Source organism: Muricomes intestini (genome assembly GCF_004346165.1).
In the GTDB taxonomy this organism is placed as follows: domain Bacteria; phylum Bacillota; class Clostridia; order Lachnospirales; family Lachnospiraceae; genus Muricomes; species Muricomes intestini.
Genome location: NZ_SLZZ01000007.1, coordinates 57,672 through 115,342 on the forward strand (window position 1 = coordinate 57,672; position 57,671 = coordinate 115,342).

General features: G+C 44.3%; 52 protein-coding genes and 1 tRNA gene (2 of these 53 cut by a window edge). 4 read left to right on the forward strand and 49 right to left on the reverse strand.

What is annotated here, in order from left to right; translation table 11 throughout:
• The 7 genes from EDD59_RS06605 to EDD59_RS06635 form a co-directional block, all read right to left on the reverse strand.
• A protein-coding gene (locus EDD59_RS06605; RefSeq protein ID WP_132380165.1) for an amidohydrolase crosses the window boundary here: on the reverse strand, positions 1-958 show its 5' portion. Its footprint begins 320 nt before the window's first position; only the first 958 of its 1,278 coding nucleotides appear in the window; the start codon lies at positions 956-958; its stop codon lies off the left edge, out of view.
• Positions 959-962: 4 nt separating this feature from the next.
• A complete protein-coding gene (locus EDD59_RS06610; RefSeq protein ID WP_132380167.1) occupies positions 963-1,784 on the reverse strand; it encodes a purine-nucleoside phosphorylase in 822 nt (273 codons plus the stop codon).
• A 224-nt stretch (positions 1,785-2,008) separates the two neighbouring features.
• Positions 2,009-3,481: a stage IV sporulation protein A gene (gene spoIVA / locus EDD59_RS06615; RefSeq protein WP_132380170.1), complete on the reverse strand. Its 1,473-nt coding sequence runs from the start codon at positions 3,479-3,481 to the stop codon at positions 2,009-2,011.
• Between the two features lie 57 nt (positions 3,482-3,538).
• On the reverse strand, positions 3,539-4,531 hold the full coding sequence (locus EDD59_RS06620) for an NAD(P)H-dependent glycerol-3-phosphate dehydrogenase (protein WP_132380173.1): 993 nt from the start codon (positions 4,529-4,531) through the stop codon (positions 3,539-3,541).
• Between the two features lie 19 nt (positions 4,532-4,550).
• Positions 4,551-5,195 (reverse strand): glycerol-3-phosphate 1-O-acyltransferase PlsY, encoded by a 645-nt coding sequence (gene plsY, locus EDD59_RS06625; protein WP_132380175.1) that lies wholly within the window; start codon positions 5,193-5,195, stop codon positions 4,551-4,553.
• 3 nt (positions 5,196-5,198) lie between these two features.
• Positions 5,199-6,527: a ribosome biogenesis GTPase Der gene (gene der / locus EDD59_RS06630; protein ID WP_132380178.1), complete on the reverse strand. Its 1,329-nt coding sequence runs from the start codon at positions 6,525-6,527 to the stop codon at positions 5,199-5,201.
• 73 nt (positions 6,528-6,600) lie between these two features.
• The gene (locus EDD59_RS06635) at positions 6,601-7,914 is read right to left on the reverse strand and encodes a DUF512 domain-containing protein (protein WP_132380181.1); all 1,314 of its coding nucleotides are present in this window, start codon (positions 7,912-7,914) and stop codon (positions 6,601-6,603) included.
• Positions 7,915-8,121: 207 nt separating this feature from the next.
• Here EDD59_RS06635 and EDD59_RS06640 point away from each other — a divergent pair, with 207 nt between their 5' ends.
• Entirely contained in the window at positions 8,122-9,300 is a 1,179-nt protein-coding gene (locus tag EDD59_RS06640) for a ribose-phosphate pyrophosphokinase (protein WP_132380184.1), read from the forward strand.
• Positions 9,301-9,373: 73 nt separating this feature from the next.
• Here EDD59_RS06640 and ilvA read toward each other — a convergent pair whose 3' ends face one another.
• From ilvA to mgtE, 24 genes are all read right to left on the reverse strand, one after another.
• Positions 9,374-10,588: a threonine ammonia-lyase gene (gene ilvA / locus EDD59_RS06645; RefSeq protein ID WP_132380187.1), complete on the reverse strand. Its 1,215-nt coding sequence runs from the start codon at positions 10,586-10,588 to the stop codon at positions 9,374-9,376.
• Between the two features lie 23 nt (positions 10,589-10,611).
• Positions 10,612-11,553 carry a signal recognition particle-docking protein FtsY gene (ftsY, locus tag EDD59_RS06650; protein ID WP_132380190.1) on the reverse strand — a complete coding sequence of 314 codons (942 nt, stop codon included), beginning with the start codon at positions 11,551-11,553 and terminating at the stop codon, positions 10,612-10,614.
• 23 nt (positions 11,554-11,576) lie between these two features.
• Positions 11,577-15,137, reverse strand: a complete 3,561-nt coding sequence (smc, locus tag EDD59_RS06655) for a chromosome segregation protein SMC (protein ID WP_132380193.1) — start codon at positions 15,135-15,137, stop codon at positions 11,577-11,579.
• A 7-nt stretch (positions 15,138-15,144) separates the two neighbouring features.
• On the reverse strand, positions 15,145-15,834 hold the full coding sequence (gene rnc, locus EDD59_RS06660; RefSeq protein WP_132380195.1) for a ribonuclease III: 690 nt from the start codon (positions 15,832-15,834) through the stop codon (positions 15,145-15,147).
• Between the two features lie 99 nt (positions 15,835-15,933).
• Complete coding sequence (acpP, locus tag EDD59_RS06665; RefSeq protein ID WP_132380197.1) at positions 15,934-16,164, reverse strand: acyl carrier protein; 231 nt, start codon at positions 16,162-16,164, stop codon at positions 15,934-15,936.
• A 25-nt stretch (positions 16,165-16,189) separates the two neighbouring features.
• Positions 16,190-17,215, reverse strand: a complete 1,026-nt coding sequence (plsX, locus tag EDD59_RS06670; protein ID WP_207670381.1) for a phosphate acyltransferase PlsX — start codon at positions 17,213-17,215, stop codon at positions 16,190-16,192.
• Positions 17,216-17,554: 339 nt separating this feature from the next.
• Positions 17,555-18,127: a nitroreductase family protein gene (locus tag EDD59_RS06675; protein ID WP_132380200.1), complete on the reverse strand. Its 573-nt coding sequence runs from the start codon at positions 18,125-18,127 to the stop codon at positions 17,555-17,557.
• Positions 18,128-18,222: 95 nt separating this feature from the next.
• Positions 18,223-18,393, reverse strand: a complete 171-nt coding sequence (locus EDD59_RS06680; RefSeq protein WP_330571953.1) for a hypothetical protein — start codon at positions 18,391-18,393, stop codon at positions 18,223-18,225.
• Positions 18,394-18,810, reverse strand: coding sequence for a MarR family winged helix-turn-helix transcriptional regulator (locus tag EDD59_RS06685; protein WP_132380203.1), 417 nt, complete (start codon positions 18,808-18,810; stop codon positions 18,394-18,396).
• A 72-nt stretch (positions 18,811-18,882) separates the two neighbouring features.
• A complete protein-coding gene (locus EDD59_RS06690; protein WP_132380205.1) occupies positions 18,883-19,887 on the reverse strand; it encodes a hypothetical protein in 1,005 nt (334 codons plus the stop codon).
• A gap of 11 nt (positions 19,888-19,898) precedes the next feature.
• Complete coding sequence (locus EDD59_RS06695; RefSeq protein WP_132380208.1) at positions 19,899-20,717, reverse strand: hydroxymethylglutaryl-CoA lyase-like TIM-barrel protein; 819 nt, start codon at positions 20,715-20,717, stop codon at positions 19,899-19,901.
• Positions 20,701-21,690 carry a homocitrate synthase/isopropylmalate synthase family protein gene (locus tag EDD59_RS06700; protein ID WP_132380211.1) on the reverse strand — a complete coding sequence of 330 codons (990 nt, stop codon included), beginning with the start codon at positions 21,688-21,690 and terminating at the stop codon, positions 20,701-20,703. The genes EDD59_RS06695 and EDD59_RS06700 overlap by 17 nt, the downstream gene beginning before the upstream one ends.
• Before the next feature lie 60 nt (positions 21,691-21,750).
• On the reverse strand, positions 21,751-24,195 hold the full coding sequence (locus tag EDD59_RS06705) for a nitrogenase component 1 (RefSeq protein WP_132380214.1): 2,445 nt from the start codon (positions 24,193-24,195) through the stop codon (positions 21,751-21,753).
• Entirely contained in the window at positions 24,192-25,553 is a 1,362-nt protein-coding gene (gene nifE, locus EDD59_RS06710) for a nitrogenase iron-molybdenum cofactor biosynthesis protein NifE (protein WP_132380217.1), read from the reverse strand. The genes EDD59_RS06705 and nifE overlap by 4 nt, the downstream gene beginning before the upstream one ends.
• Before the next feature lie 72 nt (positions 25,554-25,625).
• Entirely contained in the window at positions 25,626-26,999 is a 1,374-nt protein-coding gene (locus EDD59_RS06715; RefSeq protein ID WP_132380219.1) for a nitrogenase component 1, read from the reverse strand.
• Positions 26,999-28,591 carry a nitrogenase component I subunit alpha gene (locus tag EDD59_RS06720; RefSeq protein ID WP_132380222.1) on the reverse strand — a complete coding sequence of 531 codons (1,593 nt, stop codon included), beginning with the start codon at positions 28,589-28,591 and terminating at the stop codon, positions 26,999-27,001. The genes EDD59_RS06715 and EDD59_RS06720 overlap by 1 nt, the downstream gene beginning before the upstream one ends.
• Positions 28,592-28,603: 12 nt before the next feature.
• Positions 28,604-28,987, reverse strand: a complete 384-nt coding sequence (locus EDD59_RS06725; protein WP_132380225.1) for a P-II family nitrogen regulator — start codon at positions 28,985-28,987, stop codon at positions 28,604-28,606.
• A 20-nt stretch (positions 28,988-29,007) separates the two neighbouring features.
• Entirely contained in the window at positions 29,008-29,331 is a 324-nt protein-coding gene (locus tag EDD59_RS06730) for a P-II family nitrogen regulator (protein WP_132380228.1), read from the reverse strand.
• A gap of 18 nt (positions 29,332-29,349) precedes the next feature.
• Positions 29,350-30,168: a nitrogenase iron protein gene (gene nifH / locus EDD59_RS06735; protein WP_132380231.1), complete on the reverse strand. Its 819-nt coding sequence runs from the start codon at positions 30,166-30,168 to the stop codon at positions 29,350-29,352.
• Between the two features lie 302 nt (positions 30,169-30,470).
• On the reverse strand, positions 30,471-30,650 hold the full coding sequence (rpmF, locus tag EDD59_RS06740; protein WP_089984246.1) for a 50S ribosomal protein L32: 180 nt from the start codon (positions 30,648-30,650) through the stop codon (positions 30,471-30,473).
• 3 nt (positions 30,651-30,653) lie between these two features.
• Positions 30,654-31,181, reverse strand: coding sequence for a YceD family protein (locus tag EDD59_RS06745; protein WP_132380234.1), 528 nt, complete (start codon positions 31,179-31,181; stop codon positions 30,654-30,656).
• 147 nt (positions 31,182-31,328) lie between these two features.
• Entirely contained in the window at positions 31,329-32,519 is a 1,191-nt protein-coding gene (locus tag EDD59_RS06750) for an acetate kinase (RefSeq protein WP_132380237.1), read from the reverse strand.
• 22 nt (positions 32,520-32,541) lie between these two features.
• Positions 32,542-33,543, reverse strand: a complete 1,002-nt coding sequence (pta, locus tag EDD59_RS06755; protein ID WP_132380240.1) for a phosphate acetyltransferase — start codon at positions 33,541-33,543, stop codon at positions 32,542-32,544.
• A 265-nt stretch (positions 33,544-33,808) separates the two neighbouring features.
• Entirely contained in the window at positions 33,809-35,149 is a 1,341-nt protein-coding gene (mgtE, locus tag EDD59_RS06760; protein WP_132380243.1) for a magnesium transporter, read from the reverse strand.
• A gap of 78 nt (positions 35,150-35,227) precedes the next feature.
• Between mgtE and EDD59_RS06765 the strand changes: the two genes are divergently transcribed.
• Positions 35,228-36,511, forward strand: coding sequence for a nucleotidyltransferase (locus EDD59_RS06765; protein WP_132380246.1), 1,284 nt, complete (start codon positions 35,228-35,230; stop codon positions 36,509-36,511).
• Positions 36,512-36,524: 13 nt separating this feature from the next.
• On the opposite strand, the gene EDD59_RS06770 is transcribed toward EDD59_RS06765, so the two are convergent.
• The 6 genes from EDD59_RS06770 to polA are packed head-to-tail and all read right to left on the reverse strand — an operon-like array spanning position 36,525 to position 43,101.
• Entirely contained in the window at positions 36,525-37,382 is an 858-nt protein-coding gene (locus tag EDD59_RS06770; RefSeq protein WP_132380250.1) for a DegV family protein, read from the reverse strand.
• A 16-nt stretch (positions 37,383-37,398) separates the two neighbouring features.
• Positions 37,399-38,763: a PFL family protein gene (locus EDD59_RS06775; RefSeq protein ID WP_132380253.1), complete on the reverse strand. Its 1,365-nt coding sequence runs from the start codon at positions 38,761-38,763 to the stop codon at positions 37,399-37,401.
• A gap of 50 nt (positions 38,764-38,813) precedes the next feature.
• Positions 38,814-39,086 (reverse strand): ACT domain-containing protein, encoded by a 273-nt coding sequence (locus tag EDD59_RS06780; RefSeq protein WP_132380257.1) that lies wholly within the window; start codon positions 39,084-39,086, stop codon positions 38,814-38,816.
• A 19-nt stretch (positions 39,087-39,105) separates the two neighbouring features.
• Entirely contained in the window at positions 39,106-39,903 is a 798-nt protein-coding gene (locus EDD59_RS06785; RefSeq protein WP_132380260.1) for an MBL fold metallo-hydrolase, read from the reverse strand.
• The gene (gene coaE, locus EDD59_RS06790) at positions 39,900-40,481 is read right to left on the reverse strand and encodes a dephospho-CoA kinase (RefSeq protein ID WP_132380363.1); all 582 of its coding nucleotides are present in this window, start codon (positions 40,479-40,481) and stop codon (positions 39,900-39,902) included. Before coaE ends, EDD59_RS06785 begins: the two co-directional genes overlap by 4 nt.
• A gap of 4 nt (positions 40,482-40,485) precedes the next feature.
• Positions 40,486-43,101 carry a DNA polymerase I gene (gene polA, locus EDD59_RS06795; RefSeq protein ID WP_132380263.1) on the reverse strand — a complete coding sequence of 872 codons (2,616 nt, stop codon included), beginning with the start codon at positions 43,099-43,101 and terminating at the stop codon, positions 40,486-40,488.
• Between the two features lie 167 nt (positions 43,102-43,268).
• Between polA and EDD59_RS06800 the strand changes: the two genes are divergently transcribed.
• Positions 43,269-43,895, forward strand: coding sequence for an HAD family hydrolase (locus EDD59_RS06800; protein ID WP_132380266.1), 627 nt, complete (start codon positions 43,269-43,271; stop codon positions 43,893-43,895).
• Between the two features lie 99 nt (positions 43,896-43,994).
• On the opposite strand, the gene trpA is transcribed toward EDD59_RS06800, so the two are convergent.
• From trpA to EDD59_RS06860, 12 genes are all read right to left on the reverse strand, one after another.
• Positions 43,995-44,777, reverse strand: coding sequence for a tryptophan synthase subunit alpha (gene trpA / locus EDD59_RS06805; protein ID WP_132380268.1), 783 nt, complete (start codon positions 44,775-44,777; stop codon positions 43,995-43,997).
• A complete protein-coding gene (trpB, locus tag EDD59_RS06810) occupies positions 44,770-45,954 on the reverse strand; it encodes a tryptophan synthase subunit beta (RefSeq protein WP_132380276.1) in 1,185 nt (394 codons plus the stop codon). The genes trpA and trpB overlap by 8 nt, the downstream gene beginning before the upstream one ends.
• Positions 45,932-46,555 (reverse strand): phosphoribosylanthranilate isomerase, encoded by a 624-nt coding sequence (locus EDD59_RS06815; protein ID WP_207670382.1) that lies wholly within the window; start codon positions 46,553-46,555, stop codon positions 45,932-45,934. Before EDD59_RS06815 ends, trpB begins: the two co-directional genes overlap by 23 nt.
• Positions 46,556-46,600: 45 nt before the next feature.
• The gene (gene trpC, locus EDD59_RS06820; RefSeq protein WP_132380280.1) at positions 46,601-47,407 is read right to left on the reverse strand and encodes an indole-3-glycerol phosphate synthase TrpC; all 807 of its coding nucleotides are present in this window, start codon (positions 47,405-47,407) and stop codon (positions 46,601-46,603) included.
• A 12-nt stretch (positions 47,408-47,419) separates the two neighbouring features.
• Positions 47,420-48,436 carry an anthranilate phosphoribosyltransferase gene (gene trpD, locus EDD59_RS06825; RefSeq protein ID WP_132380282.1) on the reverse strand — a complete coding sequence of 339 codons (1,017 nt, stop codon included), beginning with the start codon at positions 48,434-48,436 and terminating at the stop codon, positions 47,420-47,422.
• Positions 48,437-48,531: 95 nt separating this feature from the next.
• On the reverse strand, positions 48,532-49,095 hold the full coding sequence (locus EDD59_RS06830) for an anthranilate synthase component II (RefSeq protein WP_132380284.1): 564 nt from the start codon (positions 49,093-49,095) through the stop codon (positions 48,532-48,534).
• Complete coding sequence (trpE, locus tag EDD59_RS06835) at positions 49,092-50,570, reverse strand: anthranilate synthase component I (RefSeq protein WP_132380286.1); 1,479 nt, start codon at positions 50,568-50,570, stop codon at positions 49,092-49,094. The genes EDD59_RS06830 and trpE overlap by 4 nt, the downstream gene beginning before the upstream one ends.
• Positions 50,571-51,001: 431 nt before the next feature.
• Entirely contained in the window at positions 51,002-51,295 is a 294-nt protein-coding gene (locus tag EDD59_RS06840) for a hypothetical protein (protein WP_132380288.1), read from the reverse strand.
• Positions 51,296-51,391: 96 nt separating this feature from the next.
• Positions 51,392-51,474, reverse strand: a tRNA-Leu gene (locus EDD59_RS06845).
• An 83-nt stretch (positions 51,475-51,557) separates the two neighbouring features.
• The gene (locus tag EDD59_RS06850) at positions 51,558-52,832 is read right to left on the reverse strand and encodes a diaminopimelate decarboxylase (RefSeq protein ID WP_132380290.1); all 1,275 of its coding nucleotides are present in this window, start codon (positions 52,830-52,832) and stop codon (positions 51,558-51,560) included.
• Between the two features lie 50 nt (positions 52,833-52,882).
• A complete protein-coding gene (pyk, locus tag EDD59_RS06855; RefSeq protein ID WP_132380292.1) occupies positions 52,883-54,319 on the reverse strand; it encodes a pyruvate kinase in 1,437 nt (478 codons plus the stop codon).
• Between the two features lie 21 nt (positions 54,320-54,340).
• Positions 54,341-55,171 carry a DUF1751 domain-containing protein gene (locus EDD59_RS06860; RefSeq protein WP_132380294.1) on the reverse strand — a complete coding sequence of 277 codons (831 nt, stop codon included), beginning with the start codon at positions 55,169-55,171 and terminating at the stop codon, positions 54,341-54,343.
• Positions 55,172-55,432: 261 nt separating this feature from the next.
• On the opposite strand from EDD59_RS06860, the gene EDD59_RS06865 reads away from it, so the two are divergent.
• On the forward strand, positions 55,433-57,671 hold the 5' portion of the coding sequence (locus EDD59_RS06865) for a 2-hydroxyacyl-CoA dehydratase (RefSeq protein WP_132380296.1). 2,081 nt of this gene lie beyond the right edge of the window; 2,239 of the gene's 4,320 nt are visible here — the first part of the coding sequence; the start codon lies at positions 55,433-55,435; its stop codon lies beyond the right edge, outside the window.

Below are 57,671 nucleotides of genomic sequence, written 5' to 3' on the forward strand. Positions count from 1 at the left end.
CACATATTGCCTTTTGCAGACCTGTTGTCAAAAACATCTCCCGGAACATATCCAGACAATTGTTGCTTGCCGGTCCATCAGTTCCAATAGCAACAGGAATCCCCATCTCTAGATATCTTTTTATGGGAGCTATGCCGCTTGCCAGTTTCAGGTTTGAGGCGGGATTGGTTATGACATAGAGGCCCCTTGTTTTTACAATATCAAAATCTGCCTCATCCAAATGAACTCCGTGGAACAGTCCGCCGCCGTGCCTGAACAGCCCCAGAGAATCCATATATGCTATAGGAGTCATGCCTGTCCTGCTCCGGCAGTCCTCCACTTCTTTTTTTGTCTCTGAACAATGTGTATAAACCGGAATCTTATATTTTTCAGAAAGTGCCGCAAGCCCTTCCATCAATTCTCTGCTTGTAGTATATTCCGCATGGAATCCCAGCTGATAAGATACCAGTTTGTCCGGATCATGGCTGTAACGTTTATAATCCTCCTCCACCTGCTGAAGTGTACCGCCGAAATCATTGATACTCTCGCAGATAACTGTACGAAATCCAGTCTCCTTCGCCACTTTGTCTTCCATCGGTTTATCAAGATACATATTAAAAACAGATGTGATGCCGCTTGTCAGATATTCCATAATTGCCAGCTTATTCAGCCAGTATATATCTTCCCCTGTCAGCTTTGCTTCTGCAGGAAATACCCTCGTGTTCAACCACTCATCCAGCTTCATATCATCTGCGTGGGAGCGCAGAAATGTCATCGCAGAATGTGTGTGTGCATCCTTAAATCCAGGCATCAGCAGATTTCTCTGTCCGTCTATTTCCTTATCCCACGTTTCCTTTGTATCCGGCACCTGAGGACCTGCATAGGCAATGGTGTCTCCTTTCACCCACACTTCACCATCAAAAATTTCTTTCTCTGCCTCCATTGTCAAAATTCTTACATTATAAATTCGAATGTTCATCTTATTACATCCTTTCAATAATACGTGTCACCAGACGCTCAAATTCTTTTCCCCTCTTATCTGCCACGGCCTGAACATCCAGATGACTTAATTCTTCTTCTGTGATGCCGGAGGCCATATTTGATACACAGGAAATTCCGCATACACGGACTCCCTCATGGCGGGCAGCAATAGCCTCGCAGGCTGTACTCATTCCCACAGCATCTGCCCCCATAACACCAAACATTCTGATTTCAGCGGGACTTTCAAAATTGGGACCTGTAGTCTGCAGATAAACCCCTTCCTGAATTGGGATGTTTTCTTCTTTTGCCACAGTACGGACTAATTCCATCCACTCCTCATCGTAAATATGAGTCATGTCTGGAAAACGCGTTCCCAGCTCTGACACATTTTTCCCAATCAGCGGGGAGGGTACAAAATTAGATATCTGATCAGTAATCAGCATGAAATCTCCTGCCTGAAACTTTCTGTTGATTCCTCCCGATGCATTTGTAAGAAACAGAGTCTCAATCCCCATCATCTTCATCAACCTGGTAGGGAGCACCACATCTTCCATACTGTACCCCTCATAATAGTGAACTCTCCCCTTCATTACAACTGCCGGAACGTCTCCGATATATCCAAGCAGAAACCTGCCATCATGCCCTTCCACGGTAGATACAGGAAACCCGGGGATATCCCCATAAGGGATTTCATACTCCACTTTCATATTTCTCGCATAATTTCCCAGTCCCGAACCAAGAATCAAGCCTACACGAGGCCTAAAATCAGCTACAGACTGATAGTATTCGTAACACTTCACTAGCTTTTCATATTGTCTGCTCATATCGTTCTCCTCACATTATCAGTAGTATACTATGAAAATTGTATCATATCTTTTCAAATATTAGTACCCCTAAAAACTTCTCTCATTGTCAAAATACTTCTAAAATTTACTTAGGGATTCTCATTGTTTCAATAAACAAGAATGTATTAAAAATCAAGGGGTGATTTTATGGGTTTAAAATATACCGAGTCATACCAAAATAAGAGAGAGCAGAGCTGCTCCCTCTAAATAATAATACAAACCAGTCCTCCGTTGCTGTCATTTACTACCTTTTGCATGGTGTCCTGAAGTTTTACCTGGCTTTCATCATTGATCATTGTCAGTTTATTGCGCATTCCATCCATCACCAGATCCTCGACAGACTTGCCGAATATATTTGTTCCCCACACTCCTTCGGGAGTTTCACTCTCAGCTTTTAAGTAATCTACCAGATCCTGAGCCTGTTTTTCATTTCCTACAATAGGTGCAATCTCTGTTTCGATATTTGCCCGTATCATATGAATAGAAGGCGCCTCGGAGTGGATTTTCACTCCATATTTGTTGCCCTGCTTGATAATCTGTGGGTCATCCAGTGCAATTTCCTCTTTTTTGGGGCTCACCATGCCATAGCCTTTCATCTTCACATCGGCAAAAGCATCTTTTATTTGCGCATATTCTTCCTTCATAGCTGCCAGTTCTTTCATGGCAGAAATTAATTCGTACTCTCCCTTAATGTCTGTGCCCGTCAATTCACTGAGTACCTCATAGTAATACTGCCCTGCAAGATCGATTTTGATTTTTACCTTTCCGGTATCCATTTCGATTTTTTCTATACCAGCTTTTTCTATGTAAGAGCTTTCTGTCTGAGGCGTCCTGTTGGCGGTGCTGCGTATGTCCTTCATTCCCTCCATAATCATCTTTACGTTCTGCAGCAGATCCTCCTTGATCCGATGACCTCTTGACAACATTTCTACCCATTTAGGAATATAAAATTCCACTTCAGAGATAGGAAATTCATACAGCACCTGAGCCATAATATTGTGAATATCCTCTGTTCTTAGCTGTTCACAATTCACCGGCAATACGGAAACTCCATATTTTTCTTCCATTTCCTCCTGCAGTGCTTTTGCTTCATCTCCGTGCGGCTTCTGAGTATTCAAAAGAATGATAAAAGGTTTACCAATAGACTGCAGCTCTTTAACTGTCTTTTCCTCCGCCGGTATGAAATTTTCTCTCGGCAGGTCTCCAATGCTTCCGTCTGTAGTGACCACAATACCGATTGTTGCATGGTCATGTATTACTTTTTGAGTTCCTATAGCTGCTGCCTTCGTAAATGGAATTTCATACTCAAACCAGGGTGTCTTTACCTGGCGCTCCATATCATTTTCAATGTGACCAGAAGCTCCCTCGACCATATAACCCACACAGTCAATCAGTCGTACCTTTACCTCCAGATCATCCGATAATTTTATAGAAGCTGCCTCTTTGGGAACAAATTTAGGCTCTGTCGTCATAATGGTTGTGCCGGATGCAGACTGTGGCAATTCATCCTTTGTTCTTGTTTTTGCATGTTCATCTGTCATATTGGGAAGTACAAGCAAATCCATAAATCTCTTAATAAAAGTTGACTTGCCTGTCCGAACTGGTCCCACCACTCCAATATAAATTTCTCCGTTTGTTCTCGCCTTCATATCCTTGTATAATTGAAATGAATCCATAGAAATACCCCCTTGTTCTGCTTATACCAATGTATGCACAAAAAAGGGGGTTTATTCCTAGTGTTCACTCTTCACTTCGCGGAGCATCAGTTCATCTACTGCCTCTGCTGGATTTTTCCCTTCAAACAGAACTTTATTGACCTGTTCTACAATAGGCATGGAAACCTGATATTTCTCCGCCAGTTTTGCGGCAGCTTTTGCGGAATAAACGCCTTCCACCACCATGTTCACCTCTTTCATGGCTTCCTCCATGGTTTTTCCCTGCCCCATAAGATAACCGGCCTTTCTGTTCCGGCTGTGTACGCTGGCGCAGGTGACAATTAAATCTCCAATTCCAGAAAGTCCGGTAAATGTTTCGATTTTGCCGCCCATCTTAACTCCAAGCCTTGCTATCTCTGCAATTCCTCTTGTAATCAATGCCGCTTTTGTGTTATCTCCGTAACCCATCCCATCTGCAATCCCGGCCGCCAGTGCGATTACATTCTTCAGAGAGCCGCCCAGCTCTATCCCCAGTATATCATGGCTTATATAAACGCGGAACACACGACTAATGAACATGGACTGCAGGTATTTTGCCGTTTTCTCCGTTTTCGCCCCAATGACACAGGTGGTAGGCAACCCTCTCCCCACTTCCTCCGCATGGCTTGGACCTGACAGAACTGCCACATCTGCCTGGGGTATCTCCTGCTCTATCTGCTGAGAAAGGGTCATCAGAGTCGTCTCCTCAATACCTTTTGCAACATCTACAATAATCTGCCCTTCCTTTATATAAGGGCTCATTTTCCTTGCGGTCTCTCTCGTAAATGGAGACGGCACTGCCAACACAAGAAAGTCTCTGCCCGTAAGCGCCTCCTCCAGATTACTCGTGAAAACCAACTCCCGGGGCAGCTTTACTCCGGGCAGCTTTGCCTCGTACTCTCTTTTTTCAGAGAGCATCTTTACCTCTTCCTCGCTGATAGACCAGACCGTAACCTGATGCCCGTTGTCGTGAAGTAAGAGAGACAGCGCTGTTCCCCAACTCCCAGCTCCCAACACACCTACATTTGCCATAATGCTCCTCCCTTTTCTTTTACTCGGCCGTTTTTTTGCCGCCTGAACCAAATTTATTTTCCGTACTTGCAAGAAGACGTTTGATGTTTTCTTTATGTCTGAACCATGCCAGAATAGTAAGTAATAAAACTACTATGTAAAGCTCATACCGATAGGGGGCGGTCATGTTAAATTCCCCCAGTGCCCCGAAGACAAGCACCTCCAGGAAAAATGTAGAAGAGGCCAACAGAGATCCCAGTGATACATACCTTGTAAAAATTGCCGCTATCAAAAACGCCGTCAGTGGAATGGGCACCATCAACGGGTTGAAAGATAATACGAGCCCGGCCAGCACAGCGATTCCCTTTCCGCCATTGAAATGAAGATAAAACGGGAAGTTATGCCCCAGAGTGGTGCCTATGCCTGCATACATACATAGCAATGGCAGAAAACTACTTTCTTTATATAAGTAACGCACGATGAAAATTGCTGCTACACATTTTAACACATCCCCCGCAAATGTCAAAATCCCGGCTTTCCACCCCAACACACGCACTGCATTGGTGGAGCCTGCATTTCCGCTCCCTGATTTTCTGATATCAGTATGATTTAGCTTCCCCACAAGATATCCTGTCTGCAGAAGCCCACAGGCATACCCTATCAGAAGACAAATAATCCGTTCCATAACTTATTGCTCCTTTTCCTTTCTTTCCCTGATAAAAAACTTCAATGAGATCCCTCGAAAGCCAAAGGCCTCCCGAATTTTATTTTCCAAATACCTGGTATAAGAAAAATGCATCAGCGTCTTATCATTTACAAAAATAACAAAAGTAGGCGGTTTTACAGACACCTGCGTAATATAGTACAATTTCAGTCGTTTTCCTTTATCAGAGGGAGGCTGCTGCATGGCAACGGCTTCCGACATAATCTCATTAAGCACGCCAGTGGCCACACGCAGGGTCTGATTCTCAATGATTATATCAATCCTCTCATAAAGCTTAGACAGCCGCTGTCCTGTAAAGGCTGACACAAACAAAATCTCCGCATAAGACAGATAAGACAAAACCTGACGAATCTTATTTTCATATTCCTTCATAGTTTTGTCATGCTTCTCGATGGCATCCCACTTATTTACAACAATCAGAATACCTTTGCCCCGTTCATGCGCGATTCCGGCAATCTTTGCATCCTGCTCCGTCACACCCTCCACGGCATCAATAATCAACAGAACCACATCTGCACGCTCCACCGCCGCCACGGTTCTGATAATACTGTAACGCTCCAGCTCTTCTTTAATCCTGCTTTTCCTGCGCAGTCCGGCCGTATCAATGAAAATATATTCCTTTCCATCGTGTACAATCTCTGTATCGATGGCATCTCTGGTTGTCCCCGCCACATCGGATACAATCACGCGGTTCTCGCCCAATAATTTATTGACAATGGAAGATTTCCCCACATTTGGTTTTCCCACTATCGCGATCCGGGGTCTGTCATCCTCTCCCTCTTCACCGGCCCCCTCCGGGAAATACTCCGTCACTACATCCAGCATATCTCCGAGCCCAAGCCTGGAGGCTGCCGAAATAGGAACCGGGTCGCCGATTCCAAGATTATAAAATTCATATACATCCGGCATAAATTTATCAAAATTATCCACTTTATTTACCACAAGAACAACCGGCTTTTTAGATCGGCGCAGCATATCTGCCACCTTAGAATCCGAATCCACAAGCCCTTGTTTTACATCTGTAATAAAAAGAATTACATCCGCCGTATCAATGGCAATCTGTGCCTGGTCTCTCATCTGGGAAAGAATAACATCCTTGCTGTCAGGCTCTATTCCGCCGGTATCAATCAGCGTAAAATCCTTATCCAGCCAGTTTACATCCGCATAAATCCTGTCCCTTGTAATGCCTGGGGTATCCTTTACGATAGAAATCATCTCACCTGCCAGGGCATTAAATAATGTAGACTTTCCGACATTCGGCCTTCCTACAATCGCTACTACTGGTTTACTCATATTTGTCTGCTGCCTTTCTATTCACATACTTCTTCCTAATACATACTTTTAAACTTCTTCCTAATACACACTTTTAATTTTCTCCTAAGATTGCATCTATCAAATCCTGACCGCTTGATTTTACAATATCCACCGGAACTTGTAAAGCGCTCTCCACCTCTCTGACAGTAAAGTCGTCCAAAAAAATATCTTCATCTGTTTTAAGCATATTGCAAGGGATCAGTAATACTTCTCCCAGCTTTTTCCTCTGCAGCTGTGTCATCAAATCCTGTCCTGTAATCAACCCGGATACGGTAATATTCTCACCAAAGAAATCATTTCTGATGTCATAGAGATGAACTTTAATATTTGGAAATTTTTCCTCTAATCTATCCACCATCTTTTTCAAATACGGATATGCCAGTTTCCCGGTTGCAAGCGAAATCTCCCTGACGCGGCCATCCCCCGTTAAGGCCACAATACCCTCTTCAAACTCATCCTTTAAAAGCCTGAGCATCCCCACACCATTTTCAAGCTGAAGATAACCGTCATAGCTCCCTTCTTCCGGAACTTCCTCTTCTGCCAGAATATACCACTCGTCCCCTGCGTGGATAAAATGAATACCATATTCTTCATATATCTTATCCTGCCAGCGGCCAATGAGCTGTAAAACTTCTTTTGCATCTTCTTTAGTAAAAGGTTCCAGGGGATACAGTCCGTCGCGGAACTTGCTCAGCCCTACCGGCACTACAGATACACTTCTCAAAAAGGGCAGATATCCCGTCAGATCCCGGATAGTCCTCTCCAGCTCTTCTTTATCATTTACCCCCTTACACAGTACAATCTGCCCGTTCATTTCAATTCCGCCCCGGTAGAGGATGTCCACTTTCTTTAGTGCATCCCCTGCAAATCGATTGTGAAGCATCTTGCATCGAAGTGCAGGATTTGTTGTCTGAAATGAAATGTTAATAGGCTCCAGGTGATATTTTACTATACGCTCCACATCATGGTCACTCATGTTTGTCAGCGTGATATAATTCCCCTGCAAAAATGAGAGTCTGGAATCATCATCCTTAAAGTACAGGGTGTCCCGCATCCCTGCGGGCATCTGATCTATAAAGCAAAACATACACTTATTCCGACAGGAACGGTACTCGTCCATAAGGCTCTGTCCAAATTCCAGGCCAAGCCCCTCCTCTTCATCCTTATCAATCTCCAGCTCCCACTGTTCTCCGTTCGGTTTCTCTATTAATACTACAATATTCTCGTCATCCACATAATAGTGGTAATCAAATACATCCAAAATTTCGTTCCCATTAATTTCCAGCAGTATGTCACCGGGCTCAATTCCCATCTCATCCCCAATACTGCCCGGCTGTACAAGACTTACTACATGTCCGCGTGCCATTTTTACTATCTCCTCAAATTCTATCCTTATACACTGCTATTCATTAACTACTTTCCAAGTTTATCATATTTCTTTTTAAAATGATAGCGGTTTTTCAGGTTCGTCAACAGCGCACTTGAATTTGCCCCCCAAAAATGATATAACCATATGTGTAGAAGAACTGGACTTTCCAGCTGTTCAAACTTCGTTAAACTATAGGAGAAAGCCATGTCAAACATCAACTTATTAGAAAACACACTTCCTGTCGCCCCTCTGAAAATCGTTGCTATGGAAAGCTGCAGGGCTCTGGGGGAGAAAGTCAATGACTATATTGTATCTTTCCGTCAAAATACAATTTGTGAAATCAAGTCCTCTTCTCCCCTTTATGTTAACTACGAATCTAGGAATTACCTGGTCGACTGCTGTTGCCCCAGGTTTGGTTCCGGCGAGGGGAAAGGAATTCTCAAAGAGACAATCCGTGGAACAGATTTATTTGTTATGACAGATGTATGTAATTACAGCCTGACCTATTCTCTGAACGGACGTGTCAACCATATGTCCCCCGATGATCATTATCAGGATCTCAAACGTATCATTTCCGCCGCCACGGGCAAGGCCCGCCGCATCAACGTTATCATGCCCTTCCTGTATGAAAGCCGCCAGCACAAACGTACCAAGAGAGAATCTCTGGACTGCGCACTGGCACTGGAAGAATTAAAAGACATGGGTGTTACGAATATTCTCACCTTTGATGCCCATGACCCGAGAGTCCAGAATGCAATTCCTTTAAGTGGATTTGACAGCTTCAATCCGCCTTACCAGTTCATGAAAGCATTGTTCCGTGCAGTACCGGATCTAAAAGTAGACAAAGATCATTTAATGATTGTCAGTCCCGATGAAGGTGCCATGCATCGTGCTGTTTACTTTTCCAACGTTCTCGGGGTTGACATGGGTATGTTCTACAAACGCCGGGACTACTCCACTGTAGTGGACGGCAAGAATCCTATCGTAGCCCACGAATTTCTGGGTGATAATGTAGAAGGTAAAGATGTAATTATCGTAGATGATATGATTTCTTCCGGCGAAAGCATGCTGGATGTTTCCAGGCAGCTCAAAGAATTCCATGTGGGACGCGTCTTCGTCTGCACTACCTTCGGATTGTTCACGGAAGGCTTTGACAAATTCGATGATTATTATGAAAAGGGGTATATCGACCGGGTTGTGACAACCAACCTCACTTACCTCCCCCCTGCATTATATGAAAAACCGTATTTTGTAAAAGCCGACATGAGTAAATTCCTGGCCTTAATCATTGATTCACTGAATCACGACACAAGTATCGGTGCAGTTATGAATCCCACAGACAAAATACACGCTCTTTTAGAAAGAAAAAACACGAGCTGTTAAATTTATAAAAAAGCTTCTCATTTTCAGGAATCTTTCTAAAAATGAGGAGCTTTTTAATATTTTATTCCATCTCTTAATATAATTTTGCACTGATTAATTTGGGCCGAAATCCTTTCTTTTCCAGTGCCTCCATAATCTGGTGCTTGTGCTCTGTCCCAAATGCTTCCATTGTGATTCTCAACTCCACCGCCGTGTTCCTGTTTGTACTGACAAACTGATTGTGCTCCAGCTTAATAACATTTCCCTGGGCATCGGCAATAGTAGAAGCCACGCTTACCAATTCACCCGGTTTATCCGGAAGTAGGACAGACACAGAGAAGATACGGTCTCTTTTTATTAGTCCATGTTGTACAACGGAGGACATGGTAATGACATCCATATTTCCGCCGCTTAAGATGCATACTACTTTTTTGCCTTCACAGTCCAGCTGCTTTAAGGCTGCGACAGAAAGAAGCCCTGAATTTTCTACGATCATCTTATGGTTTTCCACCATATCCAGAAAAGCTCCTATGAGCTCGTCATCATCCACCAGAAGAATATCGTCCACATAAGCCTGCACATAAGGGAGATTCTGCTCCCCTACTGCCTTTACCGCGGTGCCATCCGCTATCGTATTGGCACTCTCAAGTTCCACTACCTTATTTGCCTTCAAAGCTGCGCTCATACTGGCCGCTTCCGTAGGCTCCACGCCGATTACCTTGATTTTCGGGTTCAGCATCTTTGCCAGAGTGGCAACCCCGGTGATAAGCCCGCCTCCGCCGATTGGTGCCAGAATATAATCTACGGTTGGAAGCTCCTGCACAATCTCCATGGCAATGGTTCCCTGCCCGGTGGCTACATCCAGATCGTTAAAGGGATGTACAAAAGTATACCCGTATTTTTCGGCAAGCTTATATGCATATGCACAGGCATCATCATACACATCTCCGTAAAGTATTACCTCAGCCCCATAGCTTTTCGTGCGGTTTACTTTAATAAGCGGTGTCACCGTGGGCATGACAATCGTTGCTCTACATCCAAATTTCTGGGCCGCATACGCCACACCCTGCGCATGGTTCCCTGCAGATGCAGTAATCAATCCCTTTGCCCGTTCTTCTTCAGACAGTGTACTGATTTTGTAGTATGCTCCGCGGAGTTTATAAGCTCCGGTATGCTGCATATTCTCCGGCTTTAAATACACCTTTGCCCCACACATATCACTGAGATAATCACTGAATACCAGCTTAGTGGGATTTGTTACCTGTTTTACGATTTCACTTGCTTGTTCAAATTTCTCTAATGTAAGCATCTTGCTCCTTCTTTCTTCTTTTGCTATTCATCCTCCGTTGTGCCACTATAAAATAATGCATTTACAAACTCATCTGCATCAAACTTCTGCAAATCTTCAATCGCTTCGCCAACTCCGATATATTTCACCGGAAGCCCCAATTCCGATTGTATTGCCACTGCAATTCCCCCCTTTGCAGTGCCATCCATTTTTGTCAGGATGACTCCTGTGATATCTGCCACCTCATTGAATTCCTTTGCCTGTGCCAGTGCATTCTGTCCGGTAGTTGCATCCAATACTACAAGAGTCTCCTTATAAGCTTGCGGGTACTCTCTTTCAATAACGCGGTTGATTTTACGTAGTTCTTCCATAAGATTCTTTTTATTGTGCAGACGCCCCGCCGTATCACACAGAAGAATATCCGCCTTTCGTGCTTTTGCCGCAGCTACAGCGTCATATACCACCGAGGCTGGGTCTGCGCCCTCCTGGCCTCCGATCATTTCAACTTTGGCGCGGTTTGCCCACTCCTTTAATTGTTCTCCCGCAGCTGCCCTGAAAGTATCGGCCGCTGCCAAAATCACCCTTTTGTGCTGCTCATGAAACTTACCGGCCAGTTTCCCAATTGTGGTTGTTTTTCCGACTCCATTGACTCCGATCACGAAAACCACAGATGTCTTATTCTCATATTCGTAGGCAGTGTCTCCCGCCTTCATTTGTTCCTTGATACTGTCAATCACAAGCTGCCTGCATTCTATCGGCTCTTTGACATGCTGCTCTTTCACTTTTTTCTTCAGATCCCCGATAATCTTCATGGTAGTTTTTACACCCAGATCCCCCATAATCAGCATCTCTTCCAGCTCTTCATAAAACTCGTCGTCTATTTTAGAAAATCCGGAAAACACACTGTCCATACCGGAGACAATGTAATCCCTCGTCTTCGTCAGCCCGGTTACCAGCCGTTTAAAAAATCCCTGTTTTTCTTCCATTTTCCTTATCTTCGCTTTCTTAATTATTTATCCAGCTCTTCTTCCAGCAAATCCACGGATACAAGTGTCGATACGCCTTTCTCCTGCATTGTAATGCCGTAGAGCCTGTCCGCGGCCGTCATAGTGCCCCTTCTGTGCGTAATAACAATAAACTGTGTATGCTTGGTCAGTTTGTGCAGATACTGTGCAAAACGCACTACATTGTTATCATCTAAGGCAGCCTCAATTTCGTCCAGCAAACAGAATGGAGATGGTTTTAGATTCTGGATTGCGAACAGCAGGGATATTGCCGTCAGCGCCTTTTCTCCTCCTGAAAGCTGCATCATATTCTGCAGCTTCTTGCCGGGAGGCTGTGCAATGATTCTGATTCCCGCTTCCAGGATATCCTCGTCCTCCATAAGTTCCAGAGTTCCCTTTCCTCCTCCGAAGAGCTGCTTGAAAACAATGTCAAATTCCCTGGAAATCAGTGCAAATTGTTCCTCGAACTGTTTCCTCATGGCCCCATCCAACTCGTCAATAATCTTAAGCAGAGTACCTTCGGCCTCCACCAGATCATCATGCTGTCCTTTCAGAAACTCGTAGCGTTCTGAAATACTTTTATAATCGTCAATCGCATTGACATTTACATCTCCCAGTTTCCGTATCTCACCCTTCAGTGTCTGAATCTGCCGTTTCATATATGCAAGATCCGTCAGATTTATGTTCCGCAGCTCCATAGCATGATTATAAGTAAGTTCATACTCTTCCCACATGTAATTAATCTGCTTTTCTGAAGCCTCTTCATAAGACTCCTTCTGGCTGTTCAGTCTAAAACATTCTTTGTCCAGCTCTGACATGTGTCTTGACAGTTCTTCTCTTTGTCCAAGAAAGTCCTTATGCTTCTGATTCAGCATATCTCTTTTTACTGTCTGGCTCTTAATTTCCGCATTGATCTCTTCAAAAAGCTCTTTTGAATTTTCGATGGTATTCCGCAAATCCTTTATTTTTGCTTCTTTTTCCAGAATTTCCTCTGATGCATTTCCTTTATTGGTATCCAGATCCTCAAGCTCCGCTTCAAGTTTTGCGGTTTCTTCCTGAATACGCTGCATATTTTCCGAAATGAATGCATTTTGCTGTTCCAGTCCCGCAAAGTTAAGGTGAACCTCTTCCGAGCGTTTCTGCGAGATGATTTCTTTTTCTCTATCAGCCTCCAGGCACTTCTGCAGCTCTTCAATATGGCTATTCAACTCCTTTTCCAGTGCCTCCGAAGCTTCCATCTCCATATGAACGGAATCTTCGTTGTCCAGAATCTCCTGAAGTCTCTGCTCCAGTTCAGCCTGCTCCTTTAGACAATTCTCATAGCGGCGGGAGATTTCTTTTTGTCTGGCCTGTACCTGCTCCACATTCATTCTTGCCGTATTTTCAATAACAGATGCCTTTCTCAGTTCTTTCTGAAGTTCATCGATTGTACTGTAGCACGCAGCTCGTTTTACTTTCACATCATTCACGGCCTGTTCACAGTCATCCATATCCTTTTTGAGCATCTTCACAGTTTTCTCAAATTCTTCTATTTCCCGCCGCCTGCTTAAGAGATTGCTGGAGTTTCTAAAGGCTCCCCCCGTCATAGAGCCGCCGGGATTCATAAGCTCACCGTCCAGTGTCACCAGACGAAGTGACTGCTTATATTTTCTAGCAATTCTAATTCCATTATCAATGTTATCGACTACCAGAGTCCGGCCAAGAAGCTGGTCCGCCAATCCCTGAAACTGCGGTTCCACATGTACAAGTGTATTTGCCTGGCCTATAACCCCCTTTTCGTTCATTGCCTCCTTCTGACGGATATCTGCACCCAGATGCATACTTGTCAACGGAAGAAATGTGGCACGGCCAAACTTATTCTGTTTTAAATAGGCAATCATCCTCTTTGCAGTTTCCTCATTGTCTGTGACAATATTCTGGATACTTCCGCCCAGAGCTGTTTCAATAGCAATTTCATACTCTTTATCTACCTTAATAATATCAGCAACAACACCTATAAGGCCTTTTTCTCTGTCTTTATTGCTCATAACCTTGCGGATACTGTTACCGTAACCGTCATAACGCTCCGTAATGTTCTTTAAAGATTCCAGTCTGGAGGACTCCCGATGATACGCTGTCTGTCCGATGCGCAGCTGCTCCTGTCTTTTTGACAGTTCCTGCTGTAAATTTTCAATCTCCTGCTCATTGTCATTAATTTTTTCAGCATAACCGGCAATCTCAGCCGATATCCGCTTCAATTCACTCTCATATCCTGCCAGAACATTATCTTGTTTCCCGGCCTCCCCGGACATTTCCAGTATTATCCGTTCCAGCTCTGACTTTCTGGCGCTTAGCTGCTCCTGAGTGGTGGTATAGTGTTGGATTTTTGCTCTGGTAGATGCCCTGTTGTTCAAAAGCTCTATGATTTCTGCCTTATTTTGTTCAATCTCAGCAGCCTCAGAGGCAATTCTTGTCTGTACATCGATCAATTCCTCTTTAGCTCTTGTGTTGCTTTTGGCACTCTCCTCCAGCTTTGCTTTTACTGTCGTCTGTTCGGCCGCAAGCTTATCTCTTTGACTCTCTCTGGTCTCAATCTCCACCCGGATGGTACTAAGGCGGTTGTCATAGTGCTCGTCATTCATCCGTATGGTGTTGATCTGTTCCTTCAGGACATTAATCTGGCCCTCCAGCTGCTGCTTCAGCAATGTAGTCTCATTTAGCTGGCCTTTCGCCTTCTCAATGGAAAGATCTATCTCATCCACTTCTTCCTCGATGGCCTCATATTCAGTCTTCATATCCGTATATTTCACGTTTGTCTCTTCCAGCTCATCGGAGGCAATCTTAAATTTTCCTTCCACGTTTTTAATCTGGTCCCCAATGCGTTCCGTTTCCAGCAAAAACATGTTAATGTCAAATGTTTTTAGCTCTTCTTTTTTCTTTAAGTATTCCCTTGCCACCTCGGACTGCTGCTTTAGGGGCCCTATCTGCTTCTCCAGCTCTGCCAAAATATCATTGACACGGGTCAGGTTCAGCCGTTCCTCCTCCAGCTTTTTCACGGAGAAATTCTTGCGGCGCTTAAACTTTACAATTCCTGCTGCTTCATCGAAAAGCTCCCTGCGTTCTTCCGGCTTTCCGCTTAAGATTTTGTCAATCTGGCCCTGACCGATGATAGAATAGCCTTCTTTTCCGATTCCTGTATCATAGAACATCTCATTGATATCCTTCAGACGGCATCCGGCACCGTTGATTAAATATTCGCTCTCGCCAGAACGGTACAACTTCCTGGTAACGGTAACCTCCTCATATTCCACAGGCAGCTTATGGTCTGCATTGTCCAGCGTAATAGCAACTGACGCATAGCTTAAAGGTTTGCGGTTCTCCGTGCCGGAAAAAATAACATCCTGCATAGTACCGCCCCGAAGCTGCTTTACCCTCTGCTCCCCGAGAACCCAACGCACCGCATCTGCTACATTACTCTTTCCGCTGCCGTTTGGGCCTACAATGCCGGTTATTCCGTTGTGGAACTCAAACTTAATTTTATGGGCAAAGGACTTAAAGCCTTGTACTTCAATGCTTTTTAAATACATATAACACCTACTTTTCTTTCTTCAGTTCCAGTATTGCTTTATATGCAGCCTCCTGCTCAGCAGCCTTCTTTGTCCGGCCTTTACCCACGCCCAAACTGCGCTCTCCGACTAGAACCTCCACAGAGAAAGCCTTATTGTGATCCGGTCCCTCTTCCTTTACAAGATGATAGGAAATGCCGTCATCCAGCTTTGCCTGCACGATTTCCTGCAAAATGGTCTTGCTATCAAAAAAGAGCTTTTTATTTTCCAGATCCGTCAGTATAAACCGATGAATGAACTCTTTCGCATTAGTAAAACCACCGTCCAGATAAATTGCACCTATCAGAGCTTCCAGTGCATCTGATGTAATGGACTCCCTTTGCCTGCCCCCGGTTGCCTCTTCCCCTTTTCCAAGGAGCAGATAGGAGCCTAGATCAATATCCCGTGCACAAAAAGCCAGTGCCGGTTCGCATACCATGCTCGCCCTTGTCTTCGTCAATTCCCCCTCCGATACTTTGGGAAATTCCAAATATAGATATTCGCTGGAAACCAGCTCCAGTACCGCGTCTCCCAAGAATTCCAGCCTCTCATTACAGTGGTGCTTTTCCAGATGCTTCTCATTTGTATAGGAGCTGTGCATCATAGCCTGTCCCAACAGAGAAAAGTCACGGAATTTGTATCCTATTCTTTTCTCCAGTTCTTTTAAATTTTCACTCATGCTCTTATCCTTTCAAGAGGGGTGCCTCTTCTCATAACCGGACTCCCCCCTTATTAAAATGAAAAAGCCCAAAGGGGCTTTTTCGCTTTAACGCAATATTTATTCTACAGCCTTTTTTATCTGATCAACAGCATCCTGTACCGTCCCAATTTTCTCGGCCTCATCATTGTCAATCTCAATATCGAACTCTTCCTCAATTCCCATAATTATCTGGAAAATATCCAGTGAATCCGCTCCCAAATCATCTACAAATGTGGTCTCCGGATGAATATCATCCTTCGAAACATTCAAAACATCTGCAATAATATCCTGTAATTTTTCAAACTCCATAACTTTATTTCCTTTCTTGATTACATTAATTTTCTTTTTTTTCTTCCTGCACCTGGAGGACAGCTTTTATCTTTTCATTTATTTGCTGCTCTTTGAAAGTAACGCACTGGATAATGGACGTACACACTTCCTTTGCCTTAGAACTGCCATGTGTCTTGACAACCAGCCCGTTCAGGCCCAACAGCGGCGCACCGCCATACTCGCTGGCATCGAAGTCTTTCAGTGTGCTCTTAAGTGCCGGCTTCACAAGAAGTGCTCCTATCTTGCTCCTTAGTGAACCCATCATACCCTGTTTGACCTTGCTGATTAGAGTACCGCCCACACCTTCATATAGCTTCAGGATTACATTGCCCACAAAGGCTTCACAGACTACTACGTCCACAGCACCTGCCGGAATATCTCTTGCCTCCACGCTTCCCACGAAATTAATATCCTTACACTCTTTCAGAAGCGGGAAGGTCTCTTTTACAAGTGCATTGCCTTTTTCTTCCTCTGCGCCGATATTTACAATTCCTACCGTAGGATTTTTCTTTCCAATAATATTCTCCATGTATATGGAGCCCATCTTTGCAAACTGAACAAGATGAGAAGGCCTTGCATCCACATTCGCCCCACAGTCTATCAGCAGTGACACGCCTTTGGCAGTGGGTATCAGTGGTGCAAGAGGCGGTCTTTCCACTCCCTTAATCCTGCCCACCAGCACCTGGCCTCCGACCAGGATTGCTCCTGAACTTCCTGCGGATACAAATGCATCGGCCTCTCCATTCTTCACCAGATTCATGGCTACTACAATGGAGGAATCCTTCTTTCGGCGAATCGCCATAACCGGCGGGTCTGCTGTCTCAATGACCTCTGATGCATTCACAATCTCAATCTGCTCCCTGGGGTAAGTGTACTCTGATAACGTCTTCTTCAATAGTGCTTCCTGCCCCGTCAGCAAAACCTTAATATCGCTTCTTTGCTTTACAGCTTCCACGGCGCCCCGGATAATCTCCCCGGGTGCATTATCACCGCCCATGGCATCCAGGGCAACTCTTGTAATATCAGACATTTTTCTTCCTCCTAACGCTACTGCATTAATTCTACTAAACATCAATATAAAAATCAATAAGAAATTGGAAATTAAAAAGCATTAAGTAACAGTTCAGCCATCAGCTCGATTCCACCCCAAGGGTACCGTCCTTGTTAAACAACCACACTACGGTTGCTAACCAAGGACATGTGCTGCGCTTCATCTCGCTGTGGCAGAGCGCCATATGAATTTTCGGCAGCATATGCATACGAAAGCAAGCTTTCTCCTGCCTACGCTGTCGAAAATTCGCATGGCTGAACTGTTACAGCATTAAAAAGAACTGCCCCTCAAAATGACAGTTCTTATTGTCTAAAGATATTATTTCATGATTTTTACTCTCTGCGAAATGTCTTCTTTTTCCTTTGCATCCGGCTCCCCTGCGATGCCGCCAAAAGGCATTTGTGCAATCAGGATGTAGTTTTCCGGGAGATTGAAAAGTTCACGGACTTTCGTATCAATTACCGGATTGTAGTGCTGCAGGGATGCACCGATTCCTAATTCCCGCAGGCCGCTCCAAATACTAAGCTGAAGCATGCCGCTGGACTGGTTTGCCCATACAGGAAAGTTTGCTGCATATAGAGGAAATTGATTCTGGCACCCTTCTACGGTTTCTCTGTCATAGAAATAAAGAACTGTTCCTGCACCTGCTTTGAAGCTGTCAATTTTCCCCCTTGGCACCTGTCCTTCAAACGCATCGTAAACAGCATCCCACAGTTGTTCCTGCTTGTCTCCCAATGCTACAACAACACGGGAGCTTTTCATATTAAATGCATCAGGTACTAGTCCAGTCAGCTGCTGAACAAGTTCGATGACCTTCTCCTCGCTGACCGGAAGTTCTTTGTTTATATTATAATAGGTTCTGCGGTTTTCCAAAGATTTTATAATGTTCATATACATGCACACTCCTTTTTATGCTTTGTCATAAGATATCCCTTTTTGTATCTATCACAAGGCCGGCATCTGGTTCCAGGCGGATATCATAATAATCAAGAGGCAGATAATCCCCAGACTGTCACGATGCACCATCTTTCCCTTATAAACGTAACTATCGGATCATATTCTTCTACTGTCGTATTGGACAATACCCTGACCAGATGTACACCGGCTCCGTCCTGTGTCCGGAATCCTCCTGCTTGATTTTTCACCTTTCTCTCCATTTAGCTGCCTCCAAACTTCTTTAGTAAAACTGACAATTGTTCTTTTTCATCGTCTGTCCAACATTTCATCAACTGGATAATACTAAGCTTATTTTGCGGATAAACCTGAGCCATCAGCTGCCGCCCTGGTTCCGTAATAGTTAAAATACACCTCCTTTTGTCTCTGTTATCGGCCTGCCTTGTAATATATCCTCTTTTTTCCAGATTACTTACAATAAGAGGCATCGTTCCACTGGAGCTGAGTATCTTTTCCTGAACCTGACCCACGGACATGTCCCCTTTATGATATAAGACCTCTAAGACAGCAAACTGCCCCGTGGTAAGTCTGTATTCTGAAAAAATTTTATTGGACTCCTTGTCAATACAGTTCACGGCACGCTTGAGGCCTATCAAAACTTTCATCTCTGTTTTTGCCATATTCTCACTCCAATATCTCTATATAGAGATATTATACCCTATATGCAAAAAATACAAGTGTTTTTGGAAATTTCATTTTGCGGGAGATTCATTTCCGCTGTGGCACAGCAGGCAGTTTGCACAGTCAGCAGGTGTACAGCCCAACGTGTCCGCAGGCAGTTTTTGGATAGTAAAACCTGTATGTTTCATCGAAAAGGTATGTGTACCGCCGTTTTCGAAGCTCACTGTATCCTCCTCGAAATTAAAAATTACTTTCATGGCGCCCCGGACCTTTATATTATCATAAAGTGGATGTTGCTTTTCCGTGGGTTCGAGGACCATGAACTCCTCCTCTTCCGTTTGTATCATGACTCTGTCCCCCATGGTAGAAAAAGCAGTAAGCCTCCCTTTCTCATCAAACACAACCGAATTGCTGTCCGCATGGATTCCCACCGCATCCGGCTCAAATGCGCTGAAGGTTCCGATCGGCGTTTGCAGCTGCAATGGTGACTTTGGTTCCACCGACTTTAATTCTCCGCTCTCATAGAGGGAGAAACCAATTTCCGTCTCAATCCTGCCTACCGGAGACTGCACCGTTATGGTCTCTTTAGGATACAATGTGATGCTTTTTATATTTCCACTTTTATAAAAACAGATACCATTTGTATATGCAGAAAAGGATGCAGCGTCCAATTCAAAAGAAAGCGGGATGTTATTTTGTCGTTCGTCCTCCTCTGACCAGAACCCGCTTATCTGTCCATCCGATACAAAAACCTTGTGCAGCTCTCCGGTCGGATAAAATGTCACATATTCTGCCGGCAAGGTTCCGATCGGACTTTCGATTTCAGACTGTTCCTCCAGCATGACGGCTTTTATGATTCCGTTTCTGTGAAATTCCACTGATGGTTTGTTTTTCCGCCTTTGCGATTCGCTGTAAGAGGGAACCAATTCTCCCGCATGTGTTACGATCATATTTTTTCCTGTTAGTTTTACACTTTCAAGCTCTCCGGCCGTGTAAGTCTGAAAAGAAGATATATCGCCAAGAATACCAAACTCCATCTGTATATGCGTTTCATCAATTACAAGATAATTCATCATATGGTTTCCTCCTATAGAAAGTTCCTTCTGTCCGGCCGCATGATTCCCGATAACAATTCTTCAATCTTAAGCACATTCCGCTTCTCTATCCCGGTATCAAAATGGGACTCACAGGCATGAATAAAATCATACATATTGCAGTTTCCGGCCCGTTCGCCGATGCCCAGTATGGTGCAGTCAATGAATTGTGCGCCCATGCTTGCCATTTCCAGGGAATTGGCAACCGCCATGCCGAAATCATTATGTTCATGTGCTTCAATCATTATTGAAGAATGACTTCGTATTTCTTTTACCAGCTTTCCCGCACGTACAGGTGTAAAGATGCCAACTGTATCCGCGAGCCTGATAATTTTTATCCTCATTTTTTCAGCCTGAGCCGCCAGTTTTATCATAAATCCTATATCAGCACGAGAAGCATCCTCAAATCCAAGTGTTACCTGCACATGGAAATTATCCGCTATTTCCACACAGTCCATAAGCTGCTTTTCTACCCAGGCCTTATTTTTATTGAGCTTAGAATAAATCTGTACATAGCTGACAGGAACTGCTATATGTATGACATCCGGTTTTTGGCGGCATGCTTCCATAACGTCCGCAGGATTCAATCTGCTCCAAAGTGATATTCTTGCATGTTTTTTTTGATACATGATTTCAGACAGATATTCTCTCCCTTCTGTCTTCCGGTCAAATATTCCGGCTTCTATCTCGAATACCCCAATTTTGTCCAGGGCCAGAGCCAGTTTAACCTTATCTTCCGGAAGAAAAGTAACTCCCGGACACTGTTCGCCGTCACGCAATGTTGTATCTACTATCCTAAGCTTTTTCATCATGGATCTCATACCTCCCGGCCATTTCTATGAATTCTTCTTCTGTAATGGCGGTTCCCCGTGCCCTGCTTTTTTCCTTGATCAACTGAAGCAGGTCTTCTGTATGATTCTGTAATGAGCTTTCCATATGGAGTTTTTTTGAGTAAAAAGCAACAGAGCCTTTTCCCGAATGTTTCCCGAGGATCACTTCTCTTTCTAAGCCGACCAGCTCCGCAGGATATGGTTCATAATTGGAATACTTTTTTAAAATGCCATCAACATGAACGCCTGATTCCACATAAAAAATGCGTTTTCCAAGTACAGGTGCCATGGGAGATATTTGTTCTCCCAATACACTTTCAAGCCAGCATTTTAACCTTGAGAAACTTTTGAAATCCTGATTCACCATGTATCGTTCCATCACATGCAATGCCATGAGAATCTGCTCCGTCGATGCCTTGTTTCCGATTCCAAGCAAAGTAGATACAACGGCATAACCCTTATTCTGAAGAAACAGGGTTGCAATTGCCGTTGCACAGTGATAAGTATTCTCCGGACATAAAATAAGCTGCTTTAATTCAAATTTCTTTTTTAATGCCTCCAGCCCTGCACTGCACCCTCCAAGCAGGAGTTTATCTAAACCCGTAACCTTCTGCAGCGAATTTTCTGCAGCCGGTACTATCCTTATCGGCTCTTCCATATCATTGATCTGATAAGCCGGGATTTCTCTTTCCCTTTTTTTCTGCTTGGGGGTAAAATAATATTTAATCTTTTTATCGTTTGGATAAGCTTCATTCATATAGGAAACGGCATCCATTTCAAGATAGTAGGTCATACTATCTGGCAGATCTCCCTCCAGCCTTTCATATAAGCCAGTAGAAATCTGCAGATTGCTGATACCAATTTCTCCCATGAGCTCCACAAAATGATATATCTGTTCCCGGGTTAAATTATAGTCATCAAGAATGCATAATGTAGCATCTATAATTCTTATCATAGATATACCTCCTGCCCCCGCATATTCTTAAATTATCAGATCCTCTACCGGTCTTCCTCCTTATTTTTCCACGTTTCTCTTTCCGATGAAACGCGGTGTTCCATTTTCATACTGATAAATATAAAATTCTTCCACATGTCCAAAGTGCATATCCACAAGGACACCGCTTTTAGACGCAATGGCAAATTTCAATTTCTTTTTTTCCTCTTCCTTTTTCTCCTCTATATTATCCTTATCTAAAAACCCGCCAAGATCAATAGAAAGATCATTATCAAGGGTTCCGACCGCATCTGCCCTACATTGCTTACAATGAAACATTTGACGCATAATCTTATTGCAGCTGTTCCTCAGACTTTGAATTTCTTTGTTGCTCACCATAGGCAGCTCCTCAAAGGCGCTTCCTTTCACCGGTATGAGCTGCATGATATTTGTAATATAGCACCCCATATCTCTGCAGGCCTGCACTACCTGGGGGATATGCTCCTCGTTGATTCCCTTTAATGTCACAATATTTACTTTACATATGATTCCATGTGCAAGAAGAATTCTCAATCCCGAAAGCTGATTGGATACCATAATTGCACCGGCAGCCTCTCCCTCGTATCTGCTTCCCATATAATCTATATATTTGTAGATTTTGCCGCTGATAGACGGATCCACTGCACTCATTGTCACAGTCACATGGGAAACACCAAGCTTCACAAGCTCTTCTGCATAAAACGGAAGCATCAGACCGTTAGTAGAGAGACAGAATGTAACATCCGGATCGTATTCCCGTATCAGTTGCAGCGTCTTTTTCACCTCCGGGTAATTTCCCGCCAGAGAGTCTCCGGGTCCGGCAATTCCTGCCACTGTGAGATTTGGAAGTTTTTCTTTCACTGTCTTATATCGTTCCAGTGCTTCTGCCGGAGTCAGTATTGTACTTGTCACTCCCGGCCTGCTTTCATTTGGACAGTCAAACTTACGGACACAGTAATTGCACTGTACATTGCAGGCCGGTGCCACCGGCAGGTGAATTCTCGCAAATTTATGTCCTGCACAGTTATAGCACGGATGTTCTATTGTTTTTTTCAGCATATCTGCCGGAATCTCATCCTTTTCTTTTTCCCCGCAGTCAATGGGAGTCCCTCTGTAATAGGCATCATATAGGTTTTCTTTGAAAGTATTTTCTGTGACAGAAAGAAGTGCATTCGTCATCTCATCCAAAAAGGATAATGAACCTTCATATCCCAGCATCCGTAACCGCTGGCCTCCGATGCGGTCATGTATAGGAAATGCACGCCGTACAAGCGGAATATGCAGCTGTTCTTCTATTCGTCTTCCATCTGAATTGCCGATCATGATGTTGGACTTATATTTGACGGCATATTCTTCTATTTCTTTAAAATCAGTATCATCCGAAATGATATAGTCGTCCACAAAGTATCTTTTCCCCATATCTGCTATCGGAGCCTCCACATACTGTTTCAGATCCGGACAGACACTTCCTGTGGAGACAACCACCGGCATAATCCCGTTTTCCGCACAGAGCCTTACAGCTGCGGTGATAAACTCCGGTTCTCCATAAATTACGGCACGGCCGGCCGAATTATATTTGTGAGAATCAATCATCCCATCCAGATATCTGCTCCTGGCTGTTTTTATTTCTTCCGGGATATCTTTCCCCGACAGTTGGGAAAGGAGTTCATAAAAATCATCTGTGGCCTTTAGCCCTGCCGGAGATAACATTCTCTTGTACGGAACCTGGTATTTTTCAAATAGTGTCTGTGCCGGTGAAACAGCACTGCTCTTATCGGAAATTTCTATAGTAAATCTCGCACCTGCCATTTTTCTTAGCTCTGTAATATCGGTTCCGCCTTTTGGCAGTCTTGAGTACTCTTCGGTGTGTCCGCCATCAAGATTGTCAGCTATATCCGGAAGAAGTATTGTGTCTATTTCAAATATACGGAATATGTTTTTTAAATAGCGGATATCTGCCGGGCTCTGAGGCGGAAGAATCACATTGACTTTTTCATTTTTCTGAGTATTCATTTCCAGCTTATCTGCAACTGCATTTAATACAGCCATGTATCCTTCGTACTGAGTTCCCCCATATCCCGGAGAACTTACCGGAAGAATTGTAATATCCTGATACTGTGGATTTTCTTCGTAAAAACGTTCCTTGATTCCTTCAATATCCTCTCCGATTGTTTCGGCAAGGCAGGTGGTCATGATTCCAATTACTTTAGGATGATACAGTGCGATCACATTTTTCAAACCCTGTTTAAGATTCTTTTCTCCTCCATACACAGTTCCCTGTTCTGTTAGAGAAGAAGAGGCAATATCAACAGGCTCATTGTAGTGGGTAGCCATATGTCTTCTGATATAAGTGGCACACCCCTGTGAGCCATGCAATATCGTAATGCAGTCCCGTATTCCGCAGAGTGCAGTTGCAGCACCCATGGGCATGCACATTTTACAGGGATTGGTATTTAAGTTTACCAGTGAAGTCACTTTTGTTTTCATACACATGCCCCTTTCACATATTCCCATACCGGGTTGTTGATGCTTTCATTGATTTCCTTTGTAAAATTATATACTCCTTCAAAGCCGGCCAAAGCATGTTTTCTCTCATGGTTATGATCGCAAAAAGCAATGCCGAGTTTATAGGCTAAAGGTCGTTCTTTGACACCTCCGGTCAGTATGTCGGCTCCCTTTTCCTTCATAAATGTCTCGAGCTCCGCCGGATTTGCATCGTCCAGTATGACTGTATCTTCATCTACAAGATTTTCTATAAGCTCATAATCCTCTTTTTTCCCCGTTTGTGTACCAACCAGTACCGTCTTTATACCCATAAGGTCAAACTGCCGGATCAAAGAGATTGCTTTAAATCCGCCGCCCACATAGATTGCCGCTTTTTTGCCTTCAAGATTTTTCCGGTACTTTGCAAGAAATCCTTCCAGCTTCTTTGTCTCTGACCCGCAAAATTTCAGTGCCTTTTCCCGTGCCTCTTCATTTCCCAGCGCTTCCGCAATACGAAGCAGGGAGTTTGTAGTATCTTCAACTCCAAAAAAACTTACCTTTATATAGGGTATTCCAAATTCTTCTTCCATACGGTCTGCAAGATATGTACTTGAACCCGCACACTGAACTACATTTAGCGCCGCAGAAGTTGACCGGGCCATCTCATCATAATTCGCGTCTCCGGTGAATGAAGCAATCACCGGAACCCCTATTTTTTTTAAATAGTTTTTTATGATCCACATTTCTCCGGCCAGATTATAATCTCCGAGAATATTGATACCCTGAATCTTTTTCCCTGATTTGTGCGGCAGAAGCAGCTGCATGATCGCATCGCATGCCATGCGGTACCCTGTCGATTTATTTCCGGAAAATCCAGGTGATTTTACCGGAATGACCGGGATTTTGTATTTTTCTGACATATGCCTGCACACAGAATCCACATCATCACCAATGACACCTACAATGCAAGTGGAGTATACAAAAATTAATTTTGGCTTTTGGGCCTCTGCAAGCTCTTCGATCGCTTTTGTAAGTTTTTCCGCTCCTCCAAAAATAATATCCCTTTCTCTGAGATCGGTACAAAAACTATTGCGGTAAATATCTTCACCGCTGGTCAGGCTTCCCCGTATATCCCATGTATAGCTGGAACAGCCGATTGGCCCATGGATAATGTGATATGCATCTGTAATCGGATTCAGCACTACCCTTGCCCCGCAATAGACACAGGCCCGCTGACTGACCGCCCCCGATACAGAATCTGTATTGCAGCGCATACCATCTCCGCTGCAGCGCTCACCATGCTTTGTAACGATGGATTTTTCCCTTTCATCAAGAATATTAACCTGTTCTATATCTGCCATCGAAAACACGTCCTTTCTCAAATACACAAAAGAGGGCCGGTCTTATACCTTACCCTCTTCAGTAAATGCATATTACATTACAACATCAAAGTCTTCGTCCCGGGAATCTGCATCCTGCCGGTCCATAAACACATTCGTAATCTTTTCAACATAACGGATTCCTCCTGTATATCCGACCGTCGCCTGAATAGTGTTGCCATATCTGTCAAGTACCGGAAATCCCATTCTTACCATTGGAATATTTTCTGCTTTTGCAATTTGTTTTCCGTAAGAGCTTCCGATCAAAATATCGACACCTTCATTCTTTATCAGCTGATGCAGATAAAAGAGATCCGTATCTGCCTTGATCACCGCCTTCCCAGAATTCATTCCATTTTCTTCGAAAAGTGCTTTGATCTGTTTTACAAAACTCGCTTTTGGCGTACCCGTAATAACATATTTGGGTATCATGCCCATTTCAATACAAAGTGATGTGAAACCGTATACGATATCAGGGTCTCCGTAGATTGCCGCCTTTTTATTATACGTGTAGGAATGTGAGTCCAGCATCAGATCTACAAGCCTGCCTCTCTCATTCTCAAGAATCTGGGGAATCTCCTGGTAAGACATATCACGAAGTGCCATTAAATATTTATCCGTAAGTGACACTCCAATCGGCATCGGCAGCAGAGTAAACGGCACTTTATGCTGTTTTTCAAGATATTCTGCCGGTTCCACGCTTGTAAGCTGACCAAGCGCGATCAATTTTTTCACTGAGCCCAGTTCCTGAATATCTTTGGCAGATGTACCGATTCCTTTTGGAAAATATTTATATTTTCCTGTCATCGGCGTTTCAAGTATTCCTTCATGATCTGGAAAATATATGTAATCCACACCCATAAGCTCAGCCATACGTTTTAATTCCCTGTCATCACCCGGATTCACCCATCCGGGGAAGATAGCTGTCTTTCCGGCTTTTTCACCGTTCTTCTTTGTCATATATTTCATAAAACCAATCATCATATTTGAAAAGCCCTGAATATGTGAACCTTCATACGATGGAGTACTTGCATAAAGCACGGTTTTCCCATCTGGTATCTCCATATCTGAAATATAGCTGCCGACATCATCTCCGATTGTCTCCGACAGACAAGTCGTATGAACGGCAATGATATCCGGGTTATAGATATCGAATATATTTTTAGCGGCCGTATTCAGATTGCTCCTGCCTCCGAATACAGATGCTCCTTCTGTGAAAGAACTGGAAGATGCCATGGCAGGTTCCTTAAAATGACGGGATAATACTGTTCTGTGATAGGAGCAGCATCCCTGCGAGCCATGGCTGTGAGGCATACAGCTTTCTACACCGAGTGCACAGAACATTGCACCTACCGGCTCGCATGTTTTGCATGGATTAATTGTTATATGCCGGTTTTCCATAACTTCTTTTGGTGTCATATCAAGCATTATTCTTCACCTCCTACTGTTCCTTCGATAAATGGTACTCTCTTCCAGGGAGGTGTGATTAATGCCCATGCATTTGTATAAATACTCATTGCCACATCATGCCCAAACATCACGGCACCGTTAAACCCTGCATAAGGTCCTGAATAATCATAGGAATGCATCTGCCTGGAAACAACTCCTGCTTTTTGAATTGCATATTTATCTTTGATGCCGGAAAAGAAGATATCCGGCTTCATGGTCTTGATCAATTCATCTGTTTCAAAAACATTATAATCATCCACGGCTATATATCCTTTTTTCATATCCGGGAACATACCATCATAGGTATCAAGTTCCACCCCTTTTTCTTTCAATTGTTCGACCTGTTCGGCAGTATAACGTTCACGAAATAATTCTTCATCTGGAGATACCGTGATTTCTTCAATGTTCTTACTGTCCGCATCCGGTTTGATCGAAGGTATAACGTCCCGTCCTTCATAATCATCCCGATGTGCAAACTCATATCCCGCTATAACCGTTTCTACGCCAAAATCACGGAGCAGTGCCTGATAATGATGGGAGCGGGAGCCCCCCACGAAAATACCTGCGGTTTTCCCCTTCAACATAGATTTGTAATACTCAATGTCACCTGAGACGGCTTCCAATTCTTCAGCTATCACTTCCTCGGTTCTCTTTGTGAGAGCAGGATCGTCAAAATACTCTGCCAGCATCCGAAGTGATTTGCAGGTAGCTCCGATTCCGATAAAATTCACCTTCAGCCAGTCAATTCCATATTTTGTTTTCATCATCTGTGCAACATAATTGATGGAACGATGGCACATGACAAGATTTAAATCAGCAAGATGTGCATTTTTAATGGTCGCATGGCTGCCGTCTCCGGTAAACACCGACACGACCTCATACCCGATTTTTTTGAGTATTCGCTCCTGTTCCCATCCGTCACCGCCAATATTGTATTCTCCGAGAATATTGACGGAATATTTCCCCGTTGGTTTTGTGTCGCCGGAACCAATGATCTGTCTCATCAGGCCATTATTTGCAATGTGATGGCCGGCAGATTGTGATACCCCTTTGTATCCTTCGCACGAAAATCCGACTGCCGTGATGCCATATTTTTTTTCCACACGCCTTGCTACAGCCTGCACATCATCACCGATTAATCCAATCGGACAGGTAGAACAAATAAAAATACACTTTGGGTGGAACATTTCCATGATTTCATCAATTCCCTGCTCTAATTTTTTTTCACCCCCGAATACGATATCTGTCGGTCTCATATCAGTGCAAAATGAATATGGCATAAAATTTTGTTCACCTTCATAAGAAGGTTTTGCTTTATTTCTTCGTGTTCCCCAACTGTAAAATGCACAGCCGATGGGTCCATGTGTAATGGTCACCGCATCTTTTATGGGGCCGACCACAACACCTTTACACCCTGCATAACAGCAGCCTCTGGCGGTCAGGATACCCGGAATGGCGCGTGTATTTGCTGCGATTGTGTTCGCGTCATCTCCAAGCTGTGTGATATGTGTTTTTCTGTTTTTAAATACTCTTGAGGAATATTTCTCCAAAAGATTATCTTTTTCTTTCACTAGTGCACCTCCCTAATATGCGTCTGTAGTAGATGAGCCGTCCCGCACACGATAAGATTCAAAAATCGGAAGTACAAAGATTTTTCCATCTCCCTGATGCCCTGTCTGATTGGTTTCAATAATGATATCTACTGCATCTTTCACTTTTTCATCATCTACGATCACAATAAACATCCTCTTGGGAACCAGTCTGATTGCCTCTGTAAGGCTTTCTCCGGATGCATCCAGGGGCAGTTCACCGACAGCAATTACCAGGTTCAAAAGTTCCGGATCAATACTTTTTTTACCTCTCCCCAGACATTTCCGGCAGCTAAAGGCAGGGAATCCGCCTTCTGCCAGAGCTGTCTTTGTCGCATTTACCTTGTTTGAGCGGATAAAAGCCATAATCTCTTTCATATTAAATTACCGCCTTCCTATCATAGTCCTGCTTTTCCGGTACTCACCGTATATGCCTCTTCCACAGGAGATATAAACACACGTCCGTCTCCGTAGTTTCCGTCCCCTGTTCTTGCAGTTCGGAGAATAATTTTTACCAATGTATCCTTATCTTCATCACTGCAGAAGATAAGCAGCATTTCCTTCGGTATTTCATCATAGTAGAAATCATCTACGCGAATACCCCTTTGTTTGCCTCGCCCAAATACATCCATCTTAGTGATGGCGGGGAAACCAGCTTCCGCCAGTTCTGTCATAACCACCCCTACCTTTTCCGGTCTGATAATTACTCTCACCATCAACATAATAAAAAGCCCCCTCTCCTAATCATTCACACCATATTCCATAAGAATTGACTCCAGTTCATCGATCGCCATTGGCTCTGGGACGACAAACATATCATTTCCTTCTATCTTTTGGGCCAGATCACGGTATTCATCTGCCTGTGGCTCATCCGGACTGAAATCAATGACCGTTTTTTTATGAATCTCTGCCCGCTGTACCGCATTGTCGCGGGGAACAAAATGAATCATCTGGGTTCCAAGTTTCTTTGCAACCGCTTCTACCAGTTCTGCTTCACGATCTACCTTGCGGGAATTACAGATCAGACCTCCAAGGCGGACTGTACCGGTCTTTCCGTATTTTGCAATACCCTTTGAAATATTATTAGCCGCATAAAGAGCCATCATCTCACCCGAACATACAATATAGATTTCCTGCGCCTTACCTTCGCGGATTGGCATTGCAAAACCGCCGCATACCACGTCTCCCAAAACATCATAAAATACATAATCAAGATCATCCGTATAGGCTCCGAGCTGCTCCAGCAGATTGATGGAAGTGATAATACCCCGGCCGGCACAGCCAACTCCCGGTTCCGGTCCGCCGGATTCTACACCTCTGATTCCCTTGAACCCTGTTTTCAAAACTGCATCCAGCTCAATATCATCGCCTTCATCTCTCAATGTATCCAGAACAGTCTTCTGTGCAAGCCCCCCCAGCACAAGTCTTGTAGAATCAGCCTTCGGATCACAGCCGACAATCATGATGTTCTTGCCCATATCCGCGAGACCTGCTGTCAGATTTTGTGTTGTTGTAGATTTTCCGATGCCGCCTTTTCCATAAATAGCCACCTGTCTCATAATTATTACCTCCTTTCTTAAATAAAAAGGCTTTTTAATCCCTCTCTCGATAAAGATTAAAAAGCCACTTCGTTGTGAATAAATTTTCAGCTACCCTGACATTAACACAAAGATATCTAAATGTTAAATTTATAATACGTGATATTTCTGAACAAAACAATACAGTCAATTGTACAAAAATTTCATCCTATGCACATATTTTTTGTGAATTTTTCGTTATTCCTCTTCTATTAAAAGTCAAATACCACGCAGCAAGCTGAAAAAAGCTTCCCGGTTTCCCGGAAAGCCTCGTCTTCTCTGCATTAGTCAACAGATATGATTTCTTTTTTGTTGTAAGAGCCACAAGCTTTGCATACTCTGTGAGGCATCATAAGTTCTCCGCACTTGCTACATTTTACAAGGTTGGGAGCACTCATCTTCCAATTAGCTCTTCTCTTATCTCTTCTTCCTTTAGAAGATTTATTCTTTGGACAGATAGACATAGGTTACACCTCCTTAAAATTCTTAAACAAATCCCGGACAACTGACATTCTCGGGTCAGCTCCTGTATCTTCACAGTCACAAGTACCCTGATTTAGGTTCTGACCACAAACGCTGCATATGCCCTTACAGTCCTCACTGCATAGAACTTTCGTCGGCCATCCTATCAATATCTCATTAAAGAGCAATTTGTCCACGTCAAGATGATATCCGACAATAAAATTCGATTCATCTAAATCTTCTCTCAAATCAGCATCCGATACATTCAAATCCACATGCTTCACAAAATCAAGTACAAATTCTTCTCGTACATCCTCCGCACAGCGGTCACATGGAATCTTTATACCGACTTTTGAGTCTGCCTGAATCTGTACTTCCTTATCCTTTACATGAGTAACAACAAGGTGCACAGGTTCCTTACTTATAATCGGAAAAGAACCGGATTTCAGCTTAATCGCTTCCATTTCAAATGGCACCGTCGCCTCCACCGGCTTATGCTGTTCTGACAGAACATCTGATAGGTTAATTAACATCTTAATACTCCTATTCATACCTCAACTATTATATCATGTAAAATAGGTTTGTCAACAAAAAACTACAGATTTCAGAGGAAAAGCAAAAGGGGTCTGACCCTTTTGCGCGACCTTTTCTGACTATTCTGATAAGTCTATACTCCAGATTTATTTTATAAGGGCTTCTGTTTCTCTTGCGATTGCAAGTTCTTCGTTTGTCGGAATTACAAAAACTCTTACCTTGGAGCCCGGTTTGGAAAGTTCAATTTCCTGTCCTCTTGTGTTATTGGCATCCTCGTCAAATTCTATTCCAAGATATCCCAGATAGCTGCACACTGCTGCCCGGACTAATTCATCATTTTCACCGATTCCTGCTGTGAAAGCAATGACATCCACTCCGTTCATTGCCGCCACATAACTTCCTATATACTTTGCAACTCTGTATGAAAATACTTCCAGAGCAATCTTTGCACGCTTGTCCCCCGCCAAAGATGCATCAGTCAAATCTCTAAAGTCACTGGACAGTCCTGAAATTCCCTGTACACCAGACTTTTTGTTCAGCATATTCATCAAACCTTCAATATCCAGATTCTCTTTCTTTGCGATGAATTCCAGGATAGCCGGATCAATATCACCGGAACGTGTTCCCATTACAAGGCCTTCAAGTGGTGTCAGTCCCATGGATGTGTCTATAGATTTACCGTTTTTCACTGCACATACACTTGCACCGTTGCCCAAGTGGCATACGATTGTCTTTGTTGCATCATATGGCCGGCCAGTGAGCTCTGCGGCTCTCTTTGATACAAAGCTGTGGCTTGTCCCATGAAAACCGTAACGTCTTACTTTATATTTTTCATAATATTCATATGGCAGTCCGTACATATATGCTTTTTCAGGCATTGTCTGATGAAATGCAGTGTCAAATACTGCTGCCATAGGGGTTCCCGGCATCAGCTTCTCACATGCATTTACACCAATTAAATTTGCAGGATTATGCAGAGGTGCCAGTTCGTTACATTCCTCAACGGCTTTCTTTACCTCTTCTGTGATAATTACAGAGGACGCAAACTTTTCGCCGCCGTGTACCAGGCGGTGTCCAACTGCCCCAATCTCGTCCAGACTCTTTATTACTCCTGTCTCGTTGTCTGTCAGAGCTTCAATAACATACTGAATTGCCTCTGTATGTGAAGGCATATCCTTCTCTGTTTTTGTCTTTTCACTGCCGGCGGCCTGATAGGTGAGGCGCCCGTCGATTCCGATTCTCTCACAAATGCCTTTTGCAAGCACCTTCTCAGATTCAGAATTAATCAGCTGAAATTTTAAAGAAGAACTTCCACAATTAATCACTAATATATTCACTTTATTATCCTCCAATCTCTCATTACTTTGAATATGCCTGAGCCTGTACTGCCGTAATTGCTATAACTCCTTCGATATCTGCGGCAATGCACCCTCTTGATAAGTCATTGACCGGGGCCGCAATCCCCTGGGTAAGAGGGCCGTAAGCTTCTGCCTTGCCAAGTCTTTGTACAAGCTTGTATCCGATATTTCCTGCATCCAAATCTGGGAAAATCAATACATTGGCACGCCCTGCTGCCGGACTTCCCGGTGCCTTCGATGCTGCAACCTCCGGTACAATAGCTGCGTCCAGCTGCAGTTCTCCATCCAGTATTAAATCCGGTGCCATTTCTTTTGCAAGTCTCGTAGCCTCCACTACCTTGTCAACATCCGGGTGTTTTGCGCTTCCCTTTGTAGAATGTGACAGCATGGCAACAATTGGCTCTTTCCTCGTCAGAACCTGGAAAGATTCCGCTGAAGACAATGCAATATTTGCCAATTTTTCCGGATCTGGATTCTGTTCCAGACCTGCATCTCCGAAAATGAAGGTTCCCTCTGCACCCATATCACAATCCGGTACAACCATAAGGAAGAACGCAGAAACCAATTTTGTTCCAGGTTTTGTCTTCAGAATCTGAAGACACGGGCGAAGTGTGTCCGCTGTAGAGTGGCATGCACCTGATACCATACCATCTGCATCGCCCATCTTTACCATCATAACCCCGTAGTACAGGTAATTGCTCAGAAGCAGTTCTTTTGCCTGTTCTTCTGTCATTCCTTTCTTCTGTCTAAGCTCTGCCAGCTTTGCAATATATCCTTCTGTCTTTTCGCTCGTCGCAGGATCCACCATTGCAGCACCCGAAATGTCAAAGCCCTTTCCGTTTCTCTCAATTTCCTCTTTGCTTCCCACAAGAATAAGATTCGCAACTCCCTGCTTAAGCACTGCCTCTGCTGCCTGGTAAGTTCTTACGTCCTCCGTCTCCGGGAGCACGATTGTCTTCTTATCGGACATCGCCCTCTCTTTGATTTTGTCGATAAATCCCATGATTTAAAGCCACCTTTCAATTTTTTCTCACTTTCCCCATTATACCCCAAAGAATTATTGTATACAAGCCTATATAATGTGCATTTTTAAGTACAATATTCTGCCCTCAGTTCAGCCAAGCAGATTTTTGCAAAGATATGTAGAAGAAAGCTTGCTTTCATATACAATATCCTCACGGAAATTTATTCCCGCGAGCAACGAGCCAAGCGCAAATGCTTGCATTTCCATTTGGCGACTGCCGCGAGGGTCAAAGAACCTGACTGTGCTAGGATCTGAGGTGAAATATTGTTGTCACTATATTAAAATAAACCAGGATTGTACAAGTATCAAGAATTGTGGAGATCAGGGGCGCTGCCATGATTGCCGGATCCAGCCCCAGTTTTTTCGCAACAAGAGGCAGTGTACAGCCCACAGATTTTGCTATAACCACCACTGCCATCATAGTAATTCCAATTGCCGCGGACAGCATAATATCCTGATCATACATAATATAAATCCGGATTCCGTTTACAACTGCCAGCAGAAAGCTTACAGCCAGTGCAACACGGACTTCCTTGAAAATAACCCGGAAAATATCTTTAAATTGAATTTCTCCTACAGCCAGCCCCCGGATAATCAGCGTTGAACTCTGAGATCCACAGTTTCCGCCTGTACCCATCAGCATAGGAATAAATGTAATCAGAACTGGCATGGCTGCCATTGCCTTCTCATAGTGTCCCAGAAGCTCTCCTGTCACTGTTGCTGAAAGCATCAGAAGCATCAGCCACAGGCTCCTGTGCTTAGCATGCTGAAGCACTGATGTGCCAAAATAGGAATCTTCATTGGGACTGACACCGGCCATGATGCTGATATCTTCTGTCGCCTCATCCTGCAAAACCAGCATGGCATCATCATAAGTTACAATACCAACCAGACAGTTTTCATGATCAATGATTGGAATTGCAACAAGGCCATACTTTTTAATCGTCTTTGCCACATCCTCCTGGTCATCCAGCGTGGTAGCCAAAAGCACGTTCTCATCCATGATTTCTTCAATCAGCCAGGACTCACCTGCTGTCAGGAGGTCCTTTACATCCACCGCACCGATCAGTTTCCTCTTTTCTGTGACGTAACAGGTGTAAATGGTTTCCTTATTAATACCGACCTGACGGATCTTGAGGATTGCATCTGCCACTGTCATTTCCCTGCGCAGGCTGACATAGTCCACATTCATAATGCTTCCTGCACTGTCCTCTGGATACTGGAGCAATACATTGATTTTCTTCCTTGTGTCCTCGTCCGTTGCCATCAGCAGACGGTCTACTACGTTAGCCGGCATCTCCTCCAGAACATCTACCGTATCGTCCACGTACATTTCACCCATAACCTCTTCCAGTTCAGAATCTGTCAGAGCGTTGATTAAATCCTCACGCATATCACTGTTCATATCCGTGAAAACTTCGGCAGCCTCCTCCTTGGCAAGAAGCCGGAAAATCAGAATTGCCTGTCTGGTCCCGAAGTCCTCAAGCATTTCCACAATATCGACAGGGTGCATGGATTCCAGTTTTTCCTTCAGGTCTTTAAATTTGCGTCGTTCCAGAAGTTCGAGTATCGTTTCTTTCTTCATCCCATGCCTCCTTCTTTGTTGTAGTTCTCATTCTTTTATAGTATAATGGTTAACAAATTGTTATACAAGGAGATTCTTATGAAAATTGTTGGTTTAATCACCGAATATAATCCATTCCATAACGGCCATCAGTATCATATTGAAAAAGCAAAGGAGGTCACAGGTGCTGACACGGCCATCGTGATTATGAGCGGTGATTATGTACAAAGAGGTACTCCTGCCATCATGCCCAAATACATACGTGCCGAGATGGCTTTGAAATGTGGAGCAGGGGCAGTATTTGAACTTCCTGTCTGCTATGCCACCGGGAGTGCAGAATTTTTTGCTATGGGTGCTGTTTCTTTCCTGGATGGCCTAGGGATTGTAGATTCTATTTGTTTCGGAAGTGAGTCGGGTGACCTTGAGAGACTTCAGAATCTAGCTGATATCCTGTACGAGGAGCCGACAGAATACCGAAATCTTCTACAGGAAAATCTCAAAAAAGGCATGTCTTTCCCCTCAGCCAGACAGGAGGCACTCAGTGTCTATACAAAAAGCCCGGAATGTGCTGCCCTGCTTGACGATCCAAATAACATTTTAAGTATAGAATATCTGAAAGCATTAAAAAGGCTGAGCAGTAACATTAAGCCTTATACCATCAAGCGTCAGGGGTCTAACTACCATAATGCAGAGCTGGCACCCAATTACAGTTCCGCTACCGCCATCCGTTCCCTGCTCGCATATTCCAGCTCTGCAATCGGCACTCACCCCGGCGCTACATTTGAGAACACACATTTTTCCAATATCTTGAGTCAGCTGGAGGATCAGGTACCAGCCTGCTGCCTGGAGCTGTTAAAAGATTACCACCGGGTCAAATATCCGGTTTATCAAAACGATTTTTCTCTCCTTATGAAATATAAACTGCTGAACAAATCTGCCGAAGACCTGGTCAACTATATGGATGTCTCTGTAGATCTGGCGAACCGTATTAGTAATCAGCTTAATAATTTCTTCAATTACAAGCAATTTTGTGAACTGCTCAAAACAAAAGAAACCACCTATACACGTATTAACCGCGCACTTTTGCACATCATGCTGGGGATTAAAAAGAGCACTGTAGAAGAATATGTCAAGGGTGGATGCCACTACTACGCCCGCCTCCTCGGATTTCGCAGAGACCGTGAAAAAATACTGAGCAGTGTTGTAAAAAATGGACGGCTCCCGCTGCTGACCAGTCTCTATGATACGGACGCAATTCCTGAGATTGGTCAAAAGATGCTCTACCATGATATCCTCGCCTCCAACCTGTATAAATCCGTAATTACAGATAAGTTTAAGACGGTATTTGAAAACGAATACAAACAGACCATTATAAAGGTGTAACTGTTCAGAACAGTTACACCTTTTTCATACAAGTGACCGCCATGGAGCCCGGTCCGATATGACAAGCCACGCTCAGGGACAGTGGTCCTTCTATTATCTCATACTGTGGGAATCTGTTGTGAATCTCTTGTCTCCACACGTTCACTTCTTCCCGGCTGCATGTATATGCCATTCCCAGAACCATCTGTTCTTCTTTCCCTGCAAAACGTTCCGCCAGATCTGTCTCTATCGCCTTTAGCATAGTTCTCTTTGCAGCTTTCCATCCCCGCACTTTTGCAAATGCATCCAGCTTTTCACCTTGAATCTGCAGTACCGGTTTCAAATTCAACACGGTTCCCAGGGCTGCTGCCGCCGGAGTGATTCTGCCGCCTTTTTTTAAATATTTCAGTGTATCTACAGTAATGTAGATACTCGCCTCCATCTTTTCTCTCTCAAGGACTTCTCTGATTTCGGCTGCCGTCTTCCCCTCTTCTGCCAGTTTGATTGCATCCAGAACAGACTGCACCTGGGTAACTGAAATTCTCTGATTATTTACCACCTGTACTCTGCCGCCGTAATCCTGGGAGAGTGTCACAGCTGTTTCGCAGCTGCTGCTTAACCCGCTGGACATGGGAATATGAACAACCTCATCGTATTTTTCAAGCAGGCTGTCCCAAAGCTCAAGAACATCTCCCGGAGATGGCTGGGATGTTGAAATATCGGAATCTTCACCCAGTCTTTTATAAAATTCTTCCTGTGTCAGCGTAATGTCTTCCAGAAAAAGTTCTCCGTCGATAAAAAACGGCATGGGAATTACGAAAACCCCCAGTTCTTTCCCCTGTTTCTGTGTTATCCCGCTATTACTGTCTGTTACAATTGCAATTTTCTTCATAAGTTATTCCCCTGTTTTAGTTCTTGAAACTATGAATCGGTGCCGGTATTCTCCCTTCCCGGCCAATAAATGCTTCACAGCTGAATTCATTCACCGGCATAATGGGCGCATACCCAAGAAGACCCCCAAATTCAGCACTGTCCCCCAAATCTTTTCCGATAACCGGAATCAAACGGACCGCAGTGGTCTTCTGATTTACCATCCCGATTGCCATCTCATCTGCAATAATACCAGAAATCGTAGCGGCCGATGTCTTTCCCGGAATTGCTATCATATCCAGTCCCACGGAGCACACACAAGTCATAGCTTCCAGCTTTTCCAGTGTCAGTGCTCCCAGATTCACTGCATCTATCATACCCTGATCCTCACTGACAGGAATAAATGCGCCGCTTAGGCCCCCTACATAGGAAGATGCCATAACACCGCCTTTTTTCACCTGATCGTTCAACATTGCAAGAGCCGCCGTTGTCCCAGGTGCCCCCACACGTTCCAGCCCGATTTCCTCCAAAATTTCAGCCACACTGTCCCCCACTGCAGGGGTCGGTGCCAGCGATAAATCAACAATTCCAAAGGGAATCCCCAGCCTTTTGGACGCTTCGCCCGCCACAAGCTGACCCACACGAGTCACTTTAAAAGCTGTCTTTTTAATCGTCTCGCAGAGCTGCTCAAAGTCCTTTCCCCGTACTTTTTCTAAAGCTTTTTTTACCACTCCCGGACCGCTGACGCCTACATTAATTACTGCATCTGCCTCCGTCACTCCGAGAAAGGCACCTGCCATAAAGGGATTATCATCCGGCGCATTGCAAAAGATAACCAGCTTTGCACAGCCCAGTGAGTCCTCCTCCCTTGTTGCTTCTGCAGTAGCCTTTACAATCTCCCCGCAGAGCCGTACGGCATCCATATTTATTCCTGTCCTTGTGGAACCCACATTGACAGAACTGCAGACCCGTTCAGTCTGGGAAAGTGCCTGTGGAATAGATTGAATCAGATTCATGTCACCTTGAGTCATCCCTTTGGAAACCAGTGCAGAATAACCGCCGATAAAATTGACGCCCACTTCTCTTGCCGCCTTATCCAGAGTTTTTGCAATGGTTATGTAATCTTCCGGGCTCTTGCAGGCAGCCCCGCCTATCATTGCAATGGGCGTGATGGAAATTCTTTTATTTACGATGGGAATTCCAAATTCCTTTTCAATATCATTGCCGGTAGAAACCAGTTTTTCAGCCACTGTCGTAATTTTTTCGTATATTTTGCGGTTCAATTCCTGCAAATCAGACTCAATACAGTCAAACAGGCTTATTCCCAGAGTGATTGTGCGGACATCCAGATTCTCATGCTCAATCATCTGGTTGGTTTCTGATACTTCATACATATTAATCATTGTACTTGTCCTCTCTTCATTTGATGCAACTTCTTCTGAAGTCTTTATGTTTAGAGTCTGTGCATTTTTTCAAAAATATCTTCTCTCTGGCAGCGGATGTTTACGCCAATTTCAATGCCCAGCTTTTCCATCTCATCGCATACCACCTTAAAATCTTTATCCAACTCTGTCACATCTACAATCATCATCATGTTGAAATACCCTTGAATAATTGTCTGGGAAATATCCAAGATATTAATTTTATTATCGGCTAAATATGTACATACCTTGGCAATAATTCCCACAGTATCTTTTCCCAGCACCGTCACTATACACTTTTTCATGTCCTTTCCCTCCTGTTGTCTACACCGTAATGATTTCCGAAATTATATCTCTTTTGGCTACGGTCATGTTCAGGTCCTCTCCCTTATAGTCATTGTCACTTAAGGTAACCTCCAGCTTTACCGTCTCATAGGCAAGTGCCGCATAATTGTTTTCCTTGCTGAGATGTCCCAGAAGAATATGTTTCAAATTATTATGTAGTATATCACAAAGAAGCCTTCCCGACAATTCATTGGATAAATGTCCCTTATCCCCCATTACACGCTGTTTCAGATAATAGGGATAAGTTCCCACCTCCAGCATATGGATGTCATGGTTGGCTTCCAGAAGTACCGCATCCAGATTTTTTAGATTTGAAACCGTATATTCATCGTAAATCCCCAGGTCCGTGGCAACTGCAACAGACTTTTCTCCATAGTTCATTCTGTATCCGGAAGGTTCATTTGCATCATGGGAAATACGAAATGGATCTACCGCAATATCCCCAATTGTAAATCTTTCATCTATATGTATGGGATTCAGAAGATCATCCGGCAATTTCCCCAAAGGAGCATAATTCTTGATTCCCTCTATTGTTCCTGGTGTTGCATAGATCGGTACTTCATATTTTCTGCTGAAAACACCCAGTCCCTGTATGTGGTCCGAATGCTCATGGGTGATTAAAATACCGTCCAGTTCTTCTCCCTTTATTTCCAGTTCCTTAAGCCCCGCTTCAATCCGCTTTTTGCTGATTCCTGTATCCACAAGTAAATGGGTGTTGTCATTCCCTACATAGATACAGTTTCCGCTGCTGCCGCTTGCAATGCTGCATAACCTCATAATTGTTCTCCTATTTGCTCTTTTGTCTCCTCAAACGTCCCGCTGTTGTCTATGACAACCCGGCATACTTCACGAAATACAGATTCCGGGGACTGAGAGAGTATCATACGGCTGATTGCCTCATCGGAGTACCCTCTCGATTTTTTCAGTCTCTCTCTTCTGACAGCTTCTTCCGTGTAAATATACCATAATTCATCACAGATGTTTTCATACCCGGCTTCCGGCAGAAGAGCCGCCTCAATAACATACAGCGGCACTCCCATTTTTTTCTTCTCTATAATATCCTGTTTCACCCATTTTTTCACTTCCGGGTGAACGATTTTGTTAAGTATCTTTCTTTTTTTCTCATCCTGAAAAATGATTTCCGCCAGTTTCTTCCTGTCCAGTTCTCCGTCTTCTTTGATAATTCCGTTTCCAAACTGTTTTATAATTTTCCGATAGCAATCCGTCCCCTGTCTTTGGAGCTCCTTTGCCACCTCATCCAGCTGGCTGACAGCTGCGCCGTATTCCTCTTTCATGTAACTTAAGACTTCACTTTTCCCAGAGCCTATTCCACCGGTTATTCCCAGCACCTTCATCCGATTACTTTGCCTCATACCAATTTCTTCCTGTATGCATATCTACAATCAGAGGCACATCCAAATCTGCTGCATGCTCCATCTGACGCTTCAGAATTTCTTTTACCTCTTCTGCTTCTTCTTCATAAGCCTCTATCAGCAGCTCATCATGGACCTGCAAAATCATTTTTGACTTGAGCTCTTTTTCCTTAAACTCTCTGTTTACGCCTATCATGGCAATCTTTATAATGTCAGCGGCAGTCCCCTGAATCGGTGCATTCATGGCCACGCGCTCTCCAAAACTGCGCTGCATGAAATTGCTGGATTTTAATTCAGGAACAGGTCTTCTGCGCCCGAACAAAGTCACAACATAGCCTTCCTCCTTTGCATGTGCCACCGTGTCATCCAGGAAACGTTTGATTCCGGGATAGGTCTCAAAATAATTCTCTATATACTGTGACGCTTCTTTTCGCGTAATACTCAAGTCCTGGCTCAGGCCAAAGGAACTGATGCCATACACAATCCCAAAATTTACAGCCTTTGCATTGCGCCGCTGCAGGCTGGTAACCTCATTGAAGGGTGTGTGGAACACCTGAGATGCTGTCATCCGATGGATATCCTTGGCTTCCTTATAGGCCTGAATCAGCTTTTCGTCCCCCGAGCAGTGAGCCAGTACCCGCAGCTCAATCTGAGAGTAATCCGCATCAATAAAAATGCACCCTTCTTTTGGCACAAATACCTTTCGAATCAGCCGGCCCAGCTCCATCCTCACAGGAATGTTCTGCAGGTTGGGCTCTGTACTGCTGATTCGCCCCGTAGCGGCAATGGTCTGATTAAATTTCCCATGAATTCTTCTGTCAGTGCCGATATAAACCGACAGACCGTCCGCGTAAGTGGATTTTAACTTGGACAGTTGTCTGTATTCCAATATCTTTTCTACGATCGGATAATCCGGTGCAAGCTTTTCCAATACATCTGCGGCAGTGGAATAACCAGTCTTTGTCTTCTTCCCATTGGGAAGCTTCATATGTTCAAAAAGCACAACAGCAAGCTGCTTTGGAGAATTAATGTTGAAGGATTCCCCCGCCATTTCAAATATCTCTTTTTCCAGCTCCACAATCTTGCCGCCCAGCTGCTCCCCATAGAAGCGCAGTGCCTCCGCCTCTACCTGGATTCCTGCCTGCTCCATATCAAACAGTGTGAAGACAAGAGGCATCTCAATATCTGTGAACAGATGGTACATTCCCTCTGCCTGCATCTTTTCCCGCATTGGCTCTGCACAGGCAAATGCAGTGTAAGCTTCATAGCAGGCTTTTGTCATGCTGTCTGTTTTTCCATCTACTGTAATATCCAGCTGTTCCCTCGCCACATCGTCACAGTCATAATGATTTGTCAGTGGGTTCAGAAGATAAGCCGCCACTGCAACATCAAAACAATTTTCCTGTCTTATAATTTTAACGTCCGAAAGATATTTTTTTAAATCAAACATGGAAAATGTTTTTACTGTGCCGGCAACATCTGAAAGTTTTCCCAACAGATAATCCATATCCATATCCGCATCGCTTAATATAGAATAAACTTTATCCTTTCCGTAAGCAACCGTCACTCTGCCGTACCCGGAAGGATGTGCAAATAAGGGTGGTACATTTTCTGTATCTTCCGTGATGGCAGCGCCTGTGCATTCTGCCCTGGCTGCTTCGGCGAATATCCTTTCTGCCTCTTTTTTATCTGTAATTTCTTTAAAATAAGATTCCAGGGTATTGCCGGATGCCTCTACATCAAACCTGTCCATCATATTTTTAAACTGAAGGCGCTGAAAATAGACATAGGCCTCCTGTGTGTAGGGATTCCCATATGCTGCCGCATTCAAATCAAAGGCGATATCCGCGTGAATATCAATGGTTGCCAGCGTCTTGCTCATACAAGCCTGATCCCAGTATTCCTGCAGATTTTTGCTGGCCCTTGGCGGCTTCAGTTCACTCACATGGGCATAAGCATTTTCAATAGATTTGTATTCTTCAATAATCTTTGTAGCAGTCTTCTCCCCTATCCCGGGCACTCCCGGAATATTATCAGAAGCATCTCCCATAAGGGCTTTCACATCTATAAATTCTTTCGGAGTAACTTTGTATTTTTCCTTTACATCAGCGGCATAATAGTCCTCCACCTCTGTCCTGCCCTGCTTTGTCTTGGGGATACGGATTTTTATATGCTCCGTGGCAAGCTGCAGGGTATCTCTGTCCCCGGAAATAATAGAAACATCCAATCCTTTTTCTTCACAGATGTGAGAAATAGTCCCCAAAAGATCGTCTGCCTCCAGACCCGCCTGCTCAACAATCTCAATCTTCATGGCTTTCAGGACTTCTTTAATCACTGGAACCTGTTCACGCAGTTCTTCCGCCATAGGCTTCCTTGTTCCCTTATAATCTGCATACATCTCATGTCTGAATGTAGGGGCATGTACGTCGAAAGTGACGGTCAGATACTCCGGCTTTTCCTCATCCAGAACCTTAAACATGATATTTAAAAACCCATAAATAGCGTTCGTATGGAGCCCCTCTGAATTCGTCAGATCCGGCACCCCATAGAACGCCCTGGTTAAAATACTGTGGCCATCTATCAATACTATTTTTTCACTCATTTTCCATTCTCCACATCCTTGCTGCTATACCTAGTGCACTGTCTAAGTCAATGAGACGGCACACTAGAGCTTTTATAAAGTATACACTAAAATCTTTCTTTTTAAAAGGCTCTTTTTATGATATCATAAAAATAACTACTGATTTTTACAAAAAGGAGTAAATACTTATGGATGGAATTATTTTTGATGTAGACGGAACTTTATGGGATTCCACAGAAACAGTTCTGGAGTCCTGGACCCAGGCAATCACGGAGAATTCTAATTTGGATATTGATGTGAGCAGTCCCAGGCTCCGAGGCTTATTTGGAAAGACCATGGATGAAATATACAGTGCACTTTTCCCCTCTTTACCAAAAGAAGAACAGCAGCGGTTGGGGGATCTTTGCTTTGCATATGAAAACCGGCTGTTGGAAACAAAGCCCGGGATTCTATACGAAGGGGTTCAGGAGGTATTTCACACCCTTTCTGGGAAAACTCCTCTTTTTATTGTCAGCAACTGCCAGCGCGGGTATATTGAAATATTTTTAAAGGTCAATAAGCTTGAGGGCACTGTCAAGGATCATCTATGTTTTGGAGATACACTGGTGTCCAAGGGACAGACCATTCTGCGGCTGATGGAAAAGAACGGACTGCAGGATGTTGTTTATGTGGGAGACACACAAGGTGATTATCTGGCTTGTCAGGAAGCGGGAATACCGTTCATCTTTGCTGAATACGGATTTGGAGATGTGCCTGAGGCAGAATACAGAATAAAAAAACTGACAGATCTGCTGGAGTTTTCAAAAGGGGTCTGACCCTTTTGAGCTCCGTTTTCAGAATATTCTGAAACTATCCAGGAGGGCAGCGCATGTCCTTGAGGTGAAATCGAGCCTGCCCTCTGTCTACTCTTTAACTTATCTTCCTGCTTTTTTCACCGCTTCCTTCATACTCTTCACATATCCTGCTATAGGCTCTTCTGCCTTGTTTCCATATTTTTCTATCAGCTTAACAATTGCGCTGCCCACAATGGCCCCATCGGAGACCTCCGCCATCTGCCCCGCCTGCTCAGGCGTGCTGATTCCGAATCCCACTGCTGCCGGTATGTCGGTCACCTCGCGGATGGAGGAAATAATAGAGGGGATATCCGTTTCAATATTGCTTCTCACACCTGTCACTCCCATGGATGAAACTACATAGAGAAATCCTTTTGCCTCTTTTGCAATCATCTGAATTCTCTGTTTTGAGGTAGGCGCAATCATTGAAATAATATCCGTTCCATGTCTCTCGGCGATATCTGCTATTTCCCCTTTTTCCTCATAGGGCATATCGGGGATGATGATACCATCTACCCCCAGTTCCTCACATTTTTGAAAAAAGTTTTCATACCCATAATGGAATACCGGGTTTAAATAGGTCAGAAATACCAATGGTATCTGACTTTTTTCTCTTACCCTCCTGACAATTTCAAATACATCATCCGTGGTCATTCCTTCCTTTAACGCCCGTATATTTGCGTCCTGGATTACCACACCTTCCGCCGTAGGGTCGGAAAATGGGATTCCTATTTCAACCAGATCTGCACCCGCCTCTTCCATCGTCAAAATGTAGTCCACTGTTTTCTTTAGAAACGGATCACCTGCTGTCAGAAATGCAATAAAAGCTTTCCCGTTCGAAAATGCATTTTTTATTTTACTCATGAATGTCCACCCCCTTGTATCTTGCAATCGCCGCTACATCTTTATCTCCCCGCCCTGACAGACAGATAATCATTACTTCATCGTTTTTCATGGCAGGAGCAAGCTTTTTCGCATATGCCACAGCATGGGCGCTCTCTATGGCACAGATGATGCCTTCCGTCTTTGCCAGGTATTCAAATGCCTCCACCGCCTCATCGTCAGTCACCGGCACGTATTGGGCCCTGCCGGAATCTCTTAAAAATGCATGTTCCGGCCCGATTCCCGGATAATCAAGGCCAGCAGAAATGGAATATACCGGTGCAATCTGACCATATCCATCCTGACAGAAGTAAGATTTCATTCCATGGAATACGCCTATAGTCCCTTTTGACATAGTTGCCGCATGTTTATCTGTATCCACTCCTCTTCCGGCTGCCTCACAGCCAATCAGTCTTACTCCCACATCAGGAATAAAATGGTAAAACATTCCCATGGCGTTGCTCCCTCCGCCCACACAGGCAAGCACTGCTGAGGGCAGTTTCCCCTCCGCCTTTAAAATCTGTTCCCTAACTTCACGGCTGATGACACTCTGAAAGTCCCTTACCATCATCGGAAACGGATGCGGACCCATAACAGAGCCCAGAACATAATGAGTATCAGAGACTCTGCCGGTCCACTCCCGCATGGTTTCATTGACCGCGTCCTTCAGTGTCTGGGTTCCACTGGTCACAGGATGGACTTTCGTGCCCAGGAGCTCCATCCTGTATACATTCAGAGCCTGGCGGTCTGTATCCTCTTTTCCCATGAACACTTCACACTCCAGCCCCAAAAGTGCCGCCGCTGTGGCCGTTGCCACGCCGTGCTGTCCCGCACCGGTCTCTGCAATCACTCTGGTTTTCCCCATTCTTTTGGCAAGAAGCACTTGCCCCAGAACATTATTGATCTTGTGAGAGCCAGTATGGTTCAAATCCTCTCTTTTTAAATAAATCTTTGCTCCGCCCAGATCTTTCGTCATCTTCTCTGCATAATACAGGCGGGAAGGGCGCCCCGCATAGTCGTTCAACAGACTGTTTAGCTCCGACTGAAATTTGGCATCTTTTTTATAATATTCATACTGTTCCTCCAGATGAATCAATTCGTTCATGAGTGTTTCGGAAATGTACTGCCCTCCAAACTCACCATATCTTCCTTTCAACATTTCTAATCCTCCTAACTGCCTCTTTTATTTTTTCTCTGTCTTTTTTTCCTTCTGTCTCTACACCGCTGCTCATGTCCACTCCATAAGGCAATACCTGAAAGGCAGCTTCAGTAACATTTCCCGGATTCAAGCCTCCGGCTAGAAAGAAAGGTTTTGTAAGCCTGCCGATAAGCCTGTAATCAAACTGTTCCCCGGTTCCCCCTGTGCCGCTGTCCAAAAGCAGGTAATCTACATTGCTTTCTTCCCAGCGCTGCAGCTCCTCAGAAGAAGCATCACATGTCATGGATATAGCTTTTATGACCGGAGCATTACAGTACCGCTTTAATGTTTCCACATATTGCACATCCTCGCTGCCATGAAGCTGTACCATATCTATAATTCCTTTCCCCGCCAATTGCAGGATAACATCCAACTCTTCATTTACAAATACCCCTGCAGCTGAGATTCCTTTGCACAGCTCCCTCCTCAAAAAATCCGCCTCTTTGGGGGCAACATATCTGTGGCTTCCCTCTGCAAATACAAAGCCAATCAAATCCGGCAGGGCCTCATTTACCGCCTCAATATCTTCAGTACGGCTCAGCCCGCAAATCTTAATTTTCATAATCAAACCTCGCTTTGAATTATCAGAATAATCTGAAAATGGTCCTCAAAAGGGTCTGACCCCTTTTAGTTCTTCCAGCTTTTCTTGCCTATTGGGGCTTCTCATAAGTGTCTCTCCTATGAGCACGGCATCTATTCTGTTCTTTTCCAGCCGACGAATGTCATCCGCTGTTTTTATTCCGCTCTCTGAAATATATAGGATGTGTTCCGGCACCAGATTTCGGAGCCCTTCGCTAGTGTAGAGGTCTACCTGAAAGGTTTGTAAATCTCTGTTATTGACTCCGATGATTTTTGCTCCACAGCTGACGGCTCTTTTTACTTCCTCGGAAGTATGTGTTTCCACCAGTGCCGACAGACCAAGCTCTCCTGCAATCTTTATATATTCTTTCAATTCTTCATCCATTAATATAGCGCAAATCAGAAGAACCGCCGAGGCACCCATTACTTTTGCTTCGTACAGCATGTAGGCATCTATTGTAAAATCCTTTCTCAAAATGGGAATCTTGACTCTTCGGGAAATTTCTTCCAGAAATGTATCACTCCCTTTGAAATAAAATGGTTCTGTCAGAACCGACAGCGCACTCGCCCCTGCCTGTTCATATTCTTCTGCTATCCCTATATAGGGAAAATTCTCCGCTATTATCCCTTTGGATGGAGATGCCTTTTTTACTTCGCAGATAAAAGACATTCCTTGTTCTTTCAGAGCCTCTTCAAATGGGAATACAAAGTTCCCTTTTTGTTTTTCTCTAAGAGCCAGTTCGTATGCCTTTTCTCTTAGCTCTTCCTCCGGCACCTGTTTCCTTTTTTCTGCTATTCTTATTCTTGTCTTTGCTGCAATCTCATCTAATATCATATCTTTTTTATCTCACTCCTTCTCATTGGAACAGCGGATAAACTGCTCCAGTTTTTGCTCTGCCTTTCCGTTGTCTATGGTCTCTCCGGCAAGATGTACACCATCCTCCAGGGTCTCTGCCTTCCCCGCCACATAGAGGGCTGCCCCTGCATTGAGCAGTACCGCATTGCGCTTTGGTCCCTTTTCCCTGCCCTCCAGAATCGCTCGAGTAATTTCTGCGTTTTCCTGCGGGGTTCCCCCTGTCAGCTCAGATTTTTTACAACGGCTGAAGCCAAACCGTTCCGGCGTGATTATATAAGAGTGAAAATTGCCATCTTTTATTTCACATACGGTAGTCGGTGCACTCATGGATATCTCATCCAGTTTATCCTGTCCATATACCACCATGGCATTCCTTACACCCAGATTTTCCAGCACTCTTGCCAATGGCTCCACGAGGGCCTCCTCATAGACTCCCATGACCTCCATATTTGCACCTGCCGGATTTGCCAGGGGCCCGAGTATATTGAAAATCGTCCGTATTCCCAATTCCTTTCGGACAGGCGCCACGTATTTCATGGCAATATGATAATTCTGGGCAAACAGGAAGCATATTTTAATCTTTTCCAGGAGCTGAGCACTCTTTTTCGGGGAAACATTGATTTTCACACCCAGAGCCTCCAGCACATCAGCGGCGCCGCTTTTGCTGGAAGCCGCCCGGTTTCCATGCTTTGCCACCGGCACCCCGGACGCTGAAATGACAAGTGCAGAGGTGGTCGAAATATTAAAAGAATTGGATTCGTCCCCTCCCGTCCCTACGATTTCCAGTGCATCCACATTGTGCAGAAGTTTTACACAATGCTCCCGCATACCTGCCGCCGATGCTGTAATCTCATCAATAGTTTCACCTTTTAGGCTCATTGCCGTCAAATAGGAACTCATCTGTACATCGCTTGCATCGCCGCTCATGATTTCATCCATGACCCGATACGCTTCCTCATAAGTCAGATTTTCTCTCTTTGAAAGTTTTAAAATCGCCTCTCTAATCATAATATTGTCTTCCTTTCTATAAATCCATAAAATGATACCAGGGTCAAAAGGTCATGCGTTTCATGCTTGCATGAAAAAGCATGACTTTGGGAGCCCTACATCATAAAATTGTGTATGATTTTTGCGCCGTCGGGAGTCAAAATGGACTCCGGATGAAACTGCAGCCCGTATATGGGATATTCCCTGTGCTCCACCGCCATAATCTCCCCTTCCTTCGTCCGGGCCGTTATCTTAAGTACTGTGGGAAGACTTTCCTCTTCCGCCGTCAGAGAATGGTATCTGCCAATCAGTATATTTTCCCTCATCCCCTCAAACAATTTGCTTTTTCCATCCAACTGTGCTTCCGAAGTCTTTCCATGCATCAACCGTTCCGCATAAGTGATTTTTCCGCCAAAAGCCTGGCAGATAGACTGATGTCCCAGACATACCCCCAGTATAGGGATTTTCCCTGCAAGTTTCTCCACTGCTTCCACACATATTCCTGCATTCTCAGGCCTTCCGGGACCCGGTGATAAAACAATCGCTTCCGGTTTTATTTTCCGGATATCCTCCACAGTCATTTCGTCATTGCGGATCACCTTCAGCGAATCCCTCTCTGCCCCAAGCATCTGGTACAGATTATAGGAAAAGCTGTCATAATTATCAATTAAGAGTATCACTCTTCCATCCCTCCTCCAGCTCTTTCAATGGCTCTTGTTACGGCTCTTGCCTTATTCAAACATTCCTGGTACTCCGTCTCCGGTACGCTGTCCGCCACAATCCCCGCCCCCGAACACACATAGATGCATCCGTCTTTTGCATACGCCATTCTGATTGCGATACAGGTATCCAGATTTCCTGTAAAGTCAATATACCCGATTGCTCCCCCATAAACTCCCCGTTTACAGTCCTCCAGCTCATTGATAATCTGACAAGCGCGGATTTTCGGTGCCCCGGAAAGAGTTCCCGCGGGAAGAATCGCATCTATGGCATCCACAAAATCTTTATCCTTCCGAATTTCTCCCCGTACTGTAGAGCCTATGTGCATCACATGTGAGAACCGTTCAATACTCTGATATTTTTCCAACTCCACTGTACCGATTTTGCTTATTTTTCCGATATCATTTCTCCCCAGGTCCACCAGCATGTTATGCTCTGCCAGCTCCTTTTCATCAGTCAGAAGCTCCTCTTCCAGATGTAGATCCTCCTCATGCGTATCTCCCCGTTTCCTTGTCCCCGCCAGCGGAAATGTGTGAAGTATTCCGCCCTCCAGCTTCACCAGTGTCTCAGGAGATGCTCCTGCAAGTTCAATATCTTTACCGGAAAAATAAAACATATAGGGAGACGGGTTTGTACTGCGTAAGACCCGGTACACATCCAGAATACTCCCCTCCATTTCCGCTGACAGACGATTTGACAGCACTACCTGGAAAATATCACCCTCATAAATATAATGTTTTGCACACTCCACCATTTCACAATATCTTTCTTCTGTAAAAAGCGGCTGCAGCTCACTTTTCAACTTCAAAGGGGTATATGGCTTTGTTTCCTTGCTTTTCACAATCCCCTTCAGCCGCTCCAAACGTTTTAACGCTTTTTCATACTCCTGCTCCACGTTTCCGTCCAAGGACATACTCACGATCAAAATCATCTTCTGCCTCAAATTGTCAAATACAATGACTTGATCGAAAAGCATCAGATCCATATCCCTGAAGTGGGCTTCATCTTTTGCATCCAGCTTCAGTGACGGCTCCGCATATTTGATATAGTCATAGGAGAAATAACCTACCAGCCCTCCGGTAAAGGACGGAAGCCCTTGAACCTTCGGTGCCCGGTGCCTCTCCACAATTTCTCGGATATACCTTCCCGGATAAGAAGTTTCAAATTCTCTTACCTCGCCATCTTTAACACGGCACAGTCCATTCCTGCAGCTGATTTCCAACGTAGGCTCGAATCCCAGAAAACTATAGCGCCCCCACCTTTTTGCATCCTCCGCACTCTCCAACATGTAACAGTGATCACTGACATTTCGCAGCGCCTGCAGCACACCAATGGGCGTATACATATCAGAAAACAGCTCCACACTGACCGGCATGGTATGAAATTTTCCTACTGCCGCAAACTCTTCTGCTCCTTTTAAACCTGGATAAATCATACATTCTCCTTTCTGTCAGAGGTGTGAAAAGGGGTCAGACCCTTTTGAGCTCCGTTTTCAGAATATTCTGAAAACGCTTCCTGCATGATACGAAAAAAATCCGCCCCTGACATTACGTATTTAAAGTAATGTCAAGGACGGATTGAAAATTCAATTCGCGGTGCCACCTTGATTCACAGAGAATCCTCCCTGCGCGCTTAACAAGATACTATCATATCTCTGGCGACTGACGTACGCCCTACGTCATGCTATACTCGGCATCTCTGCCTTTCCCTCATGCCCTCAGCGGTCCATTTAACAAACTGCGTTTTACCTGAATCCCACCACCTCAGGCTCTCTGTGAATGCACGATATGTTGTTATCTCCGCTTCATCGGTTTAAATTATGAAATTACAGTTATTATATGCGTCTGGATATGTATTTGTCAATACTTAAATTTTTCTGGATCTGCTGCCATCAAAAATATCTGGTATGCCTATTTCCGGCAAACCTGTTCTCCCGTTTGAATCGGACAGCTGAGGACTCACCATTGCTTTTGACGTTTTCTTGCTTGCCATGGCCTCTTCTTTTGTCTCAAACAGTCTGTTTTCAGATAATTTCAATGCACCACAGGCGCCGATTAATTGCACAATATAATTCTTCCCCTGCTTGCTGACAACCTTCACCTGAACCACGTCCGAATTATCTTCCAAAATAAAACATGTATCGCCACGCTTGAATGTCATATTGCTCACCTCCCCGGCAAAACATAAAGAAACATTAATGAGTAACGAAAAAGTGCTATACACCCTGACAATTGGTACATAGCACTTTAGGTAAAATGCGGATGGAGGGACTTGAACCCTCACGAGGTCGCCCCCGCAAGATTTTGAGTCTTGTGCGTCTGCCATTCCGCCACATCCGCTCACCGGATTCGGAAAGCATTTCCGCTCGCCGAACCGATGCTTATCTTATCATATTCATAAGTATTTTGCAATAGTTTTTTGCCTATTTTTGGATTAGTTTTTTCCCAATTTCAAAACAATCAAATGTAGCAAAATAATCTGCCGGTGTCTCTGCCCGTCTGATAAGCTGTGCTGTGCCGTCCTCCCTCAGAAGGACCTCTGCCGATTTCAATTTTCCATTATAATTATACCCCATAGAATAACCATGGGCCCCTGTATCGTGAATAATCAGATAATCTCCTTTGGCAACCTTTGGCAGCATTCTGTCAATGGCAAACTTATCATTATTTTCACAGAGGGAACCCGTAACATCATACTGGTGGTTGCAGGGCTTGTCTTCCTTTCCCATGACTGTAATATGATGATAAGCCCCGTACATTGCAGGACGGATCAAATCCACAGCGCTTGCGTCCACGCCGATGTATTCTTTGTGAGTATGCTTTTCGTGAATTGCCGTAGTCACCAGGCAGCCATAAGGCCCAAGCATATAACGGCCCAGCTCTGTGTAGATAGCCACATCCCCCATGCCTGCAGGTATCAGAACCTGCTCATATACCTTGCGCACACCTTCACCGATAGCCCGGATATCATTGGGCTCCTGGTCTGGCGTGTATGGTATTCCGATTCCTCCTGAAAGATTGATAAACTTAATGTGAACCCCTGTCTCCTTCTGCAGACGGACTGCCTCTTGAAACAGTACCTTCGCCAGCATAGGATAGTAATCATTTGTCACAGTGTTGCTGGCAAGGAAAGCATGAATTCCGAAATCCCTTGCCCCTTTTTCTTTCAGTATTTTAAACGCTTCCAGCATCTGTTCCGTGGTCATTCCATATTTCGAATCACCAGGATTGTCCATAATGTCATTACTGATTTTAAACAATCCGCCTGGATTATAGCGGCAGCTGATTGTCTCAGGAATATGGCCGATTGTTTTTTCCAAAAAATCTATATGCGTAATATCATCCAGATTAATGATTGCCCCCAACTTATCAGCCAGAGCATATTCTTCGGCCGGCGTGTCATTGGAGGAAAACATAATGTCCCCCCCTCTTACTCCAATCGCATCAGAAAGCATCAACTCCGTATAGGAGGAACAGTCGCACCCACAGCCATATTCTCTTAAAATCTGGATCAGAAACGGATTGGGAGTAGCCTTCACTGCAAAATATTCCTTAAAACCTTGATTCCATGCAAAAGCCTCATTGAGAGCCTTCACATTTTCTCTGATTCCTCTCTCATCATAGAGGTGAAAAGGCGTCGGAAATTCCTTTACTATCTCATCAAGTTGTTCTTTCGTTACAAATGGCTCCTTCTTCATATATGCCTTTCTCCTTTACGTACTGCTATTCACCAGATTTCATCAATTCTTTACTCTATAGCCGCAATTCTCATCATATTGCTGATCCCACTTTTTTCTCTCTTCACATTTGGAGATGGAATTCCTGCAGTCAGTACAACCACATCACCACTTTCAACATATCGCTTCACATGGGCAACTTCAATAGCTCCCCGGCAAATGTCCTCCGTAGTATCAACTTCTATTGATTTCAGCGGCCTGACTCCCCAGTAAATAGCCATTCTGCGCAGCGTTCTCTCATTTGGTGTTATGCCGAGGATCTCCTGCCTGGGCTTCAATTTGGACACTACTCTGGCCGTAGCACCGGACACAGACGGGGTTATAATACATTTTGCATTTAAGTTTGCCGCCGCAAGTACGGAGGAGTAGCCAATGGCGCTGGACACACCGGTCTTCAGGTGGTCTCCCGCTTTTTCCAATATAAGGTCATAATCCAAATGCTGTTCCGAATTCTCAATAATGTGTACCATCATCTGCAGAGCTTCCAGAGGATATTTCCCCTGTGCTGTCTCTCCCGAAAGCATAACCGCATCGGTGCCGTCATAAACCGCATTGGCCACATCCGCAGCTTCTGCCCTTGTAGGGCGGGGATTGCGGATCATAGAATCCAGCATCTGCGTGGCTATGATTACCGACTTAAAATTATTATTGCATTTTTGGATAATCATTTTCTGCAGGTAAGGAACTTCTTCTGCCGGAATCTCTACACCCAGATCTCCGCGGGCTACCATAATTCCATCTGCGGCACGGATGATTTCATCGATATTTTGAACTCCCTCTGCATTTTCTATCTTTGCTATAATTGGAATATACGGTGCATGCAGCTCCTTTAAGTAAGCCTTAATCTCCAGAACGCACTCTGCATTTCTGACAAAAGAGGCCGCAATAAAGTCTACCTCCTGCTCCACACCGAATTTAATATCTTCTTTGTCCTTCTCAGTAATAGCCGGGAGCCTCACAGAAACATTGGGCACATTCACTCCTTTGCGTTCACCCAGCTCGCCCCCGTTTACGACGGAACAGATAATGTCCCGGTCTGTCTTGCTTATAACTTCGAGACCAATCAGGCCATCATCAATCAAAATAGTTTTACCTTTGTCCACATCGTCAACCAGACCTGCATACGTAATAGATACTCTCTGGCTGGTACCCTCTATCTCATCAGTCGTCAGTGTAAAAGTGCTTCCTGTTTCCAATATAATTTTTTTCCCGTCCTTTAACACTCCGGTACGAATCTCCGGACCCTTTGTGTCTAGCAGAATTGCAACATTGGCATGTTCTTCCTCCCGAAGTTGTTTTAATAGATCCATCCTGCCTTTGTGCTCCCGGTGATCACCGTGAGAAAAATTGAAACGTGCAACATCCATACCGTTTCGGATCAGTTTTCTCATCAATTCTCTGTCATTTGTATTTGGACCCATCGTGCATACTACCTTTGTCTTCTTCATATCTTATTCTCCTTGCTTGAATTACTGTACGTGCTGGTGCGTAAATAAATGCTCCTGGCAATACTCATAATTCCCATTACATTTTGAGCAGAAACGAAATTGCAGAGTCGGATCATCCAGTTCTGTCCGCCCGCACACCGCACACTTGTGGTGCGCCCCATTCCGATAATTCATATGAGGTTTGGCCTGCTGCCTAAACTTGGCTTTTCGGGCCTGCTCTTTGGGAGTATAGGGTTTCACATTCCTGCTGGAGAAAAAGAACAGTACAAAATTCAGAAGGGAAGATATAATCGCAACCCTTGTAACAATATTTCCCCGCGCCAGATCATATAAAATAAACACAGCATAGACAAGTGCCATCCATTTGATTTTAATGGGAAGAACAAAATATAAAAGTAATTCCATATCAGGATAGCTGGCAGCAAAGGCCAGAAAGATAGACATATTAATATAATACGTGCTGAAATAACCGCCCAGGCCTTGTACAACTCCACCAGTTATCAGGTAGAGGATAAAGGCACCGATAACGGTGAAAAGAATACCCGAAAAAATGTAAACATTATAACGGAACGCTCCCCAGGTGCGCTCTAATGCGGTTCCCAAAGAATAATAAAGCAGCAGCATGATAATCGTTGTAATAATATTCCCTCCGGGAGGTATCAGTATCCATGAAATAATCCTCCACACCTGTCCGGACAGTATACGTCCCGGCTCCAATGTCAGCCAGTTCAGAAACCCGGGCACAAGAGCATAAATTCCGTAACCGATAATGTACCCGCCAATTAAATATAAGGTCAGGTTATGAATAGCATAACGTCCAAATTTTTTTTCCAACTTATTCAACCAATTCACTAACAGTCTTCTCCTTATTTTTGATTTGCAAATTCTTTAGGTAATTGTACAGTTTGGACACCAATTTGTCAAACATATTATAAGTACCCGGATTCTGTGAAGATTTATAAACTTTGCACAAAAATTCCAGGAACGTTTATCATTATTGCGATTGTGTTTTTAAGCATCTTGTCGTATAATGTAAGTTGTTGTAAGATAAGAAAATACATTTAATAGGTAGTAACTAACATATACTGTTTTTAGAAAACGAGGGATATATTTATGAATTTAAATGAATTACATACTTTAGGAATCGACATCGGTTCCACTACTGTAAAAATTGCAATTCTAGATAAGGACAAGAAGGTCCTCTTTTCAGATTATGAGCGGCATTTCGCCAATATCCAGGAAACTCTGTCCGAGTTGCTGGAAAGAGCCATCCATAAACTGGGCGAGCTGCGTGTTTCACCGGTTATAACAGGTTCCGGTGGGTTAACTTTAGCCAAAAATCTGGGAGTTCCTTTTGTACAGGAAGTTATCGCCGTATCTACGGCCCTTCAGGACTATGCACCTCAGACAGATGTTGCAATTGAGCTTGGCGGTGAAGATGCCAAGATTATTTATTTCGAAGGCGGAAATGTAGAACAACGTATGAACGGTGTCTGTGCCGGAGGTACAGGGTCTTTTATTGATCAGATGGCATCTCTTTTGCAGACAGATGCTTCAGGACTGAATGAATATGCTAAAAATTACCATGCGCTGTATTCCATCGCCGCACGCTGCGGGGTATTTGCAAAATCCGACATCCAGCCATTAATTAATGAGGGAGCTTCCAAAGAAGATTTGGCCGCCTCTATCTTCCAGGCTGTTGTAAATCAGACCATCAGTGGTCTTGCCTGTGGTAAGCCGATCCGCGGGCACGTAGCATTTTTAGGTGGTCCGCTCCACTTTCTTTCGGAGCTGAAGGCTGCTTTTGTGCGTACTTTAAAGCTGGATGATGAGCACACCATCGCTCCGGACAACTCTCACCTGTTTGCCGCTATCGGTTCGGCCCTGAATTCCAAGAAAGAAGTAAATCTTGCTCTCAGAAATCTTCAGGAGCGGCTGGCCAAAAAGATAAAAATGGAATTTGAAGTAGACAGGATGGAGCCTCTTTTTGCCTCCACTGCTGAGTATGATGAATTTACTCAGCGCCACGCAAAACACCGGGTACCTGTCGGGGATCTGGCTGCTTACTCAGGAAAAGCGTTTCTTGGTATTGACGCAGGCTCCACAACAACAAAGGCAGCCCTGGTCGGGGAGGATGGCACACTTTTATACTCTTTCTATCACAACAACGATGGTGATCCCCTTGGCACTACAATTGGTGCAATCAAGGATATCTACAGTCAGCTGCCCTCAGATGTAGAAATTGTCCACTCCTGCTCCACCGGATACGGAGAGGCCCTGGTAAAAGCCGCTCTTCTGCTTGATGAAGGTGAAGTAGAAACCGTCTCTCATTACTATGCGGCCTCCTTCTTCGAGCCAGACGTAGACTGCATCTTGGACATCGGCGGACAAGATATGAAATGTATCAAAATCAAAAATCAGACTGTGGACAGTGTACAGTTAAATGAGGCATGCTCTTCCGGGTGTGGTTCCTTCATTGAGACCTTTGCAAAATCCTTGAATTATACCGTGGAGGATTTCGCCCAGGAAGCCCTGTATGCGAAAAACCCCATTGACTTGGGCACACGTTGTACAGTATTTATGAATTCAAAAGTGAAACAGGCACAGAAGGAAGGTGCTGAAGTCTCCGACATTTCCGCAGGTCTGGCCTATTCTGTTATCAAAAACGCACTATTTAAGGTTATCAAGGTTTCCGATGCCTCTGAGTTGGGGAATCATATCGTCGTGCAGGGCGGAACCTTTTACAATAATGCAGTTCTCCGCAGCTTTGAGAAGATTGCTGACTGCGAAGCCATCCGCCCTGACATTGCAGGGATCATGGGGGCATTCGGAGCTGCTTTGATTGCAAGAGAGCGCTACACCGAGTGTGAAGGGACCACCATGCTTCCGTTCGATGAGATTGAGGCCCTGGAATACAGTACCACTATGACCAAGTGCAAAAGATGTACCAACAACTGCCGGCTGACAATCAATCACTTTAGCGGCGGACGCCGTTTTATTACCGGAAACCGCTGTGAGAGAGGGCTTGGCAAGGAAAAATCCAAGAACAATCTGCCAAACCTGTTCGATTACAAAAGTCAGCGTTATTTCGGTTATACACCTTTGGAGGAATCAGAAGCGCCCCGGGGCGTGATTGGAATCCCCCGGGTTTTAAATATATACGAGAACTATCCGTTCTGGTTTACACTTTTCACAAAGCTGGGATTCAGAGTCGTATTGTCTCCCTCCTCTACACGGAAAATTTATGAGCTGGGAATTGATTCTATTCCGAGTGAATCCGAATGTTACCCGGCAAAATTAGCACACGGACATGTGCAGTGGCTGATAGATGAAGGAGTTTCGCGCATCTTCT

What these genes read in the sequence shown, in the direction of transcription:
- EDD59_RS06610 (WP_132380167.1), bottom strand. Translation starts at nt 1,784, where the DNA reads ATGAGCAGACAATATGAAAAGCTAGTGAAGTGTTACGAATACTATCAG.
- spoIVA (WP_132380170.1), bottom strand. Translation starts at nt 3,481, where the DNA reads ATGGATTCATTTCAATTATACAAGGATATGAAGGCGAGAACAAACGGA.
- EDD59_RS06620 (WP_132380173.1), bottom strand. Translation starts at nt 4,531, where the DNA reads ATGGCAAATGTAGGTGTGTTGGGAGCTGGGAGTTGGGGAACAGCGCTG.
- plsY (WP_132380175.1), bottom strand. Translation starts at nt 5,195, where the DNA reads ATGGAACGGATTATTTGTCTTCTGATAGGGTATGCCTGTGGGCTTCTG.
- der (WP_132380178.1), bottom strand. Translation starts at nt 6,527, where the DNA reads ATGAGTAAACCAGTAGTAGCGATTGTAGGAAGGCCGAATGTCGGAAAG.
- EDD59_RS06635 (WP_132380181.1), bottom strand. Translation starts at nt 7,914, where the DNA reads ATGGCACGCGGACATGTAGTAAGTCTTGTACAGCCGGGCAGTATTGGG.
- EDD59_RS06640 (WP_132380184.1), top strand. Translation starts at nt 8,122, where the DNA reads ATGTCAAACATCAACTTATTAGAAAACACACTTCCTGTCGCCCCTCTG.
- ilvA (WP_132380187.1), bottom strand. Translation starts at nt 10,588, where the DNA reads ATGCTTACATTAGAGAAATTTGAACAAGCAAGTGAAATCGTAAAACAG.
- ftsY (WP_132380190.1), bottom strand. Translation starts at nt 11,553, where the DNA reads ATGGAAGAAAAACAGGGATTTTTTAAACGGCTGGTAACCGGGCTGACG.
- smc (WP_132380193.1), bottom strand. Translation starts at nt 15,137, where the DNA reads ATGTATTTAAAAAGCATTGAAGTACAAGGCTTTAAGTCCTTTGCCCAT.
- rnc (WP_132380195.1), bottom strand. Translation starts at nt 15,834, where the DNA reads ATGAGTGAAAATTTAAAAGAACTGGAGAAAAGAATAGGATACAAATTC.
- acpP (WP_132380197.1), bottom strand. Translation starts at nt 16,164, where the DNA reads ATGGAGTTTGAAAAATTACAGGATATTATTGCAGATGTTTTGAATGTT.
- plsX (WP_207670381.1), bottom strand. Translation starts at nt 17,215, where the DNA reads ATGTCTGATATTACAAGAGTTGCCCTGGATGCCATGGGCGGTGATAAT.
- EDD59_RS06675 (WP_132380200.1), bottom strand. Translation starts at nt 18,127, where the DNA reads ATGAACATTATAAAATCTTTGGAAAACCGCAGAACCTATTATAATATA.
- EDD59_RS06680 (WP_330571953.1), bottom strand. Translation starts at nt 18,393, where the DNA reads ATGGAGAGAAAGGTGAAAAATCAAGCAGGAGGATTCCGGACACAGGAC.
- EDD59_RS06685 (WP_132380203.1), bottom strand. Translation starts at nt 18,810, where the DNA reads ATGGCAAAAACAGAGATGAAAGTTTTGATAGGCCTCAAGCGTGCCGTG.
- EDD59_RS06690 (WP_132380205.1), bottom strand. Translation starts at nt 19,887, where the DNA reads ATGATGAATTATCTTGTAATTGATGAAACGCATATACAGATGGAGTTT.
- EDD59_RS06695 (WP_132380208.1), bottom strand. Translation starts at nt 20,717, where the DNA reads ATGATGAAAAAGCTTAGGATAGTAGATACAACATTGCGTGACGGCGAA.
- EDD59_RS06700 (WP_132380211.1), bottom strand. Translation starts at nt 21,690, where the DNA reads ATGATAAGAATTATAGATGCTACATTATGCATTCTTGATGACTATAAT.
- EDD59_RS06705 (WP_132380214.1), bottom strand. Translation starts at nt 24,195, where the DNA reads ATGAAAACAAAAGTGACTTCACTGGTAAACTTAAATACCAATCCCTGT.
- nifE (WP_132380217.1), bottom strand. Translation starts at nt 25,553, where the DNA reads ATGGCAGATATAGAACAGGTTAATATTCTTGATGAAAGGGAAAAATCC.
- EDD59_RS06715 (WP_132380219.1), bottom strand. Translation starts at nt 26,999, where the DNA reads ATGCTTGATATGACACCAAAAGAAGTTATGGAAAACCGGCATATAACA.
- EDD59_RS06725 (WP_132380225.1), bottom strand. Translation starts at nt 28,987, where the DNA reads ATGAAAGAGATTATGGCTTTTATCCGCTCAAACAAGGTAAATGCGACA.
- EDD59_RS06730 (WP_132380228.1), bottom strand. Translation starts at nt 29,331, where the DNA reads ATGTTGATGGTGAGAGTAATTATCAGACCGGAAAAGGTAGGGGTGGTT.
- nifH (WP_132380231.1), bottom strand. Translation starts at nt 30,168, where the DNA reads ATGAGACAGGTGGCTATTTATGGAAAAGGCGGCATCGGAAAATCTACA.
- rpmF (WP_089984246.1), bottom strand. Translation starts at nt 30,650, where the DNA reads ATGTCTATCTGTCCAAAGAATAAATCTTCTAAAGGAAGAAGAGATAAG.
- EDD59_RS06745 (WP_132380234.1), bottom strand. Translation starts at nt 31,181, where the DNA reads ATGTTAATTAACCTATCAGATGTTCTGTCAGAACAGCATAAGCCGGTG.
- pta (WP_132380240.1), bottom strand. Translation starts at nt 33,543, where the DNA reads ATGGGATTTATCGACAAAATCAAAGAGAGGGCGATGTCCGATAAGAAG.
- mgtE (WP_132380243.1), bottom strand. Translation starts at nt 35,149, where the DNA reads ATGAAGAAAGAAACGATACTCGAACTTCTGGAACGACGCAAATTTAAA.
- EDD59_RS06765 (WP_132380246.1), top strand. Translation starts at nt 35,228, where the DNA reads ATGAAAATTGTTGGTTTAATCACCGAATATAATCCATTCCATAACGGC.
- EDD59_RS06770 (WP_132380250.1), bottom strand. Translation starts at nt 37,382, where the DNA reads ATGAAGAAAATTGCAATTGTAACAGACAGTAATAGCGGGATAACACAG.
- EDD59_RS06775 (WP_132380253.1), bottom strand. Translation starts at nt 38,763, where the DNA reads ATGATTAATATGTATGAAGTATCAGAAACCAACCAGATGATTGAGCAT.
- EDD59_RS06780 (WP_132380257.1), bottom strand. Translation starts at nt 39,086, where the DNA reads ATGAAAAAGTGTATAGTGACGGTGCTGGGAAAAGATACTGTGGGAATT.
- EDD59_RS06785 (WP_132380260.1), bottom strand. Translation starts at nt 39,903, where the DNA reads ATGAGGTTATGCAGCATTGCAAGCGGCAGCAGCGGAAACTGTATCTAT.
- coaE (WP_132380363.1), bottom strand. Translation starts at nt 40,481, where the DNA reads ATGAAGGTGCTGGGAATAACCGGTGGAATAGGCTCTGGGAAAAGTGAA.
- polA (WP_132380263.1), bottom strand. Translation starts at nt 43,101, where the DNA reads ATGAGTGAAAAAATAGTATTGATAGATGGCCACAGTATTTTAACCAGG.
- EDD59_RS06800 (WP_132380266.1), top strand. Translation starts at nt 43,269, where the DNA reads ATGGATGGAATTATTTTTGATGTAGACGGAACTTTATGGGATTCCACA.
- trpA (WP_132380268.1), bottom strand. Translation starts at nt 44,777, where the DNA reads ATGAGTAAAATAAAAAATGCATTTTCGAACGGGAAAGCTTTTATTGCA.
- trpB (WP_132380276.1), bottom strand. Translation starts at nt 45,954, where the DNA reads ATGTTGAAAGGAAGATATGGTGAGTTTGGAGGGCAGTACATTTCCGAA.
- EDD59_RS06815 (WP_207670382.1), bottom strand. Translation starts at nt 46,555, where the DNA reads ATGAAAATTAAGATTTGCGGGCTGAGCCGTACTGAAGATATTGAGGCG.
- trpC (WP_132380280.1), bottom strand. Translation starts at nt 47,407, where the DNA reads ATGATATTAGATGAGATTGCAGCAAAGACAAGAATAAGAATAGCAGAA.
- trpD (WP_132380282.1), bottom strand. Translation starts at nt 48,436, where the DNA reads ATGATTAGAGAGGCGATTTTAAAACTTTCAAAGAGAGAAAATCTGACT.
- trpE (WP_132380286.1), bottom strand. Translation starts at nt 50,570, where the DNA reads ATGATTTATCCAGGTTTAAAAGGAGCAGAAGAGTTTGCGGCAGTAGGA.
- EDD59_RS06840 (WP_132380288.1), bottom strand. Translation starts at nt 51,295, where the DNA reads ATGACATTCAAGCGTGGCGATACATGTTTTATTTTGGAAGATAATTCG.
- EDD59_RS06850 (WP_132380290.1), bottom strand. Translation starts at nt 52,832, where the DNA reads ATGAAGAAGGAGCCATTTGTAACGAAAGAACAACTTGATGAGATAGTA.
- pyk (WP_132380292.1), bottom strand. Translation starts at nt 54,319, where the DNA reads ATGAAGAAGACAAAGGTAGTATGCACGATGGGTCCAAATACAAATGAC.